The organism is Dysgonomonas gadei ATCC BAA-286 (genome assembly GCF_000213555.1).
In the GTDB taxonomy this organism is placed as follows: Bacteria; Bacteroidota; Bacteroidia; order Bacteroidales; family Dysgonomonadaceae; genus Dysgonomonas; species Dysgonomonas gadei.
In genome coordinates, this window is the sequence record NZ_GL891979.1 from 303,777 (window position 1) to 352,734 (window position 48,958).

Consider the following 48,958-nt stretch of genomic DNA (forward strand, 5'->3'; position numbering starts at 1 on the left):
GGATATACCCGATAAATTACGATCTGTTGTATATTATAGCAAGGAGTTGAAAACTTACTTTTTCTTTTTTGACAAACAATCTGGATATAACAGCTGAAGAAGTTGCCACTCTATACAAATATCGTTGGAATATAGAAATCTTTTTCAAATGGATAAAACAACATTTGAGAATAAAGGAGTTTTATGGGACTTCTGAAAATGCCGTCAAAATTCAAATATTTTCTGCTATAATAACCTATTGTCTTGTTACAATCATGAAACATGAATTAAAAATAAAAGTGTCCACTTATGAAATATTACGAATACTTAGTTTATCATTATTTGAAAGAATGCCAATAGAAAATCTTTTTAATAATAATGATACGCAGATAAACTATCAAAATGATACTCAATTATGTCTTAATTTTTTTTAGTGGACACTAGTGTATTGCACACGCCCGTATAACAAAATATCATAACCGGGCGTATGCAATACGCCCCTACAGGCCTTCGATAGAAGTTGAATAATTTGATGCGTTTGCCCTGAATATTGAAAGGATGCACCTGATTACTAAACGAAAATTTGTAACTTGCATCTCTAAATTTCTAATCAATACATAAGTATGGGACTATTTGATTTCTTCAAAAAGAAAAAGCAAGTGATAGAAGTGACAGATGAAGATCGCAGACAGTTTGCTGAGGATATGCAGGCAAATGCAAATGCTCTAGTGGACCAATTTAAGAATGTCGCTCAGCTCGATTTTAGCGTGGATAGCCTTCAGTTACTCGATGAGATAATGGAAGAGAACACGCCGTTTTATAAACAGGGTAATGATGAGACAAAGCGAATAATGATAATAAAGATAGGCGCGTATATATTTGAAGTTGCCCGTCAGAATTTCGGAGGTCAGTATTTTTGGTACGATAAACTCGATCAGCCCGTATTAGTTACCGGACAGCCCGAATTTGAAATGTCATTGCTTGCATATGAGAAAGTGAAGGGTCGTTTCGAGAATGGCAGTGAAGATAATATTCCGTTTTTCTTTGCCGGATATGTTGAGGGAGTGAAGAATAGAGAGAACGCTATGATAGTATAGGGTTTTAACTAGTGTATAAATATAACTCTTATTTGCAGGTTATGAGAGTTTTAACTTAAGATAAAAATACAAATATCTACTTAGATTTACTATGAAAATCCTCTTAAAAAGAAACTGAAGTTATCTTGTTTTTCTTCTGTTTTTTCTCACTTTAGATAAAAATGTTTGATTTTCGAAATTATTTTGTTGTTTGTTAGTGTGTTATGTTGATCCCTGATACTCGGGGGGCGTTGATATTATGCTAATTTAAATCTTTATATTTTTTCGATTATCAAAACTTATCTTGATCTGTTTATCTAAAAACGATAAATTAACACTTTCAAATTTTTAATATTTCAAGATTCGAAATGAATAATGGTTTCATCTGTTAAATAAGAAACAACCGAATCTTAAAATACTCACAAATAGAACTATTTTTCCCATCGGGTTATGCTACTTTTACCTATGTAAAATGAATGATGTTCATAACAGGTTGAAAGAACGGTCTGAATATCAGGTTCATTTTATTTAGGACAAATATGCAGGTTTCGATGAGTATATTTGTTTGATGGAGTTTAAATGCCCAATATAAGAATAGTTTTATAAGTTATTTAATAGCACTAGTTTAAATTTTTTTTAATAGTTAAGGAAGAACCGCAAGTTTTGTGTAGTTTGTGAAGTGTGAAGCCATGTGAGCTGTGAAGTTCGCATGGTTTTGTTTGGTATCAAACTTCGTAGATTAATCAGTCGTTTTGCAATATTATTTTTTTATGTTGGGTAAAAGTACTTACGTCGGGAGGAATACTATATGTGGTAAGATCGATGAATAGTGAATCTTTACCTATCAGAGGAATGTCACAGTTGTCGATAGTGGCATACTCTTTCATTACCATTTCCATATCCTTATTGTAGAATGCTGTAACCGAATTGAAAAGGCTGTCGCTACCGATGGCAACCTTTACCTGAAAGGCAAAAGTATACTCATCCTCATCAAAATAATAGACAAATGTGGTATCGCTGGTTGCATTATTCCGTGTATAAGTTTCCGATACTTTCATCAGACCTTTAGTCTTATCCTGATACAACTGGTAATAGCAATTTATATCCTGATTTTGGTTCAGTACTGCAACAGAGTGAGATACACATATGCCATTTGCTATATTATTGTCTATTGTTTGTTTTCTGTTTTTCAGCCTGAGGGCTATTTCAGGGTCGGAGAATGAACATGATGAAAAGGTGCTTGTTATAAAAACAGCCATTAGAAAAAGGAAATTAGTATCTCTCATTCGTGTAAGTTTTTCTTGTATGTGTTTGCTGCAAAGATATAATTCTTTTTACAAATAAAGAAGTAATTCCCGGGCTCAATGAGTTATATTTGTAGTTTCCTTATCATGTTATTAACAGAGTTAATCATATAGTTTATGTATTTCAGTAAAACAAAAGAAATAGTCGCCATACACGACCTTTCGGGCATAGGGAGGGTATCACTCACCGTAGTAATTCCTATACTTACATCTATGGGATTTCATGTCAGTCCCTTGCCTACAGCAATTCTTTCAAGCCATACACAGTATCCTCATTTTTCGTTTCTCGACCTGACGGACGAGATGCGTAAGATTATAGCCGAATGGAAGAAACTGAACGCAGGATTTGATACATTCTATTCCGGTTATCTGGGTTCTCCCGAACAGGTGCAGATAGTCAAAGACTTTATACAGGAGTTTCGCAAAGATAATAACCTTGTTGTTGTAGATCCTGTTTTGGGTGATAATGGTAGATTATATGCGGGCTTTGATATCACTATTGTAGAGGAGATGAGGAGATTGATAACCGTGGCCGATATAATAACACCTAATCTGACCGAACTCTTTTATCTGCTGGATATACCTTACGAAAAAGAATATACCGACGAGAAATTGAAGCAATACCTATTGGCTCTCTCCGATAAAGGCCCCTCCATAGTTATCATTACCAGTGTACCTGTCGCAAATGATCCGCATCAGACATCCGTATATGCATATAACCGCAACGGAGGCCGTTTCTGGAAGGTGACCTGTCCATATTTGCCGGCACATTATCCCGGTGTGGGTGATACATTCACCAGCGTTATCACCGGAGCGATGATGCAAGGCGACAGCCTGCCGATGGCTTTGGATAGGGCTACTCAGTTCTGTTATCAGGGCATACGGGCTACATTCGGCTATGAATACGATTCGCGTGAGGGCATCTTGCTCGAAAAGGTTTTGCATAACCTGCACATTCCGATTCAGGTAAGTACATATGAATTAATATAATTAATGCTTTGCTATGATGTATTTTACTTTCTATCACCTTTTATAATTTACTTCTTGCCTGTCCTGCATATGCAGTCTGTCAAATGGTCGTTGACATAGCCTACGGCTTGCAGATGTGCGTAACAAATCGTTGTGCCGAAAAACTTAAATCCCCGTTTTTTCATATCCTTGCTGATAGCATCCGACAACGGTGTTGACGCAGGTACCTCAGCTAATGTTTTCCAATGATTGATAATTGGTTTACCTTCAGGTAGGAACGATTTCATATAGTTACAGAAGCTACCGAATTCCTTTTGTACATCAAGGAAAAGTCGGGCATTGGATATTGTAGCTTTTACTTTCAGCTTGTTACGGACAATACCCTCATCATTTATCAGCCGTTCCACATCTTTGTCTGTAAACTTCGCAACCTTTTCAGCATCGAATCCGGCAAAGGCCTTTTTGTAACCTTCCCGTTTCCGGAGAATGGTTATCCAGCTTAGTCCGGCTTGAGCGCTTTCGAGAACAAGGAATTCAAACATCGTTTTATCATCAGTCACCTCCGTACCCCATTCGTCGTCGTGATACTTTATATATAAAGGATCATTTCCTACCCACCCGCAGCGGATTACTTCTGTATTGCTAATCATAGAATTTATTGTTTTATTGTATATCTTTTAGTTGCAATTTCATCATAATATCTGTCTGTTCGTCATCGCCTAGTCTGAAAATATGTTTATCAAACTCGACAAAACCATTCTTCTTATAAAAACTTATTGCTCTCGGATTTTCTTCCCAAACACCTAGCCATACTGAGTCGGCACCTGTTTCCTGCGCTCTTTGTATAGCTTTCTGATAGAGCAATTGTCCCACACCTTTTCCATGAAATTCTTTCAATACATAAATTCGCTCTATTTCAAGTGATTTAATGTCATTGAGTTCTGTCTGAGATTGCCCTGAATTTAGCTTCAGGTAGCCGATTATCTCTCCTCCGGATATAGCAAAATAAAACTCCGAATTTTTGTTATTTAGCTCAATGGACAGTATTTCAGCTGAGAGTTTATCAGTCAGATATTTGGCCATATTTTCTTCAGTATTTACTTTCGAAAATGTTTCATAAAAAGTTTGTTTGCTGATTTTTTGTATTTGATCAATTTCGTCGAATACCACTCTTCTTATCTCTATTTCTTTCATTATACTAAATACACTATTATAGTCTAAAAATACAATATTAATTATGATTCCAAGCTGATTTGAAAATTAAAATCTTTAACTTTATAGTGAAATAGTAAAAAAAAGAATGATCGTAACACAAAAAAAGAATGTTCCGCAAAAGGCATTAGTAAACAAATATCTGCCGGTCAATTACACAGACATTTTTGAATGCACGATAAAGAATGCTTCTAGGATCACCGCTGATAATATTCAGGTTGCCTTCTGGACTGTAAATCCTAAATGGCTCGAAAATCTTTTCCGTATCCGTAACACTTTGGTTAAGCCATTCGGCCTCAAAGGGGATGAAAACAGGAATACAGAAGAAATTGAACGTTGTATACGTGAAGGCGGTAACTATGGTCTTATGTCTGTTCCTGACAAATCAGAAAATGAAACGGTGCTCTACCTCAGCGACAAGCATTTGTCAGCGCATCTGTCTGTCTATATAGAGTATGAGGCAAATAAACAAATTATAAGTGTAATCACACTGGTTAAGTTTCACAACTGGCTTGGATATACTTATTTTTATGCTATTTGCCCTTTCCATCATATTGTAGTAAGGAAAATGCTGAAGCATGCCGTCAAAACCTGTATAAGGAAGGATATAAAATAAAACGGGCTGCAATACATTTTGTACTGCAGCCTATCACCGGAAGGTTTACCGTTTAGCTATCAGAAAAAGTCTACCCGTCCAGTTTCCATATGGTATACTCCTCCTACAATTTTTATATCTCCCTTTTCTTCCATTTCTTTCAGTATAGGACTTTTTACCCGAATTTCTTCTATTGTCAATTTTACATTGTCGTCGCAAACTTTTTGTACGAATTCAGGATTATTGGAAGTCTTATCTCCCTCAAAATCTTTAGATGCCAAAGTTACAGCAGGGCGTATTTTAGAAAGTAATGTTGTGATATTTCCAAGTTTTATATCATCTATAGCTGATTTTACAGCTCCGCAATGCTCGTGTCCCAGTACCACTACCAGTTTCGAACCCGAAACTTTACATGCAAATTCCAGACTTCCCAATATATCGGGATTTACCACATTTCCTGCCACACGTGCTACAAATATATCTCCTATTCCTCTGTGAAATACATCCTCGACAGGAATGCGCGAGTCGAGACAAGATACTATTACAGCTTTAGGATATTGCCCTAATGCAGCTTCTCTGACACGCTCCGAATTGTTACGCACGGTAAGGTTATCTTCTGTAAATTCCTTATTTCCCTGTTTTAGAATTTCTAATACAGTGTCCGGTGTCAGTTGTGCCTGTTCTTCGGCTGTCAGAACCGGGTTGCTCAAAATTTCTTCTTCCGGGATCTTTATATCTGTATCCTGAACTTCTGAATTGTTATTTACTTTGACAGGTTTTTGGCAAGATGTAAAGATTCCAAAGACGCCAGCTAGTGAAAAGAATAGTATACTATTCAAAACAAAATTTTTCATGATTATACTTAATGAATGTGTTATTAAATATCGAACTCTTAGTATTATATAGCCTTTTGTTGATGTGTTTGCAATTAACAGTTTTTTTAGTCTTGTATAATTTACATAATTAGCCAAAGCCAAATGGAACAATATATTTTATATATAACAATGCTGTTTTGGAATTGTTCTTTAATAAATCAGATCATATCAGGTTAATCTTTTTTATTACTCATGATAATCAAAATAATTATATTTTTGTAGTCAGATCAATATTATTGAAAAATGTCAGCTACCGATTATGTTTCCCCTTTTTCTAAACCGTTGTATGTAATGTTGAAGCCGGTCGGAGCAGTCTGCAATCTCCGGTGTAAATACTGTTATTATCTCGAAAAGAAGGGTTTGTATCCTGATGCGAAAAATTATACAATGAGTGATGATTTGCTGGAATCTTTTATCGAACAATATCTCAATGCGCAGACTATGCAGGAAGTCATGTTTACATGGCATGGGGGTGAGACTTTGATGCGTAATAAAAGTTTTTACCAAAAGGCACTTGAATTACAGCGAAAATATGGAAGGGGACGACAAATAGCAAACAGTATACAGACTAATGGAACTCTACTGACCGATGATTGGTGTAAGTTTTTCAAAGACAATAATTTTTTAGTTGGTATATCTGTAGATGGATCTCAGCATTGTCATGATGTGTATCGTAGAACGAGGGACGACCGTCCTTCTTTTCATCAGGTGATGAAAGGGCTGGCATTATTGAAAAAGCATGATGTAGAATTTAATATAATGGGTGTAGTGAATGACTACAATGTAAATTTCCCACTCGAATTCTATAATTTTTTCAAGAGTATCGATTGCCGTTATATCCAGTTCTCTGCAATAGTAGAGAGGGTAGACGGAGGCTTAGCTCCGTGGAATGTTCCATCAGAGAAATGGGGCGATTTTCTGATTGCTATTTTCGATGAATGGGTAAAACAGGACGTTGGTACGTTTTTCATTCAGTATTTCGACTCTGCACTGGCTAATTGGATGGGAGTTTCGCCCGGAATTTGCATACAGGCCAGGACCTGTGGCCATGCGGGAGTTATGGAGTTTAACGGAGATGTGTATAGTTGCGATCATTTTGTATATCCGGAATATAAACTGGGTAATATTAATAGCAGAACGCTGACCGAAATGATGTATTCCGACAAGCAACTGAAATTTGGCAATGATAAATATAATAAACTACCTTCTCAGTGTAAAAATTGTAGGTATCTTTTTGCCTGTAATGGCGAATGTCCTAAAAACCGGATAATTAAAACAGATTCAGGAGAGGATGGACTAAATTATTTATGTAAAGGATATTATAAGTTCTTCGATCATGTAGCGCCTTATATGGATTTTATGAAAAACGAATTGGATAATCAACGCTCGCCGATGAATGTGATGGATGCTGTCAAAAACGGGTATTTCATATAAATAGAAACGGGACCATCCAAATGAAAGATCCCGTCCTTATACATCTGTCAGTAAATCAATCAAATTCCGTCTTTAATTGCTCCACCCACTCTTTAACTCTTTTATCTGTCTTACTGTGTTGATTTTCGAAATCGATAGCCAGTCCTGTAAACTTTCCATCGCGCACGGCACGTGAATGTTCGAATGTATAGCCCTCTGTGGAAGTAAGTCCTACAAGGGTGGCTCCGATAGCCTCGAATGTTTCAGCAAGGATACCTATTCCGTCCACGAAGTTTTCGGGATACTTTACCTGGTCGCCCAAACCGAAGATAGCGATCTTTTTCCCTTTCATCTTCAATGATTCCAGTTCGGGTTTCACTTCGTCCCAGTAAGTAGGCAGTTCTCCATCGAACCATGTGGAAACACCGATGATAATATTGTTATAGCTTTCAAAATCTTTTGTCCATGCATCTTCTACGGGAATAATATCAATTTTGTCCTCACCGAATGCAGCTTTTACTTTTTTAGCTATTGCTGCGGTTTTGGTTGTGCTTGTTCCGTAAAACAATCCAATCTTTTTCATTGTATGTCGTGTTTTGATTTTAATATTCTAATAACTTCTTAGCAGCCTCATATATACGGTCTTCTCCTGGCAGCACAGCCTTTTCCAGTATAGGGTTGAAACCTACCGGAGTAAAGGTGGAACCTACCCGCTGTACAGGAGCATCCAGATAGCGGAACATTTCAGTTCCTATCATAGCTGCTATTTCTGCACCAAAACCGGAAAAAACTTTATCTTCATGTACAACTAGTACCTTGCTGGTCTTCTTCACCGATTCAAAAATGGCTTCTTTGTCGAGAGGTATGAGCGAACGGATATCGATTACCTCCACATCCCAGCCGTCTTCTTTGGCAAGGCGTTCTGCAGTGTTCAGGCAGAAGAGCGTTGTATTACCGTAAGTAATAATACTAAGATCCTTACCCGGACGGCGGATACGAGCCTTACCGAAAGGTACTTCAAAATCGTCAGGGATGACAGTCGAGGCTTCTACTGAATTGTATAATGCTTTCGGTTCAAGGAATACTGTAAATCCTTCGGAACGCATACTGGTACGCAATAGTCCTGCCGCATCATCGGCAAACGACGGATATACGATACGTGCACCCGGGAGTGTTGTTAATGTTCCTTCCAGATTCTGCGAGTGGTACATACCTCCACCGATAAATCCACCTGAGGCCAGCCTTAAAGTGATATTCGGCGAAAATTTACCATTGCTTCGCCAGTAGTCGTGCGTACATTCCACATACTGTTCCATTGCCGGCCAGAAGTAGTCTGCAAACTCGGCACCTTCTATTACTACTCTTATTTTTTTGTCGAAACGGCTCATACCGTTTGCTGTAGCCACAATGTAGTCCTCGGCAATCGGAGCATTAAATACACGTTCTTCGCCAAATTCCTGTTGCATACCTTTCGATACGTTAAACACACCTCCTTTATCCTTATTGGCAACATCCTGTCCCCATAGGAAAGTATCCGGGTTGTGACGGAATTCGGCTTTTAATGTTTCGTTCAATGCGGTAACTAGGTTTTTCTTTTCACCTTCTTCATTGTGTGTGCCGTCAATATATTTCTGTGGATGATATGGTTCGGGTGTTACAAAATCGAATATAGATGCAGGATTAGGGTCCGGTGCAGCCAGAGCCTTTTTATTAGCGGCGCTCAATTCTTTCTTCGCGTTTGCTTCTATTTCTTTCAGTTCCTCTTCTGTAAAGCGTTTGTAGCGTAACAACATACGGCGGAACTTCATCAGAGGGTCGGCTTCTTTTACATATTTCAACTCGTTTTCGTCACGGTAAAGTGTATGTTTATCCGAGTTGGAGTGTGAACCGATACGCACGCAATTGGCATGTACTATTACCGGAGTGCGGTTTGCAATAGCAAATTCGCGGGCTTCGGTCATAGCATTCATCGAATCAAAAACATCCTTACCGTTACAGTATATGATTCGCAGGTTTTTGATTCCTTTAAAGTTTTCAGAAGCCTTACGATTGGCGGTCTGGTCTTTTTTAGGAACAGATATACCGTAACCATTATCCTGTACAACAAGGATAAAAGGCAGCCGTTCTTTCGATGCCCCGTTAATTGCTTCGTATACATAACCTTCGGATGTGGATGAATCTCCATGCGAAGCTATCGCCACTCCTTTATGATTATAGTAAACCATGGCACGGGCAGTACCTACAGCCTGGGAATCATGGTTGGCAGTCGCTGAGGAGACATTCTGTATTCCCCATTCAGGTTTAGCGAAGTGGTTCGACATATGGCGCCCGCCACTGGCAGGGTCTGTCGCTTTCGATATACCGTTCAGTATCAGCTCTTCGGCAGTCAGACCTGCTGACAATACGGTGAGCATATCCCTGTAATAAGGAAACATAAAATCTTCGCCTCTCTTGAAAACTTGTCCCATTGCAAGCTGTATGCCGTCATGTCCCGCATAAGGCGCATGATACGACCATCCCAGTGATTGCAAGAGATAAGCCGGAGCTTTCTCGTCGATAGCGCGCCCTAATGTCATCAGGTGATACCATTTTTTGAGCGTTTCTTTGTCTGTGGTTTTTATATCGTATTTTTTCATTCTTTTTTAGTTTAAAAGTTTCTAGTTTACTAGTCTACTAGGTTTAGAATTTATGTACTAGTATGCTACTAACTAGTAAACTAGTACACTTCTTCCTAGTACACTCACTACCCCCAATTTTCCAGATACTCTGCTATACGGTAGAGGAAGTTACCTCCCAGCATGCCGTCTATCACACGGTGATCGTACGACAATGACAGATACATCTTGTGTCGGATAGCGATCACATCTCCCTCAGGAGTTTCTACTATAGATGGTTTCTTTTCTATAATGCCTACACCCAGAATTGCAACTTCCGGTTGATTGATGATCGGAGTACCGAACAAGCTCTTGAAAGAACCGAAATTGGTTATTGTAAATGTACCGCCTTGTATTTCGTCCGGCATCAGTTTATTTGCACGGGCTTTGTTTGCCAATGAGTTTACCGATGCGGCAATTCCACTGATGCTTAGTTTGTCGGCATCTTTTACTACAGGTACAATCAGGTTACCATTGTTCAGCGATACCGCAACACCTACATTGATACGTTTTTTCTCAATAATATTATATCCGTCTACCGATGAATTTACACGAGGAAAATCTTTCAAAGCCTTAGCCGTTGCCTCTACGATTGGAGACATATAAGTAAGGCTGATACCTTCGCGTTTTTTGAATGCGTCTTTGTTTTCTTCGCGCCATTTCACCAATTTGGTAACATCTACTTCGATTACGTTGGTTACGTGCGGAGAAATCTTCTTAGATGAAGTCATCCGGTCGGCAATGATCTTGCGTATAGGGTCCATTGCAATTACAGTATCGCCATCGGCTACAGCCACAGGAACAGCAGGCTTGGGAGCATCGTTGGTTTGTGAATGTGAAACAGTTGCCGCCACAGGTTTTTCTGCCGTCACAGGTTTTTGTTTTACTTCCGAAGCTGAAATTCCTTTTTTCTTGTTGTCTATATATTTTTCTATATCGCGTTTGCTCAAACGGCCTTCGTATCCGGAGCCCGGAATAGCGTCGAGTTCGTCTTTGTCAATCTTGGCATCGCGGGCTTTTCCGAGAACAACAGGCGAATACCATCTGTCCCCACTGTTTTTTGTCGCGGGTGCGCTTACTGACGGTTCGGCGGGCGCAGCAGCCGGAGCGGCTTTTTCTTCTGCTTTTGCCGGAGTCGCAGGTTCTTCTTTCTTTTCAGCAGCCGGAGCCGGAGCAGCATCTTCACTTTCGCCTTCTTCATCTTCGAGTTGTACGACCGCAACCACTGTGCCCACGGCAACAGTATCTCCTTCCTTAAACAGTATTTCAAGTATCTTACCTGCGACAGGCGACGGTATTTCCGCACTTACCTTTGCTGTATTTACCTCAAACAATACATCGTCTTCATTGATAGTGTCGCCTACTTTTACCGACCACGAGATGATTGTCCCTTCTGTAATACTTTCGCCCAGTTTGGGCATTTTTATTTCAAATTTTGACATGGTTAATTATATATTTTGGTTTATTCTTATACATGTAAATAATTATTGCTGACAGGCCTGTTGCCATGAAAGTTCCACTCTTCGGTAGTATATTTCAATGCCGATAGTGTTTCTACAGCAGAAATATCTTCTTTCGAAAATTTATACATTTTGTTTTCCTTGTCCTTATTGAGGAAATAATCGAGAATGTATTTCTTGAAGAACTTTATATCCAAAGGCTTATCCAGGTGTTGCAGAATATTGGTAACAGGGCTTTTTACCGATTTTACATAAATACGGTTGTCTGTCTTGTTTTCCAATTGCTTAGGGTCGCTCTCCAATGTGGAGATGAGGCTGCTTAGGTCAGACGAAAAAAGCAGAGTAGCATGATACATTACCCTGTCTTTGTGTACACATTGCGCACTTCCCGATATCTTCAGCCCGTCAATATTTATCGCCCTGCGTTCGTCCGATTGGGCATGTATCCCGATTTCGGAGAGTAGGGCGATAATCTGTTTTGTGAACTTGTCGAAGTTTACATTGTTATTTTTCTCAATGAATGTGAGGTTGAGGTTACCGAGGTCGTGAAATACTGTGCCCCCGCCCGAAAAGCGCCTGACGACTTTTATCCGGTTACGTTTGACAAAGTCGACATTTATCTCGGCCAGCACATTCTGATATTTGCCAACAATGACCGACGGTTCGTTTTGCCATAACATGAAAATATCATCACTGAAGTTTTTCAGAAGATATTCTTCGCTTGCCAGGTTGAAATAAGCGTCGGTATGTGTATTGTTGATACAAAGCATAATTATTCGTTTTATTTCAAGATTCGGAATCTATTTTTCTTTTTAATCTTGAAATCTGAGATTTTGAAATCTTGAAATTATAATTCATGAGAATAACGTTTCATGTATAATTTCGCTCACGGTAGGGTGAGGATATACATGTTTGCGGAATTCTTCCACTGTGTCGCCGTTTTCAATTGCTATTCCTGCAATAACAATGAGTTCCGATGCCGGATTACCGAGCATATGACAACCGATGATGCGGTCGTCGTCATCCACAATTATCTTACATAGTCCGTTTCCTACCTCATTTTCGGCTACGAAACGGCCCGAATAGGCCATTGGCAGTTTCAGTACACGGAATGATTCGCCGTTTGCATTCAGTTCTTCTTCTGTTTTACCTACACCCGCTAGTTCAGGGTTGGTATAAACCACTCCGGGGATGGCTTTGTAGCTCATCTTATCATCTTCGCCTACAATATGGCTTATAGCAACCTCGCCTTCACGAATCGCTGTGTGAGCCAGTAATGAGAATCCGGTAACATCACCTGCGGCATATACACGAGGATTGCTGGTCTGCATGTACTCATTCACTTTAATGCCGTTTTTCAGCATTTCAATATTCAGATTCTCGAGTCCGAAGCCTTTTACTATCGGCCTGCGGCCTACGCTTACGAGTATGCGGTCGGCTTCGATGGTTTCTGATTTGCCGTCTTTTTCTACTACAACACCTTTTTTCGTTACTTCCACTACTTTTGTGTTCAGGCGGAAAGTAACCCCTTTTTTTGTGTAGTCGGTACGTAGCATGGCAGAGGTTTCTTTATCCATTGCACCGAGTATTTCGGGCATCATTTCTATTACATTTACTTTCACCCCCATACTGTTAAAGAATGAAGCAAATTCGATACCGATAACACCGCCGCCGATAATGGCCAGGGATTTAGGTAATTCTTTCGATTCCAAAGCCTCTTTTGATGTCCAGTAATCTACTTCCGACAGTCCTTTGATAGGCGGGATAATAGTTTCGGAGCCGGTACACAATAATATATATTTTACGGAGTAAGTATTCTCACCGCTTTTAATTTGGAACAGACCGTTATCTTCATTCACAATGTCGGCTGCACCTTGTACAACTGTAACCCCGTTGAAACTCAGTTTGGCACTTACGCCGGCAGTCAGTTTTTTTACAACCTTATCTTTCCGGGAGATAATTTTAGGCAGGTCGAAGGTCGGTTCGCCTTCTACAGAGATACCATATTTTGACGCACTTTTTATATTATCCAGTGTTTTAGCTGAATAGAGTAATGTCTTGGTTGGGATACACCCTTCGTTCAGACAAACACCCCCGATTGCGTTTTTCTCGAAGAGTATTGTTCTCAAACCGTTCAGGGCAGCCTTTTCTGCAGCATTGTATCCTGCCGGGCCACCTCCGATAATTGCTATATCATGTTCCATAGTTGTTATTATTTAATATCTTATTTAGTGCTTGATTAACAATGCTGTTTAACATTTTGTTTTATAGAAATTGATTATATCTATTAGATAGATTCTATCTATAATGCAAACTCAATGTTACAAATTCATGCATGTGAAACGATTGTAGCTTTGCTTGAAAAAAAATGCAGATCTGTAAATATGTTGTACAACATATTTTGAAATAAAAAAGTCAACTGAATATAGCTGTATGATGCCCTATTTAGTGTACTTTTGTAAATTAGATTTTAATCAACGTTATGTTTTAAATGGAATTTAATCAAGATTTCGATTATAGTATTTTTGATTCCCTGATTGAAAAAAATGTATCCTTTGCCGTATACAGGCAGGCAAGGCAACAAGATATACATCTGGTATTACAAACATCACAGGCTGCTCTATGTTTAGATTCTTTGTCCGATCTGAATGGAAAGACAGGTTTTGTTATTGCTCCTTTTCGTATCTCGGAAGATACTCCTCTTATTGTTATTCATCCTGATATCTGTCTGAAAGGAGAAGCGGTAGTATTCAGCTATTTATCAGATTATCATTCTGAAGGGATTTCATCGGCGATTAATATTCATAATCAGACCTCTGTTAATTCGTTCACCCAATATAGTTCTGACTATACTACCTTTTATTCAGCGTTGTCTGAAAATAAATTACAAAAACTGGTGCTTTCCCGTACATTCGATGTGGAAAGGAAGCGTAGTTTTTCGGCAGGTACGTCTTTCCGTGAGGCATGTGGGAAATATCATTCCAACTTTGTATTTCTATGCAATACTCCCCAAACCGGGGCTTGGATGGGTATTTCTCCCGAATTGCTTGTCTCGGAGCAGGATGGAATCTATAAAACTGTAGCGCTGGCAGGCACTAAAAAAGTATCGCCCGAAGATTGGGATGATAAGAACCGGAAAGAGCAGCAGATTGTTGTTGATTATATGCAGCAGCAGCTTAATCAACTGTGTGGAGATGTAATACAGAGTGGGCCATTTACTGCGCAGGCAGGAAATATAGAGCATTTGAAAACCAAATTCTCGTTTAAGCTGAAAGATGGATACAAGATAGGGGATTTGCTCGCCTTGTTGCATCCCAGCCCCGCAGTATGCGGGTTTCCGAAAGAATCGGCTTTCATTTTTATCCTTAAGAATGAATCGTATGACCGTCGCTATTATTCGGGGTTTGTAGGTCCATTGGATATCGAGGGAAGCAGCCGCCTGTATGTAAATCTGAGATGTATGCAGATGGGGGACGACCTGCTTCGGCTTTATGCGGGAGGAGGTATGCTTCTTTCTTCCGAACTGAAACCGGAGTGGGAAGAAACAGAAAATAAATTGCAAACGATATTGTCAGTAATTTAAAAGTGAAAAATGAAGAACGAAGAATTAAAAGTATTTTTCACTTTTCGTTTTTCACTTACAAATTGTAACTAAAATGTTCTCAGTAAAGAAAAATGTATTACAAACGGTAGCGATGCTTAAGGCGTACGGGATACGGCATGTGGTAATGTCTCCCGGTTCACGCAATGCACCATTGATGCAGACATTTTCGCAGGATTCGTCTTTCGATTGTCATGTGATCGTGGACGAGCGTAATGCGGCATTCTATGCACTGGGTATTATCCAGTGTACCCGTAAGCCTGTCGTAATCTGTTGTACATCGGGTACCGCCTTGCTCAATTATGCTCCGGCTGTAGCGGAGGCATACTACCAGCAATTACCTCTGATAGTGGTTTCGGCGGACCGTTCGCAGGAATGGATAGGACAAATGGACGGGCAGACATTGCCGCAGGCAGGAGTTTTCGGTTCGTTGGTAAAGAAATCTGTGAATCTGCCGGAAATAGAAACAGAACGGGATACATGGTTTTGCAACCGTCTTATAAATGAGGCCTTGATTGATTGTATGACTGATGCTCAGGGGCCTGTACATATCAATGTACCTATATCGGAACCCTTATTCGATTATTCGGTGGAGAAACTTCCCGAGGTAAGAAAAATAAATCTTGCCTCTATTGAAAAATCGGTTGATACAACACCTTTTTCGGATAAGTGGAACCATTTGCCCAAACGTATGATTATAGTTGGGCAGTTACCAAAATCGCCCGGATTAGTAAAGGTTTTGGAGAAATTAGTGGGACGGAATGACTGCGTCGTTTTGGTAGAGCATCCGTCCAATTGTGTTTCACCTTTGTTCATATCCAATTTCGATGCTTTATTATATGCTATCCCCGAAGAAAAGAAGACTGATTTTGTACCCGATTTGGTTGTTACTATCGGTGGGCATATCGTTTCAAAGCGATTGAAGCAATTTCTAAGGGGGAATAAGCCTGTAAGTCACTGGCATATTACTCCGTCGGGCGAAGTGGTAGACCTTTTCCAATCCCTCACAGATTTGGTTGAGACTGATAACGAGAAATTTCTCAATGCTTTGTATAATGCCATTTCAGCAGATGAACAAAGGCCATATTCCGGTTTATGGAAAGAGGCTTCGGAGAAGATAACGGAACCGTCTTCTGAGACACTGTTTTCCGATATCCGGGCTATGGGTGATTTCCTGAAATGCTTACCGGACAATTCTGTTTTGCATTTGGCTAACAGTTCTACCGTGCGCAATGCACAGCTTTATACATTGGACAAATCAGTAGACGTATTTTGTAATCGCGGGACGAACGGGATAGAAAGTTCATTGCCTTCGGCTATTGGTTTTGCATCCGTTTACGAGGGCATAACCTATTTGGTTATAGGCGATCTGAGTTTTTTTTACGGACTGAATTCATTGTGGAATATTTCACATATAAAGAATCTGCGGGTACTGCTCGTCAATAATGGCGGCGGCGGTATTTTCCACCTTCTACCGGGATTGAATAAGGCTCCATCGCTGAAGCAATATGTTGCTGCAACGCATAATACCGGAGCTGGAGAATGGGTGCATGCTTCGGGTATGAAATATCTTTCGGCTACCAACGGGGAAGAACTGAGTAAGGCTTTCGAGACATTTATGAATGAGACGATCCAGGAATCTATGGTGCTTGAAGTAATTACTGATATGGAAGTAAGCAAAGCAGCTTTCAAGGATTATTATCATAAACTAAAATAATGAATTAATGTGACAATATGCCAATGTGCCAATGGAACAACGGCTGGTTGTATAATTTGATACTTGATGATATATTTATTGGCACATTGGCATATTTACTAATTAGCAAATTGAAAAAATAATATTATGGCAACAAGAGAATGGCAAACCATTAAAGAATATGAAGAAATCCTGTTCGATTATTTCGAAGGGATAGGTCGTATAACAATCAACCGTCCGCGTTATCGCAACGCATTTACTCCTACCACGACTATGGAGATCAGTGATGCGCTTCGTATATGTCACGAAAATCAGGATATCTATGTCGTAGTGCTTACAGGCGCGGGAGATAAAGCTTTCTGTGCTGGAGGAGACCAGAATGTAAAAGGTAAAGGCGGATATATAGGTAAAGATGGTGTCCCACGCTTGCAGGTGCTTGAAGTGCAGAAACAGATACGTTCAATGCCTAAGCCTGTTATTGCTATGGTAAACGGTTATGCTATTGGTGGGGGACATGTATTGCACGTTGTTTGTGACCTGTCTATTGCGTCCGAAAATGCGATCTTCGGACAGACCGGCCCTCGTGTAGGCAGCTTCGATGCCGGATTCGGGTCATCATATCTGGCGCGTATAGTGGGACAAAAAAAGGCTCGTGAAATATGGTTCCTTTGTCGTCAGTATTCAGCGCAGGAAGCTCTGGATATGGGACTGGTAAACACTGTTGTGCCTTTCGATCAGCTGGAAGACGAAACTGTGAAATGGGCGCACGAAATGATGCAGCACAGCCCTATGGCGCTGCGTATGATAAAAATGGGACTCAATGCCGAACTTGACGGGCAATCTGGTATTCAAGAACTGGCCGGAAATGCGACTTTACTTTATTACCTGACAGATGAGGCGCAAGAAGGAAAGCATGCATTCCTCGAAAAGCGTAAGCCGGACTTCAAAAAGTTTCCTAAGTTTCCGTAAGGCCCCCTAAATCCCCCGAAGGGGACTTTAGGCAAAGCCACGAAAAGATAAAAGATAATTACTAATATATACTTTCTTTGAGTTCCTCCCCTTTGGGGAGGCTAGGAGGGGCCGATATGCTTAAAACCAGGATCATACCCTATACTCTCCATTTTAAGCGTCCCGCAGGGACATCGCGTGGAGTTTATCACGACCATAAAATATGGTATGTGGTGGCGGCTGATACATCCCGGCCCGAACGGTGGGGGATAGGGGAGTGTGCCCCGCTTTTTGATCTTAGCTGCGACTATGACGAAAATTATGAGGATAGGCTATCTTATTTTTGCCAAAAACTGGAGCAGGACGGAAAACTGGATATAGAAACATTGCGTCCGTATCCATCCATTCTCTTTGGTCTGGAGACGGCAATGAGGCAGTTGGAGCAAGGCTGTTTCCGTTTATGGGATACTCCGTTTGCCCGGGGAGAGAAAGGAATTCCTATCAACGGGCTTATATGGATGGGTGATTATGATTACATGCTCGAACAGATAGAATCTAAGTTGGAACAGGGTTTTCACTGTGTAAAACTCAAGATTGGAGCCATCAATTTTGACCAGGAACTAGACCTCCTTCGCTATATCCGTAAACATTATGACCCTGATAAAATAACATTGCGTGTGGATGCAAACGGGGCATTTTCGCCGGACGATGCACCGGAAAAATTGAAACGGCTGGCCGAACTGGATTTGCATTCTATCGAACAACCCATTCGTGCCGGACAATGGGACGATATGTCCAGACTAACAGAAATAACACCTTTGCCGATAGCGCTCGATGAGGAACTGATCGGAGTTAACCATCCTGAAGAAAAGAAACGCTTGCTGGAAACTATAAAACCACAATACATTATTCTGAAACCGACCTTACATGGAGGAATCATCGGTGCAACGGAATGGATAGAATTGGCCCGGTCAATGGATATCGGCTGGTGGATAACTTCTGCTTTGGAATCGAATATCGGGCTGAACGCGATAGCTCAATGGTGTTCTACTTACAATAATCCGCTTCCTCAAGGGCTTGGCACGGGAGGCTTATATACGAACAATATAGAGATGCCATTGTTTATACAAGATGATTGTCTTTGGATAGTCAACAGTGAATACTTTCCAGTGAACAGTTCGTTTCTTAATTTGTAACTTAAAAATGTATCAGCTTTATATAAAAAGGCAAATAATAACAATAGACGGCGGGTCTTATACTCCTGATATTTTCCGGAGCAAAGGAATACCGGCCTTTGCCCTCAAGTCGGATTTTCATTACAGTCTTTATTTATTTCTGAAGGAGTGGTTTTCCCGTTCACCGTTGATCAGGGTGCAAACATCAGGTTCAACAGGTGTACCCAAAGAAATGATGGTGGAAAAAGAGCGGATGATGCGCAGTGCGGAACTTACCTGTTCTTTCCTCGGATTAAAAGAAGGGAACAAAGCCCTGCTGTGTATGTCACTGGATTATATTGCAGGTAAAATGATGGTGGTACGTGCGTTGATCGCAGGCATGGATTTGTATCCTGTTACTCCTTCGGGCAATCCGTTGAAAGATACAAAAGTAACATTCGATTTTGCAGCGATGATTCCTATGCAGGTGTATAATAGCTTGCAATCTGAAAAAGAACAGAAGAAACTGGAAAAAATAAAAAATCTTATAATAGGAGGAGGAGCGGTTGACTTCCGTCTGGAAGAAAAACTGAATTTTTTTCCTAATAACATATATTCTACATATGGAATGACCGAGACCCTTTCACACATTGCTTTGCGCAGGCTGAACGGAGAGAGTGTTTCCGGATCATATATCCCGTTTCCATCGGTTGCACTATCATTGTCGGATGATAATACATTGATAATAGATGCGCCGTTGGTAACAAGTGAAAAACTTTATACAAACGATATTGCGGAGATAGATAAAGACGGAAGTTTCCGTATCACAGGACGCAAAGATAATGTAATTAACAGCGGAGGAATAAAGATTCAGATAGAAGAAGTTGAAAAGATATTGAAGTCTCTTATCAATAGTTCTTTTGCCGTTACATCTCTTCCCGATCCTAAATTTGGAGAAGCACTGATTCTTGCTGTGGAAAAAGATGTTGATCCGGAGATATTGAAAGATATCCAGCCTACATATTACATTCCTAAAAAGATTATTAAGGTGGATAAAATTCCTTTAACAGAGACGGGTAAGATAAGCCGTATGGAATTGAAGAAGTTGGTAAGTGAACTTTAATGAGATATTTTATCATCTTGTTCAAACTCTTTCCATATAATTAGTAAAATAATATCCTTAAATCATTTAAAATTGCAAATTGTCATTTCGGCTTTTCGCTAAAAATCTTTATCTTCGGTGCATATATCTAATGCACATGAACATTATACTATTACAAACCGACATACAGTGGCAAAAGCCAAATGAAAACAGGACGCATGCAGAGACGATAATCGACACGTTACCACAAGCAGATTTGGTTATCTTACCTGAAATGTTTACCTCCGGTTTTTGTATGGCCCCCGCAGAAGTTGCTGAGAAGGCTGGCTCCCCGACTCTTCATTGGATGCAAACAATCGCTATGAAAAAGAAGGCGGCGATTGCAGGAAGTGTCTCTGTAGAAGAAGACGGCAAATATTACAACCGTTTCTATTTCGTAAAACCCGATGGCAGTTATGCCGCCTATAATAAGAAGCATCTGTTTACATTCTCAGGTGAAGACAAAGAATACGCAGCGGGAAACGAGAGGGTGATAGTGGAATATAAGGGTGTAAGAATATTGCTGCAAATCTGTTATGATCTGCGCTTTCCTGTATTTTCCAGAAACAGGGGAGATTATGATATGATTATCTACGTTGCCAATTGGCCTACTGTCCGTATCGATGCATGGAATACTCTGCTCAAAGCGCGCGCTATCGAGAACCTTTGTTATATAGCGGGGGTGAATAGGGTGGGAGACGATCCTACAAATAAATATAGCGGAAGTACAGTACTTCTCGACTATTTAGGAAAAACAATTGTAGCGGCGGAAGAGGGACAGGAGAATGCAGTTTGCGGGAAGATAGATATGCAGATGTTAAAAGACTTTCGTGAAAAATTTCCGGCGCTCAACGATGCCGATAAATACAGAATAATCAATTAAATGAGAGAAAAACTATTAATGCTGGGTGACCAGGCTATTGCCCTGGGTGCTATCCACGCAGGCATTACGGGAGTTTATGCTTATCCCGGAACGCCTTCTACAGAAATTACGGAATACATTCAGGATTCACCATTAGCAAAGGAGCGGAATATTCACAGTCAATGGTGTACCAATGAAAAAACTGCTGTGGAAACGGCTCTAGGCGTGTCCTATATTGGAAAGCGGGCATTGGTATGTATGAAGCATGTAGGACTGAATGTTGCAGCCGATGCTTTTATTAATTCGGCAATGACAGGAACGAACGGCGGGCTGGTAGTCTTAGTGGCCGACGACCCCTCGATGCATTCTTCACAGAATGAGCAGGACTCACGTTTCTATGGTAAGTTTGCGTTTACGCCTATATTCGAACCATCGTCGCAACAGGAGTCATATGATATGGTTCGTTATGCTTTCGATATTTCGGAAAAATACGAATTGCCTGTATTGATGAGGCTGACTACCCGTATGGCACATTCGCGTGCTGTGGTTGAAATATCAGAAATCAGAGAGCAGAACGAAATAAATTTTCCCGAAGATAAATCCCGTTGGGTGCTACTTCCTGTAAATGCAAGAAGAAGATATAACGAACTTTTGGCTGCACAACCCGAATTGGAGAAGATTTCGACCGAATCCCCTTATAATCTTTATAAGAAGGGTAGCAGGCAAGGTATCATTGCTTGCGGAATAGGGTATAACTACCTGATGGAGAGTTTTCCGGACGGATGTGACCGCACTGTGTTAAAAATATCACAGTATCCTTTGCCGAAAGAGCTTATACGGGAAGTGCTGAATGAATGCGATGAGGTCTTGGTTCTCGAAGACGGGCAACCTTTTGTAGAGGAGCAGCTTCGCGGATTGCTGGATGAAACAGGAAAGGTTAAAGGACGCCTGACGGGCGAATTGCCTCGGGTGGGAGAACTTACTCCCGACAATGTTCGCGCAGCATTGGGTTTCTCGGTTAAGCTGTATCAGGGAGCAAGTGAAAATGTTGTACCCCGTCCGCCGGCACTTTGTACAGGTTGTGGACATAGGGACGTGTATGACGCATTGAATGAAGTGCTTCGTGAATATGAAAATGCGAAAGTGTTTAGTGATATAGGTTGTTATACGCTTGGAGCATTGCCACCTTTCCGGGCTATAGATACCTGTGTGGATATGGGTGCGTCTATAACGATGGCTAAAGGTGCTGCTGATGGAGGTTTGTTCCCATCGGTAGCGGTTATTGGCGATTCCACTTTCACTCATTCAGGAATTACAGGATTATTGGATGCAGTAAATTCGAATGCCAGTGTGACCATTGTTATTTCAGATAATTTGACTACGGCTATGACCGGAGGGCAGGATTCGGCAGGATACGAAAAATTGGAAGATATATGCTTTGGTGTGGGTGTGGAAAAAGAACACCTGCGCATTGTGATTCCGTTACCGAAGAATATAGAGGAGATAAAGAATATTATTCGTGAAGAAATTGAATATAATGGTGTTTCAGTTATTATTCCCCGCAGAGAATGTATACAGACACTGAAAAAACATACAAAGAAAAAAATAATATGAAACTCGATATAATACTTTCAGGTGTAGGCGGACAAGGGATACTTTCCATTGCTGCCATTATTGGAGAGGCATCGCTTCGCGAGGGATTACATATCAAACAGGCTGAAGTACATGGAATGAGCCAACGGGGAGGGGATGTACAATCTAATCTTCGCATATCGTCAAATCCGATACATTCCGACCTGATTGCAAAAGGAACTGCCGATGCCATTATATCATTGGAACCTATGGAGGCTTTACGCTATATTCCATACTTATCAGAAGAGGGCTGGGTGGTGACAAATATTTCTCCTTATGTCAATATTCCCAATTATCCCGGGTTGGATACGATCCTCAAAGAATTATCATCATTGCCCAATGTCATACTTCTGGATGTGGATGCTATTGCTAAAGATGCTAAAGCGGCCAAGGCTGCCAATATGGTATTGCTGGGGGCTGCTTCTGTGATATTGGGTATAGAAGCATCGAAACTGGAAGAAGCTATTGCGCAGGTATTCGGACGCAAAGGAGAATCTGTAGTAGAGATGAATATAAAAGCTTTCAGAGAAGGACAAAGTGCAGGCAGAAAACAAGTGAAATAATAAGAAGAATGATTCTTGTTTGTCATGCTTGAGGAACGAAATATCCGGGAGTATTGCAGGCTAAATGTATAAAGACTATATTTTTGAGGTAAAAGTTTATCTATGTAGATAGCTGTTAGCCGGTAGTTCTTTGAATAGTTTTAAGTAATAAGTAACACGAATGAAGAAAGCGTAAATAGTGTTACTTCTGTTACCTTTTAACTATGTATAGTTAATAAAAGTGAAATTTTAAGATGAGGATAGTGAAAAAAGTGTCAGATATGTCAGATTTTAACAAGCAGTTTATAATATGCAAAACAGAGTATTTAGTCAGGAACTCGTAAATCAGGTTGTTGACGAACTGAAAATAACAAACCTTGAGAAAGCTACCATCGGTGAAGTGTTACTTTTGGCATCGCGACTTGAACAGGTTACAGGCATCCCTTTTATCCGTATGGATCAGGGTGTACCCGGTCTTAAGCCTTGCCAGATAGGTATAGATGCGGAAAAGAAAGCGTTGGATGAGGGTGTGGCTTCGATGTATCCTGCTGCCGCAGGTGTTCCTGTGTTGAAGGAAGAAGCATCCCGTTTTGTTAAAGCGTTTCTCGATGTTGATATATCATCCGGCTCATGCATACCGGTTACAGGTTCTGTTGCAGGCTCTTTCAGCTCATTTATAGTTTGTAATCAACGGGATAAAGAAAAAGATACTGTATTGTTTATCGATCCCGGATTCCCCATACAGAAATCCCAATTGAAGATACTTGATATTCCATATATCGAATTTGATGTTTACAATCACAGAGGTGCAGGATTGAAAGCCAAACTTGAAGGGCTATTGGAAAGAGGAACTATATCATCTGTTGTTTATTCTAACCCCAATAATCCGGCATGGATTTGCCTGACGGAAGATGAATTGCAGATAATAGGAGAATTGGCCACAAAATATGATGCGGTCGTTATTGAAGATTTAGCCTATTTCGCTATGGATTTTCGTACCGATTTCGGTAAGCCTTTCCAACCGCCTTTTGTTCCTACTGTAGCAAGATATACAGACAATTATATTTTGATGCTTTCGTCATCTAAGATATTCAGTTATGCGGGACAACGTGCCGCGGTGCTTTGTATTTCGGACCCATTATTTTTTCGTAAATTTGAATCATTGGCAGAGAAGTATTCCGGCTCAGGTGTTTTCGGTTCTACATTTATAGGGGAAATATTGTATATGATTACCTCCGGCATAACCCATTCTACACAGTATGGTTACGCAGCAATGCTAAAGGCTGCATCGGATGGTGAATTAGACTTTGTAAAAGAGACAAGCGAATATGGCAGGCGTGCCTGCCGGATGAAGGAGTTATTCAATAAGTACGGATTTCATGTGGTATATGACAAGGATATAGACAGGGATATTTCCGATGGCTTCTTTTTCACAATCGGTTACAATGATATGTCTTGCGCCGAACTGATGCGGGAGTTGTTATATTATGGAATAAGTTCTATCGCTTTGTCTACTACAGGAAGCGAGCAACAAGGTATCAGAGCATGCTGTTCGCGTATGAGTGAAGATCTATATACTGTATTAGATGAACGATTAAGATTTTTCAAATTAGACCATTGATAACATAAACGACTAAAAAAACTAATATATTATGATTTGGAACGAACCGAAAGAGTGCATGAGCCTCGAGGATAAACGAAACCTGCAAGGTGAGCGTCTGCGTAAGCTGGTGGAGAAGGTATATCACAGTACTCCTTTCTATAGACAGAAAATGCAGGAGATGGATATTACACCCGGCGACATTCGTTCGGTGGAGGATATCGTAAAACTACCTTTTACCACAAAACAGGATTTGCGTGACAATTATCCTTACGGTTTGTTTGCAGTGCCTATGTCACAGATTGTGAGACTGCACGCCTCATCGGGAACAACTGGCACACCCACTGTAGTCGGTTATACCCGTCGCGATTTATCCATATGGTCTGAGATGACCGCCCGTTGTCTGAGTGCTTTCGGTACCGATCAGAACGATATTTTTTCGGTAGGCTATGGTTACGGACTCTTTACCGGAGGACTAGGTTTACACTATGGAGTGGAACACTTGGGGGCAACGGTTATTCCCATGTCTACAGGAAATACAGCTAAACATATTCAGCTTGCACGCGATTTTGGAGCTACGGCTCTTGCCTGTACTCCGTCTTATGCCCTTTATTTGGCAGAGTCGATAGCGAAGACAGGCATTCCCCGTGAGGAATTCAGGTTGCGAACTGCCATTCTGGGTGCGGAACCATGGACAGAGAATATGCGCAAAGAGATAGAAGCAAAGCTGGGCGTAGATGCCTACAACATATATGGGTTGAGTGAGATAATGGGGCCGGGCGTGTCGCACGAGTGCCGGTACAAAGACGGTTCCCATATTATAGATGACCATTTTTTACCTGAAATTGTATCACCTGACACATTAGAGCAAATGCCATATGGAGAACAGGGAGAATTGGTGTTTACCACTCTTACAAAGGAGGGTTTACCTTTATTGCGTTACCGTACCAAAGATCTTTGTTCATTGACGGAAGAACCTTGTAAATGTGGACGTACCAGTGTGCGCATGAGCCGTATAGTAGGGCGTAGCGACGATATGCTGATTATCCGCGGAGTGAATGTGTTTCCATCGCAGATAGAAAGTGTAATACTGGAAATGGAAGAATTTGAACCGCACTATCTGCTGATAGTAGACCGCGTAAACAATCTGGATATACTGGAGGTACAGGTTGAAGTCCGGGACGGATATTTTTCGGATGAAATCTCAAAGATTATGGCATTGAAAAAGAAGATAGCTCATCGCCTGCAAAGCGTACTTGGAATCAGTGCCGATATAAAACTGGTTGAGCCTTACAGTATCAAACGAAGTGAGGGTAAGGCGCAGCGTGTAATTGATAAACGTATCTTTAATTGATTAGCTTATGACAATAAAACAACTATCTATTTTTGTAGAAAATAAGACCGGACGACTAAATGAGGTAGCGCATATACTGGGTAGGAATGGAGTGAATATGAAAGCGTTCAGCCTTGCTGAAAGTGCCGACTTCGGGATTTTACGTCTGATAGTATCCGATGTGGATTTGGCTGTAAGAGTACTAAAAGAGGCTCATTTAGGAGTAAGTGTAAATGATGTGCTTTGTCTGTCGTGTCCCAATACACCGGGTTCATTAGCTGCCATATTGGAATATTTGGCTAAGGAAGATGTATTTATTGAATATATGTATGCCTTTTCGAATGGTGAGAGGGCCAATGTGGTTATAAGGCCAACAGATATAAAAAAATGCGTCGAGATATTGACTGTAAATAATTGCGAATTATTAAACCAGGATAGGATAAAAGGATGCTGATATCCTTTCCCTAATAAAGCGACCTTTGGTTCGATTCTGTGCCAAAGGCCGTTTATCATCAAACTAGTATAAGACAGAAGCTCCTAATATGCTAATATCCTCCTTTTTTGATATTCTGATTTCTACCTTTTTTACAGTTTCAGGGTAAGGAAACGTATTTAATGTTTCTATCATTGCAGGGGCAAAGAATTTATAAGCATTGGATATGCTGCCACCCATAATTATAACAGAGGGATCGTATGCAAAAAGGATCACTTTCATCAGGTTACCAATGTGGTGTCCGGCTTCTTTCCATATCATTAAGGCTTCGTCATCTCCTTCAGATGCTTTATCAAAAGCCTCTTTTCCGGTAATTCCGTGCTCCCTCACAAAATAAGAACTGCTGCAATAGGACTCATAATCATACTCCAGATAAGGCAGGCACCCGATTTCTCCGGCACCGGTATTATCTCCGTTATATAATTTACCATCGATAATTATTCCCGCGCCTACTCCTGTGCCTAAAGCAACCGCGACAAGGTTGTTGAAGCCATTACCTTCTCCGTAATAATGTTCGCCGAGAGCAAAACAGTTGCAATCGTTATTTACAGAAACCGGGATTTTGAATTCTTCTTCCAGGATATCTTTCAGATGTACTTCTTTCCACGAAGGTATATTCGCCACATTGTAGACGATACCTCTTTCAGCATCGACTACCGATGGAACACCTATACCTATGCTTTCTATATCCTGATTTATTAATTGACGTATCATTCCTTTTAGCTGGTCGATGACCGCTTCTTCCGGTTTGTTAGCCTTGCATGGTTCGGTTACCCTGTTGATTATTTTACCGTTCGATACAATGCCCATCCGGACATTTGTGCCTCCTAAATCTATACCTATTTTCATAGAGTCTGCTTACCTTCTTTTATACTTACTTTCTTACTCTTATCTTTTCCCCAGTATAATGTCAGTTCGAAAGGAACGTTCGTCTCTATTGTTACTGATGGCGTATCTTCCTGCGAATTGCGTTTGTTTACTTTCAGGGTAACAAGCCCGTCGGGGCCGAAAGGATAACGTTCTATTCCGTGTGCTTCTGTCTGGGTGATATCCCATATAAGCGAACGATTGGCATAGTCGGAACGTATGCCCAGAATATATTCGATAAATATGGCAATAGGGGGCAAACCCGTCCAGCCCACAAAATCTTTACGGGCCATAAATCCGGGCTCGGCAGCCTCCGGAGCATAATATTCCCAGAATGTGCCGGTGTTTTTATATACTTCGAATACATTATTATAATGGTTTTTCGCTATTTCTTTAGCCTGTCCGGTATATCCTTTTTTATCAAGTCCGGTAATAACCATATAATTTGTTCCCGGCCATACGCCTCCTTGCCAGTAGCGTCCTTTAGGATTGTATTTCGGGTTGTCAGCCGAAAGGGACGGTACTCTGTGCGGGCGGTTGAATGTTTTAGTATTTTCCAGTTCAGTAACCATTCTATCCAGTTGTGTTTTATCCAGAACATCGGTATGTAAAGACCAGAATGCACCGATTCCCTTAGTCGTATTCAAACTGCCGTCTGCGTACTGGTCATATAAATAGCCGGTTTTTTCGTCCCACAGATTGTCGTGAACGTACTTTGTGAGTACTTTTATCTCATCTTCAAATTCTTCAATCTCTTGCCAGCGTTCGAGATAGAATCCTATTTCGAGCAGGATATTTGCCATCAGTATTTGTTGCAGGCATGCATCCAGCCATACCATATGTCCGTGACTGTATATCATACTGTATTGTGGCTGTACGCGTGGCATATTGTCCATGCCGGTGCCCCAGCCGCTCGACCAATATGTACCGTTAGGCCATGTGCGGTTTAGTTTCAGCCATTTATAATAGGCGCAAAGAGCCGGGAAAATCTTGTTGAGACGTTCATTATCCCCGTATTGTTTGTAATACAATATCTCGCTCCACGGAAGCAGATTCGGACCTGTACTTACCGGATCGTATCGTTCGAAGCAGTCGGCTCCATCTGCTTTTATTTCACGGCAGATAAATCCGTCGGGGTGCTGTTTGGCGTAAAAATTATCCAATGTGTGTTGGAACGGGAAGAAGCGGTATCCATAGCGGGCAAACATCATCATAAAGGATGAATCCCACATGAAAATATTTCCGTTATACGCGGTATCCAGATAACTGGATACAAAACCGGAACCTTTCTGTGGCTGACGGATATTGCTGATAGCTATCTGCCAGGCTTTCCAATACATCTCCAATTCTTTTTCATGGCCTGTCCAGATAGGATTGGGTAATATGTTCTTAGCCTCTTCAAAACTTTTAGGGGCAATTTCCTCCGGCTTGGCTATGCGGTACTCATTTTCTGTGACCAGGGCCTCTTTCACATAAGTATTCTTATATGGCAGGTTATACTTCTGCGGGGTTTCGCCTGTTTCCTGTGAATAGATGTGAAAAGTCCCGAATAACAGGCTTGAAGCAATAATTGAAATACTTAATATCTTTTTTCTCATATTCTAATTTATTCAGCAATAAATAATATATTATCGGGGAGTATGTCTTCTCTGATATTGCGGCTCGAATACCCGACTTCGAGCATCTCACCCATATAATCTTCGAAATAAAGTACAGTCAGTTCATGGAATCCTTTATCGAGAGCGACTTTCCCATCTGCCCGCCTCATGCTGTGGGAACCGTCATTGTCAACGACCAATTGCCCATCTATAAGCAGCTTTGATCCATCATCGGAATAGGTATAGAAGCGGTAGACACTTTTTTCCGGTATTTTGATCCATGTTTTGAAAACAAATGCCATAGAATCCTGTGCAGTTGCCGGATCAATAGATATGTTTTTCAATATTCCATTCCTAACGGGCTTTGCCTGTGCTATCTCGCCCGTACTTTTGAATCGTTTTCCTTCATAATAAGAGTATGACACCCCCTGCTGTTTTACTTTAATGCTCTTAGCGGCGAGGTAAACCATAGATTCTTCATCAACAGAAGATAAACCCGACGGGTAATAATATTTAAATTCTGTCCCCTTTCTGGTTCTTATCCATGTATCGAACTGGGACTTTCCTTCATACATGAGTATAATACGTGAGCCCCGTTCTAATTTTCCGTATGCGTCTACTCCCGAAGTACGGCCGAATGCCAGGGCAATTCCCTGATCAATGCCTATATAATCATTATCATGATCATGCCCCACAAATATTCCCATCACATCTTTTTTCTCTATCATGGAGCACAACATACCGGAATTGATTTCGGGTGATGCTATCCCTTCCTCTTTGTTTCCGATTGTATTTTCGTTGCCGACAATATTGTTGAATTCAAGAATGGGAATATGGAAGAAGGCTAATGCAGGTAGCGGAGTATTATTATTGCGGACGGTAAATTTATCACTGGTATTACGGTACCACTCTATCTGATCGAAATGTATCCAGTCATAATGCCCGTATTTATGTGCCGATGGTTTATTATTTGTATCGATACAATATAGTAGAGCTGCCGTTCTTGCTTCTTTAGAGCTGTTTACTGATAATGCATAATTTCCGCAGCCTGTTATTTGAGGCCCTTTTTCTCCTACAAAATAAGGCAGATTTTCTATAATATCGAAGATTTCATTACGGGAGACACCGGTTTCGGCATCATGATTTCCCAGGGTTACAGCCCACGGAATCTGTGCTTCTTCGAATATTTTGGCTATTGCCAGCCATCCTTCCCGAGCCGGTGCATCGGTAACGACATCACCCGTAAGCATGACTAAATCCGGCTTTTCTGTAGCTAATACATGTTTGATTACATCAATAGTTTTAACGCAATTAGGTGATTTATTACTCCAATGAATATCTGTGAATTGGGCAATTTTAAATTGTCCATTATCCCTGAATTGTAGCTGTATATTTTTTTTGGGTACGGCTTTAAGTGTGCCAAAACAGGATAAAGCAGCTATTATAAAGAATAGGTATTTCTTCATAGAAAGTATTTTTTAGAATTTATAATAGCTTTTTTACAAGCCTAATAAGGTTTTTATCTTATGGAATATCTGTGTGTTTTTATATACACCTCCGAATTTATCAGCACCCGGACCGTATGCATATACCGGCAGCATGATAGGAGTGTGGTCGTCTGTCATATACCGGGCGGTTATATGCCCTTTATCGAGTTCTCCGTCTACGAGGGTCAATCCTCCGGTTTCGTGGTCGCCAGTTATAATAATAAGAGTTTGCCCGTTGCTGTCCGCAAATTTCAGGGCTTCGGCGACAGCCATATCAAAACTAAGTGTTTCCAATATCGAACCCGGCAGAGAATTTGCGTGACCTGCATAATCAATCTTTGCTCCTTCCACCATAAGAAAAAATCCTTTATCACTAGCTCCTGATAATTTCTTTATAGCTTCTTTTGTAGCATGAGCAAGCAGAGTAAGAGTTTCTTCTGTCGCGGCTTTTTCCATCCGTTCGTCTATGCATACGACTTTATCATTGGCTGTATTTATTTCATCAATGGATGTTGTCACCCGATATTTACCTTTTAGTTCTTCAGCCAGATTCCGTCCGTCTTTTCTTTTTGTAAATACCTCCATTCCACTACCATTCAGTAAAGTGAGTTTTCCATCCAGTAGCCAGTTTGTAATTTCGTCAGAATTATCACGTTCTACAGAATGCCCGTAGAAGGCCGCAGGAGTGGCATCGGCAACATTGCCGAGTGTAACCACACCACATGCATATCCTTCGGGGAAAAGAACATCAGTCATGGATGGATAAGGGGTACCGTCGTCTGCTGTACTGATGTGCCGGTTGCTATTTGACTGGCCTGTGGCAAGTGCACTGCCTGCCGCAGCGGAGTCTGTTGTATATGCATCTTTCGAACTGGTTTTCTGAAGACCTATATGTTTAAGCAAAAGCATGGAAAGTCCACGGTTTACCGTTTCGGCAGCACATACCTGTGACAGCCCCATGCCATCGCCAATAAGCATGATTACATTCTTGATCGGTTTATCAGCCCCGTCGTTCAGATAAGAAGGCTGATAAATATCGACGCCTTTGGTCAATTGCAGCCTTTTATTATTGAAACCCTGAAATCCAACAGTTGTTTTATCCAATCTTTTGGCACGGGCTACATCATCGGATACTTCCGCACTATTTCCCGCGATGTGATAATTCTTGTTGTCGAAGTGATAAAAGTAATCGGTACATGCTTCTACCCGGTCGGTATTAATATAGTCTACACCTATATTGTGAAATGTATTCCAAGCTGTAACTCCGTCCGGTGTTCCCCAAAAACGAATAGGTTTATCCAGTGCATGAACAGCTTCTATCGCCTTTGTCACCTTGTTATATTCATCTCTGATCATAGTTCCCTTTCCATTCCACTGCGAATAATCTTTGAATGGAAGGCTTATCATGGCTATGCGTTTCAGTTGCCCGGAAGTATAGTCAAGTCCATTTCCGTCGAAAGATATAAAAGAAGGATATTTGGTAAAATCAGCCGGGGCTGGTCGGTCGCCCGATATGACTACACGTACGGCATAAGGATTTGCAGCCGGATCAAATACTTCAGGGTAGGCCTTCAATTTTTTTACGAGTATATCCAAAGTCGGATTTGCTGGTGTTTTCAGATCGATAAGTAATATGAAAGTCTTATCCGAATTTTCCCATGCCTTCCCGTTATTTTTCTTATACAGGGCTACGATCGGCTTAATATACGATTCGTCCAGGGTAGGAGCTATGGCCAGATCCTCTTTATTGTGGGCTACCAGCAACTCATCCTTTCTGTTCGTAGCATATATATCTGCCTCTATAGATGCTACTTGCTGGGCATAAGCCTGATAAAAAGGCACTCGTTGTTCATAATCGTTATGTGAGTGAATCAGTATTTGTTGTTGAGCAAATGTAATAGACGGACATACGATTAGCAATCCTGCAATTAAAAATAGTCGTAATGCAGAAAAACTTCTGTTCAAAATGTAAGTCATAAAATTTTGATTATAACAAGTTTATTCAATTTCTATCTGTGCTGTTATGGCAGAATGGTCGGAAATGAATTTACTATCCAACTCTTCGGGTATAACAGTGTGTTTTAATACTTTGGTATCTGGTTTTACGAAAATATAATCTATAAACTCGCGTTTTTCGAGAGGTACTTGTCCGAAACCGTGAAATGTCCAGTTCGTTCCACTTTTTACAACGGCTATATCTTTGGTATGCATCAGATAGTTCGGATTTGCCGGATCTGTAACATGCTTGATAACATCTGAATCAGGGGTTGCATTAAAATCTCCCGTCAATATTACAGGCAGACCTTTACTTAACTCTCCTATACGTTGAAGGAGTAAAGTCACACCTTCCTGCCGGGCCATTTTTCCTACATGGTCAAGGTGAGTGTTAATAAAGAATATTTGTTTTTTACTGCTGATTTCTTCCAATACAATCCATGTGGCAACGCGTTCACATGCCCCATCCCATCCTTTAGAACCGATAACTTCAGGTGTTTCACTTAGCCAGAAATGTCCGGATTTAATTTCTTTAAATCTATCTTTTTTGTACAGTATGGCACAATATTCACCTTTTTCTATCCCATCTATACGGCCAATCCCGATAGCATTGTATTCAGGCAGAGAGGCTTTCAGATCGTTCAATTGATTGACCAATACTTCCTGTGCACCAACGATATCTGCATTCTGGGCTTTGATGGTTTGTGCTGCAATATCTTTTCTGTATTGCCAACTGTTGAGGCTATCGCCCGGATTATCGTAACGAATATTGAAGCTCATTACATTCAAATCAAGCGGTTTACTTCTTGTACAGGATACTAATAATGATACTACAGCAAATAAATAGAATAATCTTTTCATGTCAGTAAGGTTTATTATTTTATAAATAGATTCGATTCCGGGATATTTTCAAATTCTGAGGCGTTCGTCTTTTTCCAGCCCCAGCTCAGGTGTTCACCTTCATAGTCCTCAAAATACAATAGTTTATACGAATGATAACCTTTTTTCAGAGCAATACGTCCTGTGGCTGTTATGGCAGCGTGTGACCCGTCGTTATCAACAATTTTAAGATTGTCGATGTACAAGACACTGCCATCATCGGACTTGGTCATAAATTCATATATACCATCTTCTCCTACAAAGATAATACCACTAAATATAAAAGCAAAATGATCAGCTAGTTTTGCTCCATTAATTGTTGGTTCGGGTAGAATACCTTTGTCGGCTGGGTTAGAACCCTCTATCTGATTTACCGAATTATAATACCCTTCATAGTAACTGTAATTTGTACCTCTTTCCTTACCTTGTGCTATGACAGGTTCTCTGAAGACTGCCTTTTTAGCCTCAATTGTAAATGTTTTGCTTGGAATATAGCCGTCTTTAAATGCTTTTGCTTTTATGATTGTCGATCCGGATATTTTTATTGGTATGGAATATACAGTAGATGATTTGTCCGGTTCTTTTCCATCGAGTGTATAGTAAACTTTTGCATCCATAGTTGTAGTGGCCAGATCTACATCAATGTTATTAACGAATAAATCAAGGTCTTTGGTCGTAAAAGGAATGGAAACAGTTTTGTCTGTCGTCATGGAATATGGATAAGCAGATTCGGCAACACCTCTGTTCAGATTCGGTACAGAAGACAGGTTAAAAATCAAATCGCCTCCTTCCATCAAATCCTTATAAGTAATATAGTTAGAAAGTATTTCCCTATTGTTTAAAGTAATCTTATCTATATAGAGATTTTTTTCCGGTTGATTAGCTCTGATTGTCAATGTTTTTCCATTAGCCAGCTTTATACAGGCTTCATCAAACAGCGGTGTTGTCAACGAGAATTCATTTGCTCCCGGACATACAGGATAAATGCCAAGGCTACTCAGTATATACCATGCCGACATTTGGCCGCAATCTTCGTTCCCGCTGATACCCTCCGGCGTTGGCTGATACATTTCGGATAAGATGCGACGGGTCATAGACTGTGTCTTCCATGGCTGGCTTACATAATTGTATAGATAAGCCATATGATGGCTGGGTTCATTACCATGGGCATATTGTCCGATAAGGCCTGTTATATCCGACATGTGTCCATCCACTTTCGATTCGGTGATAAATAAACTGTCCAATTGTGATACAAAACAGTTTCGGCCGCCAAATAATTGAATGAGTCCGTTTATATCGTGTGGTACAAAAAAACGATATTGCCATGCTGTGGCTTCTGTATATGCTCTTCCGGGCTCGAAAGCATTAAAAGGATAGTCCCAGTTTCCATCCATACGTTTTCCCCGGAAAAATTTTGAATGCCCGTCAAATACATGAATATAAGACAATGCCCGTTCGCTGTACTTCTCAAAATCTTCGGTTTTACCCAGTTCTTTCGCCATCTGGGCTATACACCAGTCGTCGTAGGCGTATTCGAGCAAGCAGGATACTGATTCTCTTTTAATGTTGGAGGGTATAAACCCGTATTTAATGTAATAGTCAGAGCCTTTTTTATTATTATCAGAAGAAATTTTCATGGCTTCATACGCTTTGTCTATATCGAAGCCCCTTATCCCTTTCATATATGCATCTGCAATCACGGATACTGAATGGTAACCGATCATGGTTTCGGTTTCCCCTGCCGATAATGGCCAGATGGGTAATTCTCCTGATATATCATACATTTTCAGATATGAATTGATCATATCGTTTACCAGAGTTGTGTCGGTAAGTGTGATAAGAGGATTCCATGCTCGGAATGTATCCCATATAGAAAATGTTGAATAATATTTGCGCCCCGCCGGTATTGTATCTGTTGCCATATCGTGCCGGCGAAATTGTCCGTTTACATCATTCATAATGTTGGGGACAACTTTCGTATGGTACATCGCGGTATAGAAGTTCTTAAGATCATGTTCATTACCTCCTTTTACTGTAATATCAGAGAGAGCTTTACCCCAGAGATTACGGGCCTGTTTGTGTACTGAGTCGAAATCAAATCCTGTTACATCATAATCCAGGTTCAGCCGTGCATTCTCTTCGCTTACAACTGAAAAGGCAACTTTTGCAACAACAGGTTTTCCTGTAGATACTCCGAATTTCAGTACAGCTTGTTGATTATTATTTTTTGCCGTATCGCCGTCTTTCAGAATCTTACCGTCATTGATAAAATCGACTGACTGAAAGTCTTTGGAAAACTGTGCAACGAAAAATACATACTGATTTGTTACCCATCCTTGTGTACGGCGCATTCCTGTTATCTCATTACTTGCAGTTTGCTTTATAATGAGAGAGTCTATTGTTTCTTCGGCTAACAGGTGGGCCATGTCTATGATAATTGTTTCATTTTTGCCTTTGGCGAATGTATAGCGGTGTACCCCTGTATATGTAGTAGCTGTCATTTCAGCCTTGATGCCTTCTTGGTTAAAGTCCACGGAATAATATCCGGGAGATGCTTTTTCGTTTGTATGTGAAAAAGCCAACGGTTCGAAAATATAACCTTTTTGAACCTGTATTATATCTCTGGTTGTAGGATGAAAAAGTATGTCACCCAGATCGGCACAACCTGTACCGCTAAGATGTGTATGCGAAAACCCGATAATGGTGGAATCACTATAGTGGTAACCTGAACATGCGTCCCAGTCTCCGGTTCGGGTATCCGGGCTTAATTGTACCGCTCCATATGGTACAGTGGCTCCGGGATAGGTATGTCCGTGAAATCCCGTTCCTATAAAAGTATCAACATAATCGACCGGGCTTTTCAGGATAGGAGAGCAAGCTGTTAATAATCCGATAATAGATAGAAAGAATAATTGTTTTTTCATATAGGATATTGCATTAACTGCAAATTTTAATAATAATGGGCATTAAGCAAGTAATGCCCATTATCTCATAGTTGATTACTTTAGTGTCAGTGCCTTGTATTTAATCCATCGGATTTTGTTTTAACTTCCCGTTGGCTTTTACCACTTCGTCCGGATTGTATGGGAATACAATATCGGTAGAAGGATTGAACGTTCTAGCGCTCCATACTTCTATGACTGTATACGGGGAATCAGGTTTGCTTCTATCGGCATGTTTCCGTCCTCGTTTTGGCGCATTTAGCTTGTCCCATTCCTTCCAACGTTTCAGGTCCATAAAGCGGTCTGTAAATTCTCCTGCCAGTTCACAGCGGCGCTCATGCTTGAGGTCGGCTAATGTGGCATCTGTATATACATCTCCCAGGCCAGCCCGCCTTGTCAACCTGTTTAATTCTTTAGCCGCATCAGTACCTTTACCTTGCATGATCAAGGCTTCGGCTTTGAATAATACCATTTCGGCATGTCGTATGATAGGGAGATCCAGATCAGTAGTTGGACGGTCGCCGTTAGTGGATACAGTAGATGCTTCACCCGAACCTTTACTGTTTACTGCCCCGTATGAAAAAGGCTCCATATATTTAGCCAGCATAAAGCCACATTCGAGATCTGCTGTGGAATAAAATTTTCTTTTTTCACCGAAAAGGGTAAATTCGTCATTGTATTCCAGTATTGTAACACCTCTTCTCTTATCGTTAGGTGCAAATTCTTCATACAGGCCAAGTGTCGGTTTGAAATAACCCCAGCCGTTGTAACGTCCCCAGGCCTTGTTTTCAAGAACAACACCCGGAAATATAGAGCCTGCATAATTGTACCCTGATGAATTTACAGACCAGATATATTCAGAAGACCAGTTATTCGCTATTTTAAATACGTCCCCATAATTACCTAACAACGCTCTCTTTCCTTCTGTTTCTATTTTATCAACCAACGGCGGTATCAAAGCCCATTTCGATTCATCGTACTGTGCCCAGTATGCATATGTCTTAACCATAAGCGCCCAAGCCGCTGCTTTATGTGCACGACCTTTGTCGGTGTCATTATATGTTTCGAAGAAAGGAAGTAGTCCGGCAGCACTTTCCAGGTCTTTGACAATGAGGTCATAGTTTTCCATTACAGTTGCCCGTTGAACAGGAATAGAGTAGATAAATTCCTCATAAGTTTTGTAAGAAGTATCCTCATATTTGTCGAACGGCACACCCTGATCGGCACGTCCGTGGCGGTATGCGATATAGAAATGACAGAATGCCCGCATAAAATATGCCTCACCTAACCTAATCTTTTCAACATCTGTCAGGTTATCTTTTCGTACCAGATTGAATACAACCCAGTTGGCACGGGAAAGATACTGTGTAAATGTTTCCCAGTTTTCTCTCAGTGAGGATTCACGTCCGGTAAAGGTAAAGTTGGCCAGATTATTCTGGTCGGTACCTCTATTTCTACCGTAAATCATATCATCACCACCTCCGGCTTGCTCCCAAAACAGGTTGCGTCCGAACGTTTCTTCGCGGTTTAGTATCCAGTAACATGCATCGATTGCATTCGTTGCATCTTTCTCATTTTTGAAAAAGTTACCCACACTTGGTTCTCTTTCTGCTGTGACATCCAGGAAGTCGCTACAAGAGAGAAATCCTACCGATAAGAATAGTATTATTAAAGATTTATAGAATTTCATATATTCAAATTTTTAGGATGTTAATAAGTTAATTTTACACCTACGGAGAATACACGGGGAACAGGATATTTACCTCCGTCCAGACCTTTTCCTCCTACTTCCGGATTCGTACCCGAATAGTTAGTGAATGTATGTATATTGTCTACACTGGCAGATACTGAAAGTGAACTTTTTCTTTCATCAAGCCGTGGAGAAATACTGCGGAATATTTTGTCGAAATTATAAGATACCGTAATGTTTTTTATCCGCATGTAAGATGCATCCTCAATATAGAAATCCGAGATGTTAGAGAAGTTACCATTGTCGTCAGATGATGTTAATCTTGGAACTTCATTGCTGTTAGGCCATGCTTTTAATATATCGGTAGATCTGTTGAAGTTTACCATCGATTCGTTGAGTGTAACATATTTCATGGCATTGAAAGCTTTCAAACCACCTACTCCTTGCAACATAATGCTGGCACTAAGATTTTTCCACGTAAGTCCGGCTGTGAGGGCATATGTGATTTTAGGTGTATAGCTGCCAACATACTCTCTGTCATCATCATTGATAACTCCATCGCCATTTGTGTCTACAAATTTTATATCTCCTGCTTTAGCCTTAGCTTGCATGCGTTTTCCTTCTTTGTTGACATAGGCTTCTGCTTCTGCATCCGACTGGAACAGGCCATCTGTTTTATATACCCAGAATGAGTAAAGAGGGTCGTTCTCCCGTGTGCGGAACGGATTCAGGCCGCGGAATTCATCATCTTCTATCCATACCGGTTTTTTACCCGTTTGCGGATCTGCCGGGCCTATATCCGATACCCAGTTTTTCAATGTTGCAAAATTGGCATTGATGTAATAATTTACATCGCCTACCTTGTCATTCCATCCTGCGGAAAATTCCCAGCCTCTGTTTTTTACTTCTCCCTGATTGATGTACATCGGTTCAGGTCCGATATATGAAGGCCATCCTGTATCTTGTCGTTTTATTAGGTCTTTAGTTGTTTTATTGAAGAAGTCGACAGACAGGTTAAGCCTGTTTTTCAATAATTCCAGATCGATACCGAAGTCTAACTGCTCCGAAGTTTCCCATGTCAAATATCTGTTGAAGGCTTCTCCGTTGTATACCATAGATGGAACCAGCGGTGTGTTGGAGCCTACTTGTCCACCCACGTCGTTAGAACTTTCAACTACAAATGTAGGGTCGCCATAGTGGAAGGGTACGGAACCGATATTGCCGATACGTCCCCAACTTGCACGTAATTTTATCAGGTTGAAGATGTCCGATTTAGGCATATATGGTTCGGAGGTTAGTTTCCATGCAGCTGTAACAGCGGGGAAATCTCCATGTTTTTTGTCTTTAGGCAGACGTCCGGCGTTGTCGCGACGTAGAGATGCTGTTGCAAAATAGCGGTCGTTGAAACTGTAAGATGCACGTCCTACAACAGAAACATTGTTATCAGGTTCGGTATATGCATCACCTACAAATACTTTCTGGCTGTCGCCCCAGTTCAAATACTGGAATGCTGTAGTTTCATTATTGAAGCCTTGTGCACTCACATTAAAATCTCTGCGTCGTTGTTGGTTAGCAGTGGTAGAAAGCATGGCTCCGATATTATGTCCGCCCACGGATTTGCTGTAATTTAATGTATTTTCTACTTCCCATCTGTAATAACGATAGGTTTCATAATCCAGACGATTGGTCATATTCGGTTTACCAGGCTCTGGTCTCATCGGATTGAAATTTTTATAGAAATAATTGGTGAGGCGATAAGTCAGGCGTCCGGTATACTTTAGTCCGGGAATGAAGATATCGTCTATATCAAGGAAGGTCGATGAGGATATTGTAGTCGGCCTGCTGTAAGTATTGTTCGATTCCAAGGTACGCAGAGGGTTAACAACATCTCCGTGAATATCAGCGAAGTTACTTCCATATTGGTCAATATATGCCGGATCTTTAGGTGCTGTGCCTCCAAATGTTCCGTCTGAATAATATGCTTCGGCATTGCGGGGCATCATCAGTGCCGAGAGAATAACACCTGTGTATCCGCTATCGGTATTGGTTCCCCTGCTTCTTAGATTTTCCCAATAAAAGTCTTCTCTTATCTTAATTTTGTTACTGATTTTGAAGAACGCATTATAACGCATTGTAATATTCTTGTTATATGTATTCAGCAACACTCCCTGATCATCGTTATATTGCAATGATAATCTGTTAGCAAAATCCTCTGTACCACCGCTTATAACGAAGCTGTGTCTTTGAGATAGCGAATTTCTGAATATTTCATCTATCCAATCGGTGCGGGTTTGGGCTATATATGGGTTTTTTACAGGATCCCATCCGTCCGGCAGACTGTTTCCTGTTGCTGCCAGGGCTTGTTTTCGCACTTCTCTCTGTTGCTCGATGGTCAGAGATTGAGGTAAGTTGGTAGCCTGACTGACACTGTATGTGCCTTCATAAGATATTCTGGGCCTTCCGGCTACAGCTTGCTTGGTTGTAACGAGGATAACCCCTGCCGAACCGGAATAGGCACCATAAATAGCAGCTGATGCTGCATCTTTCAATACTACCATCGATTCTATATCGTTAAAGTTTACCGGCGCTCCCGGAACGCCATCTACTACCCATAGCGGGGATTCCCCCGACCGCGATCCTTTACCACGGATAACAACACTTGACGCCACAGTAGGGTCACCTCCGTTCTTGGACACAGTAACACCCGGAATTTGACCTTGTAGTAAATCCTCTGCTTTTGATACAGGACGGTTCTTAAGCTGGTCTATGTTTTCCAGCGTACCTATAGATGCGGACAGGTCAGCTTTACGTGCAGCCATACCGAAGCCTAGTATAACTACTTCGTCCAACACCTTGGTGTCTTCTTTTAATACGATATTCACAGAAGTCTGATTGGTGATCCGGATTGTCTGTGTTACAAAACCGACATACCTTATTTCTATAGTTGCGTTTTCCGGTACATTGATGCTGAACTTACCCTCCAGGTCTGTCGTAGTACCATTTGTGGTTCCTTTAACCAATATGCTCACTCCGGGTAATTCGAGACCAGCTTCGTCTTTAATAACACCGGTCAGCCTTTTGGTATTGCCATCTTGTTGGGCTGTGTTTGAGAATTGTGCTGTTAAGCTTTTGTCAGACAATACAATTTGCTTGTTGTCTTTTATGTGATAAGTGATATTTGTATTTGAAAAAAGCTTGTCTAATGTATTTTCTATAGAAGAATTAGAAACTTGTATATTTACATTATTATTCAACTCGGATAATTCGTTGTTGTAAAAGAAGCTGTATCCTTCGGCTTTCTCTATTTGCTGGATAACCTGCCGGATTTTTTGGTTCTTGACATTTAAAGTGATTTGAGCGGAAATTGTTCCGCTGAAAAATAGCATTAAATAAATTAAGGTAATGCGAAGTGCAAATTTTTTGAATCTTTTCATGTGTTTTTGTGTTTGAAATCTGCATAATGTATAAACTTCAGGCATTCAAATCTGGCCACAATATACCTTCCTGATTTCTATTCCTGATATCAGATTTAAGGTGTAAGGGTTGTGTTTTGAATGTGTTTTGGTGTCCGGATTTATTCCGAACGTTTCTTTCTAGGTTTTTTTCATAATCAATTAAATTTAAAGTTTCTCGACTTTTTTACTCTCGCTTATTTCCACTGTATTGTTGTATATCTTGTATTGTATCGGAGCAGTCAGGCTTATTATTTCAAAGACATTCCCCAGGCTGTTATTCTTTATTACTCCGGAGAATCTGTAATGTTTAGCAGATTCTGATGTAAATACAATATCAATGTTATATATACGGGATAATATCGTACCAATTTCTTCCAGCGACTCACCATAGAATGCCAATTCATTATTTCTCCATATCGCTACATTTGCAACATCATATGTATCAGTCATAGTGAATGCCTTGTTTTCCTTATTATAAGTCAGGCGTTCATTCGGGTTGAGGAGCATATCTTTTTTGTTGTCACTAACTTTTAGCTTACCCTCCACTAGTGTTACAGTAACCGTTTTATCTGTTTGGTATGATTTTATATTAAAGCTTGTACCCAATGCTTCTACATCTATATTGTTGGCTGTAACTATGAATCTTTTTTCCTTATCTTTAGCTACTTCGAAATACGCCTCGCCTTCTAAAATGATTCTCCTGTCGTTGGTATTATATGCATTATCATATTTGATTCTGGAATCAGAGTTCAGCCAAACTGATGTGCCATCAGGCAATATCAGATTTGCTTTTTGTCCTTTATCTACCGATACTATAAACTCTTTCATAGAGTATAAACTCATACGGGTTATATAGTACGATCCCAGTCCAATGATTATTAATGAACAAGCTATAGCTGCATAACGCCTGATAAGAAGCCATTTGTTTTTCTTATTCGGTTTTGCAGATGAAGATAAAAGCTCAGATTCATTAATTCTCGTTTGTATTTCTTCAAACATTCGTATCTGAATATCTTCGTCCAGATCATCTGAAATATTTTCCCATTGTTTTAAATAGGTTGAAAATATCTCATCTTTTGTTTCCGGTGATTTAAACCATTCCAGTAAAATCTGCTCTTCTTCGACAGAGGTTTTACCCTTCATGAAAGAATCTAATAATTCTATGTAATTTCTTTTTTCCATCTATTCAATTTTATATATCTGTATCCGTCCCCAATCCCTTACAGGTGGAATAAATAAATGCTTTATTTTAACATTAATTAAATATTTTGGGCTAAAAATAATAATGCAAGGAGGGTGAATTGTCCTTTCATCTTTTCTTTGAGAAACAGTAATGAACGGTAGATTTGGGTTTCTACCGTTTTCTCGGAAATAGCTAATTTCGATGCTATTTCTTTATTCGTCAATCCATCTTTGCGGCTAAGAATGAAGATTTCTTTGCGGGAAGGGGGGAGTTGGTCTATAATGTTATTTATATATGATTCGAAAAAGGCCGCATCGAGTTTCTCTTCAGTTTCATGGTCTGTATCATTCTTGCTTGTTTGAGATACTGCCAGGAACTTACTCATTTGTAATAAACGTTCGGTTTCTTTATAAACCAGGTTGCGGGCTATTGTGTACAGATATGATACAAAACCTTTATCGGGATCTATTTCTTTGTGCAATTCCCATATTTTGAGGAAGCACGTTTGAGTTATATCTTCCGCAAGGGACTTGTCATATAAGATTGAGTATACGAAATTGTATATTTTAGGATTATATTTCCAATATAGCAGTTCAAAAGCGGCTTTTTGTCCATCTTTCAGTCGAAGGAGTGTTGTTTTATCTATATCGTTTTTAGGACTACTCATTGGCCTCTTGATAATATAATGCAATGTTAGTGATTTTTAAGATACGAGCATTAAATTTGAATAAAAAAGGTTTTTCTGATTTTATATTTTAAGATAAATTCGGGCTGTATATGGCTTCTATACTTGATTATAGGATGGTTTGTAATAATTTGTCAATTTTACACTTAGTTTTAACTAAATTGTTCTTGTTTATGTTGCAAATGCTGTTTATTTTTGTGTCGAGTATACCTTGGATTTTCATAAATAATATAGAAAGCCCTTTTACATCTTTCCAACGTGGAATAATGACAGTGAAGACAAGATTTTAGACAAACTATTTGTAAGTACATGGAAATGTCCGGCGATTATCTTGCCGGACATATGTTTTACAGTGAGAATGATATTTTTGATGTTGAATTATACAATGTGTGAAGCCCTGGGTGGCCCGTTATTAGCCGATAGGTTCTCATCGCCTATTTTCTCAAACAAGCTGATGAAGTGTGGAGACAATATATAATATTGAGCTATTAACAGTTGATGTGTATCTGTATGAAACCACTACCATGGGCTTCGTCACATTGTTTTATTTTTTTTTGGTAATATTCTTCTTTAGAAGGTATTTGTTAGATTTATTTATAAAAAGATTAAATTTTGTAAAGATGGATTTATTCAGTTGTTTATTAAAGAGGTCACACTTATCAATATCTTTAAAAAGCCGAATAAATCTAAGGTCTACTAATGTTAATAATTATAATTTATATTTCTTCTTGCGTCTTTAATGCCAAACAAAATAAGTAATTATTTTTGATTTGGCAAAGAATGCTCTCGAATAATCGCATCTATTGCGTTTAAAAGATTCTATATTTATCTTATAGGAGTGCTGATTCCGATAATTTACTTCCGTTTATTATCTTTTAACATTAGAAATGATATTTTTGATTTTGCAATATTTAATTTTGCAAAATATAATTGTGTGATGTATATGTCAGAGGATTTGAAATTAAATAATCAGTTATGTTTTCCAATATACGCTTTATCCAGGCAGATAACAGCGCTCTATCGTCCTTATCTGGAAGAATTAGGACTTACTTATCCTCAATACCTTGTATTAATGGTGTTGTGGGAGCGGGGTTCGGCAACCGTAAAGCAATTGGGTGAACTTTTGTGGCTCGATAGTGGTACGCTTACACCACTGCTGAAGCGCATGGAAGCAAATAAGCTTCTTCACAGAGAACGTTCGACAGAAGATGAGAGGATCGTAGATATAATAATCACCGATAAGGGGAAAGAGTTAGAGAAACGCGCCGAGTTGATTCCTCCTGCAATGAAAAAACAATTAAAACTCACTGATGAGCAGCTTGTTCAGCTTCGGACTCAGTTGAATAAGATTTTATTGATAACGTGTAGTGAAAAATAAGTAGTATTTTTAACATAATAACAACAATGAGTTTATTAGATACATTTAAATGGCGTTATGCCACAAAGAAGTTTGATCCTACTAAGAAGGTAGATCAGAAACTTGTGAACGAAATCGTCGAAGCTGCCTGGCTCGCACCCACATCTTCAGGTTTGCAGCCTTTCCAGGTAATAGAGATAACCAATCAGGAACTGAAAGAGAAAATAGTCCCTATTGCATATAACCAGCAACAGGTTGCCGACGCTTCTCATGTACTAGTTTTTGCAGCTTGGGATAATTACACATCTCAGCGTATAGATAATATATATAAACATACCACAGAGGGGAGAGGGCAAGAACCTGGTCGTTATAACGATTACACGGACAGACTGAAGAAAGCATATCTGAATCGTCCGTCTGAAGTAAACTTCGAGCATGCAGCCCGCCAATCTTATATAGCTTTTGGCTTTGCTATTGCAATGGCCGCAGAGTTGAATGTAGATTCAACTCCTATGGAGGGATTTGATAATGATGCATTGGATAACCTTCTTGGACTGAAAGAGTTGGGGCTCAGGAGTGTAACGGTGCTGCCGTTAGGTTATCGTGACGAAGCAAATGACTGGTTGGTGAGCATGAAGAAGGTGCGTCATCCGAAAAATGAATTTCTTATTGAACTAAAATAACAACTTTGAGGTTTATATTATAGTAACACCTCGGAGATCAGAATACTAACTTATATAAATAAAAAAAATTATGGCAACAGTTACATTTAAAAATGACATCACAGTAAATACCAGCGGGCAGTTACCAACAGTAGGTTCAGCTGCTCCGGAATTTGCACTTGTAAAGAACGACCTTTCAGAAGTGTCGTTGAAAGACCTTAAAGGTAAAACAGTAATACTAAATATCTTCCCAAGTCTTGATACGGGTACATGCGCTGCATCGGTTCGCAGATTCAATAAAGAAGCGGCTGCGCTTCCTAATACTGTAATTCTTGCGGTTTCGGCTGACCTTCCGTTTGCTGCAGGTCGTTTTTGTTCAGCAGAAGGTATTGACAATGTTGTTCCGGCTTCTGTTTTCAGAAATGCGTCTTTTGCAAAAGATTATGGCGTGTTGATGCTTGATGGTCCGTTGAAAGGCTTGTTGGCCAGATCGGTTGTTGTCATCGATGCTAATGGCAAAGTTGTATATACGGAACTGGTTCCTGAAATAACAAACGAACCGAATTATCAACCGGCTTTAGCTGCTGCTAAATAATAATTAAAACCTGATAATATGACAGGGCTTTTATCATGACGATAAAAGCCCTGTTCTGTTAATTTTCAGGATGAATACTAAGAATTAGATTGTATCTATATAATGAGGATTAAAATAAGACTATCTTTGTCTTCAGAATATAGGTTTGTAGCCTTAAAAACAGATTGAAGTGAAGAGATTATTTCGCATAATATATAGTAAGCAGTTTGTGATCGGTGTTGGTATTATAGGTTTTGCCTTGCTTTTAAACCGTTATTCCCTTTTGTTTGACTTTTTCTTTGGGCTGCTTTTATCGGCAGGAACAATGCTTGTATTGGCCGGATTGTTATCAAAATTCCGGGTGATGGATAAATTAAGAGTAATTAAAGGGAAGTATCTGAGCCGGTTTGCCCGATAAATTATGAAAAAACCCCCGAAATATAACGGAGGTTTCTGAATATTAGCCAAAGTTTGTTTAGAGTCAGAAAATCTGATTATTAATCAGGACTTTACAAGTCTATTGTTGATAGTTTGAGGCACAAGATATAAAACTTTCTTAATATCTGCAATATAATAAGATAATTTATACATTTTTAAGTGGTTAGGCGCGAAGGTTCTTTTTGGATAGAGTTAATATATTTCAAATAGTCGTGTCCTGGCCAATAAACAGGCGCCTATCACCCCTGCCTTATCCTTCAATTTTGATATTGCAATCGTCGAATCTTTATTTACCAAATTAAGTGAATATTTGCGGATCGCTGTTTTTACGGGTTGCATAATATAGTCCTCGGTCATAGATACTGTTCCCCCTATAATGACCATTTCGGGATTAAAGACATTGATAAGCCCGGCAATCTGTTCCCCGAGTTTTTGTCCGATCTCTTCCACCAAATCTATGCAAAGCACGTCTTCTTTATTAACGGCGGCGATAATTTCATCTAGTGTCACAGGTTCATCTTTCAATATTTTTTTCGATAATAAAGAGGAGGCACCATCATGAACCAGTTCGAATAGACGCCGGTGCATCGCCAGTCCAGAGGCTTCGGTTTCCAGGCAACCTTTTTTTCCACAATGGCACAATATCTCATTATCATATATTTTCATGTGGCCAAACTCTCCTGCAAATCCCGATTTTCCGGTGTACACTTTTCCGTCTATAATGATTCCTATGGCCAGTCCCCAGCTTATATTTACGAATATGATATTCTTTTCACTGTTTACACAACCCGACAAATATTCCCCATAGGTCATGGCCCGGGTATCATTGTCGATAGTAACCTTGTAGCCGTTCAGTTTTTCACTGAGAATCTCAGCCAATGGCCGTTCTTCAAAATAGAAAATGCTGTAGCTGTATCCCGATTCAGGATTTACCCTCCCTGATATATTCACATTTACATTTAGTATTTTATTCTTATCTACAGTCTGCTTATCTATGAATGCAAGGATCAATTCGCACAATTTGTTCATTGCCTCTGGAGTATTCTGCATCTGGTAAGGGATGCCCATTGTCAGATCTACCATGTCCCCCTTGAAATTAATCAGCCCTATATTTATAGCAGACTGTTTCATATCGACACCTATGAAATAACCGGATTCCGGATTTAGACCGTATAGATTAGGGTATCGCCCCCCTGTGGTTTCCAGTTTGCCATAATCGTTTATATATCCGTCTTCACACATCTCACTGATAAACTTAGTCACAGTAGGTATGCTTAAATCCAGTTCTTTCGATAGCTCGGTAATGGTCGAACTTCCGTTTTGGATATAATAATTAATAATATTCTTCTTGATCAAAGCACTTTTTGTACCCCGCTCAATTTCCTGAAGCAGCTGTATATTCATGTTTCCTGATTTATTGATATTCCCCGTTCAAATTTTATTTAAACGTTAATACAAATATAAATAAAAAATATTATTAAATATCCTCAATCTCCTGTTTGTTATTAAAAAGGTGTATGGGTTTAGTAAATATTTATGCGTTTAAATTTTCTATTAGTAAATCAAAAGGTCTTTTGTCGTATATAGTAGTCGTTTTGATATTATTCCTCCAACTGAAACAATGTTTACGTTCATTAACTATATATAGTTAAAAAGTAACAAAGGTAACACATATTTCAGCTTTTAGCCGATAGCTTATGTACAAAACCTGACAAACCTGACGACTTTTCACACAATTTTTATTGTCACTTTTTCTTCTAAAAACTCCGTACTCCTCCCTTTACTCCGTGTTTAAAAATAAAAGGTAACAACCTACGGCCTAGAGCAAACGCACGAAATCGAGGATTTTAGCTATTGATCTCATTTACATTTATTAACTGTATATGGTTAAAACCTGACACTTCTGACAACTTTTTTACTATTTTTATCCTGCCATTTTTTATTTCATTAACTATATATAGTTAAAAGGTAACAAAGGTAACACGGAAAGTAATTAATAATGAAGAATGAAAAATTAATAATTAGCTTGTCAGTCATCAGTGAACAACTTGTATCTCGTGTCTTGTTTACTCGTATCTCATATAACTTTCAACTTAGTACTTACTACTTAAAACTTACTACTTGTTAAAAGGTAACAAAGGTTACACCATTTCACTCATTTGCTAATATGCTAATATACAAATCTGCTAATTAATTCTTTCAAAGAACTCTTTTTCTTGTAAACCAGTAAACTGATAACTAGTATACTTCAAAATACATAGATAAACTTTCGGAGCAAAAACACATATTTCGCGCGTTTGCCCTGCCAACGGTCAGGAGCGGAGCGTATGTAAAAGTAACACCTTTTCCACTACTTTTTATCTGTCTTTTATTCTTCATGTAAATCCCCTCTAAAGAACGATCTAAGGGGCTGCCAATATTTCAAAGAACTCTTCTTTATTATGCTTGCTGCGATAATCATTGTATAGATAAAATAAATAATAATGCGAATCAGTAGTTGGATTTTAATGTTCAATTTTTTTAACGTGCCTGCCAGCTTGTATTTGGCTCCGCCGATTTCCGCTTCGCTCCAATTCATTTTGCCTTGATGCAAAACGAAACAAAAAA

At 39.9% G+C, this 48,958-nt stretch carries 40 protein-coding genes and 1 pseudogene; 20 read left to right on the forward strand and 21 right to left on the reverse strand.

The window, feature by feature from the left end:
- Window positions 1-53: 53 nt before the first annotated feature.
- Together HMPREF9455_RS21915 and HMPREF9455_RS01225 are read left to right on the forward strand one after the other, a co-directional pair.
- Window positions 54-216, forward strand: a pseudogene (locus HMPREF9455_RS21915) (transposase); the annotation flags it as partial.
- 386 nt (window positions 217-602) lie between these two features.
- A complete protein-coding gene (locus HMPREF9455_RS01225) occupies window positions 603-1,076 on the forward strand; it encodes a hypothetical protein (protein WP_006797740.1) in 474 nt (157 codons plus the stop codon).
- Window positions 1,077-1,798: 722 nt separating this feature from the next.
- Here HMPREF9455_RS01225 and HMPREF9455_RS01230 read toward each other — a convergent pair.
- Window positions 1,799-2,341 carry a hypothetical protein gene (locus tag HMPREF9455_RS01230; RefSeq protein WP_006797741.1) on the reverse strand — a complete coding sequence of 181 codons (543 nt, stop codon included), beginning with the start codon at window positions 2,339-2,341 and terminating at the stop codon, window positions 1,799-1,801.
- Window positions 2,342-2,476: 135 nt separating this feature from the next.
- Between HMPREF9455_RS01230 and HMPREF9455_RS01235 the strand changes: the two genes are divergently transcribed.
- Entirely contained in the window at window positions 2,477-3,349 is an 873-nt protein-coding gene (locus HMPREF9455_RS01235; protein WP_006797742.1) for a pyridoxamine kinase, read from the forward strand.
- 47 nt (window positions 3,350-3,396) lie between these two features.
- Here the strand turns inward: HMPREF9455_RS01235 and HMPREF9455_RS01240 are convergent, their stop codons facing one another.
- The gene (locus HMPREF9455_RS01240) at window positions 3,397-3,978 is read right to left on the reverse strand and encodes a DNA-3-methyladenine glycosylase I (RefSeq protein WP_006797743.1); all 582 of its coding nucleotides are present in this window, start codon (window positions 3,976-3,978) and stop codon (window positions 3,397-3,399) included.
- A 13-nt stretch (window positions 3,979-3,991) separates the two neighbouring features.
- Window positions 3,992-4,522 (reverse strand): GNAT family N-acetyltransferase, encoded by a 531-nt coding sequence (locus HMPREF9455_RS01245; protein WP_006797744.1) that lies wholly within the window; start codon window positions 4,520-4,522, stop codon window positions 3,992-3,994.
- A gap of 106 nt (window positions 4,523-4,628) precedes the next feature.
- Here HMPREF9455_RS01245 and HMPREF9455_RS01250 point away from each other — a divergent pair, with 106 nt between their 5' ends.
- Complete coding sequence (locus HMPREF9455_RS01250; RefSeq protein WP_006797745.1) at window positions 4,629-5,156, forward strand: DUF2867 domain-containing protein; 528 nt, start codon at window positions 4,629-4,631, stop codon at window positions 5,154-5,156.
- Window positions 5,157-5,215: 59 nt separating this feature from the next.
- Here HMPREF9455_RS01250 and HMPREF9455_RS01255 read toward each other — a convergent pair whose 3' ends face one another.
- A complete protein-coding gene (locus HMPREF9455_RS01255; RefSeq protein ID WP_148401816.1) occupies window positions 5,216-5,989 on the reverse strand; it encodes a carbonic anhydrase family protein in 774 nt (257 codons plus the stop codon).
- A 264-nt stretch (window positions 5,990-6,253) separates the two neighbouring features.
- On the opposite strand from HMPREF9455_RS01255, the gene HMPREF9455_RS01260 reads away from it, so the two are divergent.
- Complete coding sequence (locus tag HMPREF9455_RS01260) at window positions 6,254-7,444, forward strand: anaerobic sulfatase-maturation protein (RefSeq protein WP_044215311.1); 1,191 nt, start codon at window positions 6,254-6,256, stop codon at window positions 7,442-7,444.
- A gap of 55 nt (window positions 7,445-7,499) precedes the next feature.
- Here the strand turns inward: HMPREF9455_RS01260 and HMPREF9455_RS01265 are convergent, their stop codons facing one another.
- The 5 genes from HMPREF9455_RS01265 to lpdA form a co-directional block, all read right to left on the reverse strand.
- Complete coding sequence (locus HMPREF9455_RS01265; protein WP_006797748.1) at window positions 7,500-8,006, reverse strand: flavodoxin; 507 nt, start codon at window positions 8,004-8,006, stop codon at window positions 7,500-7,502.
- Between the two features lie 19 nt (window positions 8,007-8,025).
- Window positions 8,026-10,059 carry an alpha-ketoacid dehydrogenase subunit alpha/beta gene (locus HMPREF9455_RS01270; RefSeq protein WP_006797749.1) on the reverse strand — a complete coding sequence of 678 codons (2,034 nt, stop codon included), beginning with the start codon at window positions 10,057-10,059 and terminating at the stop codon, window positions 8,026-8,028.
- Window positions 10,060-10,166: 107 nt separating this feature from the next.
- On the reverse strand, window positions 10,167-11,519 hold the full coding sequence (locus tag HMPREF9455_RS01275) for a dihydrolipoamide acetyltransferase family protein (RefSeq protein WP_006797750.1): 1,353 nt from the start codon (window positions 11,517-11,519) through the stop codon (window positions 10,167-10,169).
- Window positions 11,520-11,545: 26 nt separating this feature from the next.
- Window positions 11,546-12,307 (reverse strand): lipoate--protein ligase family protein, encoded by a 762-nt coding sequence (locus HMPREF9455_RS01280; RefSeq protein ID WP_006797751.1) that lies wholly within the window; start codon window positions 12,305-12,307, stop codon window positions 11,546-11,548.
- Window positions 12,308-12,391: 84 nt separating this feature from the next.
- The gene (gene lpdA / locus HMPREF9455_RS01285; protein ID WP_006797752.1) at window positions 12,392-13,741 is read right to left on the reverse strand and encodes a dihydrolipoyl dehydrogenase; all 1,350 of its coding nucleotides are present in this window, start codon (window positions 13,739-13,741) and stop codon (window positions 12,392-12,394) included.
- 287 nt (window positions 13,742-14,028) lie between these two features.
- Between lpdA and HMPREF9455_RS01290 the strand changes: the two genes are divergently transcribed.
- From HMPREF9455_RS01290 to HMPREF9455_RS01340, 11 genes are all read left to right on the forward strand, one after another.
- Complete coding sequence (locus tag HMPREF9455_RS01290) at window positions 14,029-15,120, forward strand: isochorismate synthase (RefSeq protein ID WP_006797753.1); 1,092 nt, start codon at window positions 14,029-14,031, stop codon at window positions 15,118-15,120.
- Between the two features lie 73 nt (window positions 15,121-15,193).
- Complete coding sequence (menD, locus tag HMPREF9455_RS01295; RefSeq protein ID WP_006797754.1) at window positions 15,194-16,855, forward strand: 2-succinyl-5-enolpyruvyl-6-hydroxy-3-cyclohexene-1-carboxylic-acid synthase; 1,662 nt, start codon at window positions 15,194-15,196, stop codon at window positions 16,853-16,855.
- Window positions 16,856-16,981: 126 nt separating this feature from the next.
- Window positions 16,982-17,803, forward strand: coding sequence for a 1,4-dihydroxy-2-naphthoyl-CoA synthase (gene menB, locus HMPREF9455_RS01300; RefSeq protein ID WP_006797756.1), 822 nt, complete (start codon window positions 16,982-16,984; stop codon window positions 17,801-17,803).
- Window positions 17,804-17,919: 116 nt separating this feature from the next.
- Window positions 17,920-18,978, forward strand: coding sequence for an o-succinylbenzoate synthase (locus tag HMPREF9455_RS01305; RefSeq protein WP_044215390.1), 1,059 nt, complete (start codon window positions 17,920-17,922; stop codon window positions 18,976-18,978).
- Window positions 18,979-18,985: 7 nt separating this feature from the next.
- A complete protein-coding gene (locus tag HMPREF9455_RS01310) occupies window positions 18,986-20,059 on the forward strand; it encodes an AMP-binding protein (protein WP_006797758.1) in 1,074 nt (357 codons plus the stop codon).
- Between the two features lie 136 nt (window positions 20,060-20,195).
- Window positions 20,196-20,960, forward strand: coding sequence for an amidohydrolase (locus HMPREF9455_RS01315; protein WP_006797759.1), 765 nt, complete (start codon window positions 20,196-20,198; stop codon window positions 20,958-20,960).
- Window positions 20,961-22,553, forward strand: a complete 1,593-nt coding sequence (locus HMPREF9455_RS01320) for a thiamine pyrophosphate-dependent enzyme (protein ID WP_044215313.1) — start codon at window positions 20,961-20,963, stop codon at window positions 22,551-22,553. It abuts the gene before it with no gap.
- Entirely contained in the window at window positions 22,550-23,134 is a 585-nt protein-coding gene (locus HMPREF9455_RS01325) for an indolepyruvate oxidoreductase subunit beta (RefSeq protein ID WP_006797761.1), read from the forward strand. The genes HMPREF9455_RS01320 and HMPREF9455_RS01325 overlap by 4 nt, the downstream gene beginning before the upstream one ends.
- A gap of 289 nt (window positions 23,135-23,423) precedes the next feature.
- Window positions 23,424-24,734: an aminotransferase class I/II-fold pyridoxal phosphate-dependent enzyme gene (locus tag HMPREF9455_RS01330; protein ID WP_006797762.1), complete on the forward strand. Its 1,311-nt coding sequence runs from the start codon at window positions 23,424-23,426 to the stop codon at window positions 24,732-24,734.
- A 31-nt stretch (window positions 24,735-24,765) separates the two neighbouring features.
- Window positions 24,766-26,067, forward strand: coding sequence for a phenylacetate--CoA ligase family protein (locus tag HMPREF9455_RS01335; protein WP_006797763.1), 1,302 nt, complete (start codon window positions 24,766-24,768; stop codon window positions 26,065-26,067).
- A 7-nt stretch (window positions 26,068-26,074) separates the two neighbouring features.
- A complete protein-coding gene (locus HMPREF9455_RS01340; protein ID WP_006797764.1) occupies window positions 26,075-26,500 on the forward strand; it encodes a hypothetical protein in 426 nt (141 codons plus the stop codon).
- Between the two features lie 63 nt (window positions 26,501-26,563).
- Here the strand turns inward: HMPREF9455_RS01340 and HMPREF9455_RS01345 are convergent, their stop codons facing one another.
- The 10 genes from HMPREF9455_RS01345 to HMPREF9455_RS01390 form a co-directional block, all read right to left on the reverse strand.
- Window positions 26,564-27,388 carry an ROK family protein gene (locus HMPREF9455_RS01345; RefSeq protein ID WP_006797765.1) on the reverse strand — a complete coding sequence of 275 codons (825 nt, stop codon included), beginning with the start codon at window positions 27,386-27,388 and terminating at the stop codon, window positions 26,564-26,566.
- On the reverse strand, window positions 27,385-29,004 hold the full coding sequence (locus HMPREF9455_RS01350; RefSeq protein ID WP_006797766.1) for an MGH1-like glycoside hydrolase domain-containing protein: 1,620 nt from the start codon (window positions 29,002-29,004) through the stop codon (window positions 27,385-27,387). The genes HMPREF9455_RS01345 and HMPREF9455_RS01350 overlap by 4 nt, the downstream gene beginning before the upstream one ends.
- A gap of 8 nt (window positions 29,005-29,012) precedes the next feature.
- Window positions 29,013-30,470, reverse strand: coding sequence for a metallophosphoesterase (locus tag HMPREF9455_RS01355; RefSeq protein WP_006797767.1), 1,458 nt, complete (start codon window positions 30,468-30,470; stop codon window positions 29,013-29,015).
- Window positions 30,471-30,503: 33 nt separating this feature from the next.
- Entirely contained in the window at window positions 30,504-32,468 is a 1,965-nt protein-coding gene (locus HMPREF9455_RS01360) for an alkaline phosphatase (RefSeq protein ID WP_006797768.1), read from the reverse strand.
- 21 nt (window positions 32,469-32,489) lie between these two features.
- Window positions 32,490-33,347, reverse strand: coding sequence for an endonuclease/exonuclease/phosphatase family protein (locus HMPREF9455_RS01365; RefSeq protein ID WP_006797769.1), 858 nt, complete (start codon window positions 33,345-33,347; stop codon window positions 32,490-32,492).
- Window positions 33,348-33,361: 14 nt separating this feature from the next.
- Window positions 33,362-36,289: a GH92 family glycosyl hydrolase gene (locus HMPREF9455_RS01370; RefSeq protein WP_006797771.1), complete on the reverse strand. Its 2,928-nt coding sequence runs from the start codon at window positions 36,287-36,289 to the stop codon at window positions 33,362-33,364.
- Between the two features lie 100 nt (window positions 36,290-36,389).
- Window positions 36,390-37,997: a RagB/SusD family nutrient uptake outer membrane protein gene (locus HMPREF9455_RS01375; RefSeq protein ID WP_006797772.1), complete on the reverse strand. Its 1,608-nt coding sequence runs from the start codon at window positions 37,995-37,997 to the stop codon at window positions 36,390-36,392.
- A gap of 20 nt (window positions 37,998-38,017) precedes the next feature.
- Window positions 38,018-41,431 (reverse strand): TonB-dependent receptor, encoded by a 3,414-nt coding sequence (locus HMPREF9455_RS01380; protein ID WP_169312433.1) that lies wholly within the window; start codon window positions 41,429-41,431, stop codon window positions 38,018-38,020.
- Between the two features lie 186 nt (window positions 41,432-41,617).
- On the reverse strand, window positions 41,618-42,634 hold the full coding sequence (locus tag HMPREF9455_RS01385) for a FecR family protein (RefSeq protein ID WP_006797774.1): 1,017 nt from the start codon (window positions 42,632-42,634) through the stop codon (window positions 41,618-41,620).
- 77 nt (window positions 42,635-42,711) lie between these two features.
- Window positions 42,712-43,302: an RNA polymerase sigma factor gene (locus HMPREF9455_RS01390; protein WP_006797775.1), complete on the reverse strand. Its 591-nt coding sequence runs from the start codon at window positions 43,300-43,302 to the stop codon at window positions 42,712-42,714.
- Between the two features lie 961 nt (window positions 43,303-44,263).
- Between HMPREF9455_RS01390 and HMPREF9455_RS01395 the strand changes: the two genes are divergently transcribed.
- The 4 genes from HMPREF9455_RS01395 (at window position 44,264) to HMPREF9455_RS01410 (ending at window position 46,331) form a co-directional block, all read left to right on the forward strand.
- The gene (locus HMPREF9455_RS01395; protein ID WP_044215314.1) at window positions 44,264-44,698 is read left to right on the forward strand and encodes a MarR family winged helix-turn-helix transcriptional regulator; all 435 of its coding nucleotides are present in this window, start codon (window positions 44,264-44,266) and stop codon (window positions 44,696-44,698) included.
- 26 nt (window positions 44,699-44,724) lie between these two features.
- Window positions 44,725-45,360 (forward strand): NAD(P)H-dependent oxidoreductase, encoded by a 636-nt coding sequence (locus tag HMPREF9455_RS01400; RefSeq protein WP_006797778.1) that lies wholly within the window; start codon window positions 44,725-44,727, stop codon window positions 45,358-45,360.
- A gap of 70 nt (window positions 45,361-45,430) precedes the next feature.
- Window positions 45,431-45,934: a thiol peroxidase gene (gene tpx, locus HMPREF9455_RS01405; protein WP_006797779.1), complete on the forward strand. Its 504-nt coding sequence runs from the start codon at window positions 45,431-45,433 to the stop codon at window positions 45,932-45,934.
- 169 nt (window positions 45,935-46,103) lie between these two features.
- Window positions 46,104-46,331, forward strand: coding sequence for a hypothetical protein (locus HMPREF9455_RS01410; protein WP_044215315.1), 228 nt, complete (start codon window positions 46,104-46,106; stop codon window positions 46,329-46,331).
- 212 nt (window positions 46,332-46,543) lie between these two features.
- Here HMPREF9455_RS01410 and HMPREF9455_RS01415 read toward each other — a convergent pair whose 3' ends face one another.
- The gene (locus HMPREF9455_RS01415) at window positions 46,544-47,755 is read right to left on the reverse strand and encodes an ROK family transcriptional regulator (protein WP_006797780.1); all 1,212 of its coding nucleotides are present in this window, start codon (window positions 47,753-47,755) and stop codon (window positions 46,544-46,546) included.
- A gap of 964 nt (window positions 47,756-48,719) precedes the next feature.
- A partial coding sequence (locus HMPREF9455_RS21610) for a hypothetical protein (RefSeq protein ID WP_006797781.1) occupies window positions 48,720-48,958 on the reverse strand: 239 nt, incomplete at its 5' end.

What these genes read in the sequence shown, in the direction of transcription:
- menD (WP_006797754.1), top strand. Translation starts at nt 15,194, where the DNA reads ATGTTCTCAGTAAAGAAAAATGTATTACAAACGGTAGCGATGCTTAAG.
- HMPREF9455_RS01290 (WP_006797753.1), top strand. Translation starts at nt 14,029, where the DNA reads ATGGAATTTAATCAAGATTTCGATTATAGTATTTTTGATTCCCTGATT.
- menB (WP_006797756.1), top strand. Translation starts at nt 16,982, where the DNA reads ATGGCAACAAGAGAATGGCAAACCATTAAAGAATATGAAGAAATCCTG.
- HMPREF9455_RS01280 (WP_006797751.1), bottom strand. Translation starts at nt 12,307, where the DNA reads ATGCTTTGTATCAACAATACACATACCGACGCTTATTTCAACCTGGCA.
- HMPREF9455_RS01335 (WP_006797763.1), top strand. Translation starts at nt 24,766, where the DNA reads ATGATTTGGAACGAACCGAAAGAGTGCATGAGCCTCGAGGATAAACGA.
- HMPREF9455_RS01375 (WP_006797772.1), bottom strand. Translation starts at nt 37,997, where the DNA reads ATGAAATTCTATAAATCTTTAATAATACTATTCTTATCGGTAGGATTT.
- tpx (WP_006797779.1), top strand. Translation starts at nt 45,431, where the DNA reads ATGGCAACAGTTACATTTAAAAATGACATCACAGTAAATACCAGCGGG.
- HMPREF9455_RS01345 (WP_006797765.1), bottom strand. Translation starts at nt 27,388, where the DNA reads ATGAAAATAGGTATAGATTTAGGAGGCACAAATGTCCGGATGGGCATT.
- HMPREF9455_RS01270 (WP_006797749.1), bottom strand. Translation starts at nt 10,059, where the DNA reads ATGAAAAAATACGATATAAAAACCACAGACAAAGAAACGCTCAAAAAA.
- HMPREF9455_RS01390 (WP_006797775.1), bottom strand. Translation starts at nt 43,302, where the DNA reads ATGAGTAGTCCTAAAAACGATATAGATAAAACAACACTCCTTCGACTG.
- HMPREF9455_RS01275 (WP_006797750.1), bottom strand. Translation starts at nt 11,519, where the DNA reads ATGTCAAAATTTGAAATAAAAATGCCCAAACTGGGCGAAAGTATTACA.
- HMPREF9455_RS01365 (WP_006797769.1), bottom strand. Translation starts at nt 33,347, where the DNA reads ATGAAAAGATTATTCTATTTATTTGCTGTAGTATCATTATTAGTATCC.
- HMPREF9455_RS01360 (WP_006797768.1), bottom strand. Translation starts at nt 32,468, where the DNA reads ATGACTTACATTTTGAACAGAAGTTTTTCTGCATTACGACTATTTTTA.
- HMPREF9455_RS01355 (WP_006797767.1), bottom strand. Translation starts at nt 30,470, where the DNA reads ATGAAGAAATACCTATTCTTTATAATAGCTGCTTTATCCTGTTTTGGC.
- HMPREF9455_RS01315 (WP_006797759.1), top strand. Translation starts at nt 20,196, where the DNA reads ATGAACATTATACTATTACAAACCGACATACAGTGGCAAAAGCCAAAT.
- HMPREF9455_RS01235 (WP_006797742.1), top strand. Translation starts at nt 2,477, where the DNA reads ATGTATTTCAGTAAAACAAAAGAAATAGTCGCCATACACGACCTTTCG.
- HMPREF9455_RS01330 (WP_006797762.1), top strand. Translation starts at nt 23,424, where the DNA reads ATGCAAAACAGAGTATTTAGTCAGGAACTCGTAAATCAGGTTGTTGAC.
- HMPREF9455_RS01385 (WP_006797774.1), bottom strand. Translation starts at nt 42,634, where the DNA reads ATGGAAAAAAGAAATTACATAGAATTATTAGATTCTTTCATGAAGGGT.
- HMPREF9455_RS01340 (WP_006797764.1), top strand. Translation starts at nt 26,075, where the DNA reads ATGACAATAAAACAACTATCTATTTTTGTAGAAAATAAGACCGGACGA.
- HMPREF9455_RS01305 (WP_044215390.1), top strand. Translation starts at nt 17,920, where the DNA reads ATGCTTAAAACCAGGATCATACCCTATACTCTCCATTTTAAGCGTCCC.
- HMPREF9455_RS01395 (WP_044215314.1), top strand. Translation starts at nt 44,264, where the DNA reads ATGTCAGAGGATTTGAAATTAAATAATCAGTTATGTTTTCCAATATAC.
- HMPREF9455_RS01350 (WP_006797766.1), bottom strand. Translation starts at nt 29,004, where the DNA reads ATGAGAAAAAAGATATTAAGTATTTCAATTATTGCTTCAAGCCTGTTA.
- HMPREF9455_RS01225 (WP_006797740.1), top strand. Translation starts at nt 603, where the DNA reads ATGGGACTATTTGATTTCTTCAAAAAGAAAAAGCAAGTGATAGAAGTG.
- HMPREF9455_RS01255 (WP_148401816.1), bottom strand. Translation starts at nt 5,989, where the DNA reads ATGAAAAATTTTGTTTTGAATAGTATACTATTCTTTTCACTAGCTGGC.
- HMPREF9455_RS01370 (WP_006797771.1), bottom strand. Translation starts at nt 36,289, where the DNA reads ATGAAAAAACAATTATTCTTTCTATCTATTATCGGATTATTAACAGCT.
- HMPREF9455_RS01400 (WP_006797778.1), top strand. Translation starts at nt 44,725, where the DNA reads ATGAGTTTATTAGATACATTTAAATGGCGTTATGCCACAAAGAAGTTT.
- HMPREF9455_RS01320 (WP_044215313.1), top strand. Translation starts at nt 20,961, where the DNA reads ATGAGAGAAAAACTATTAATGCTGGGTGACCAGGCTATTGCCCTGGGT.
- HMPREF9455_RS01415 (WP_006797780.1), bottom strand. Translation starts at nt 47,755, where the DNA reads ATGAATATACAGCTGCTTCAGGAAATTGAGCGGGGTACAAAAAGTGCT.
- HMPREF9455_RS01310 (WP_006797758.1), top strand. Translation starts at nt 18,986, where the DNA reads ATGTATCAGCTTTATATAAAAAGGCAAATAATAACAATAGACGGCGGG.
- HMPREF9455_RS01250 (WP_006797745.1), top strand. Translation starts at nt 4,629, where the DNA reads ATGATCGTAACACAAAAAAAGAATGTTCCGCAAAAGGCATTAGTAAAC.
- HMPREF9455_RS01325 (WP_006797761.1), top strand. Translation starts at nt 22,550, where the DNA reads ATGAAACTCGATATAATACTTTCAGGTGTAGGCGGACAAGGGATACTT.
- HMPREF9455_RS01380 (WP_169312433.1), bottom strand. Translation starts at nt 41,431, where the DNA reads ATGAAAAGATTCAAAAAATTTGCACTTCGCATTACCTTAATTTATTTA.
- HMPREF9455_RS01265 (WP_006797748.1), bottom strand. Translation starts at nt 8,006, where the DNA reads ATGAAAAAGATTGGATTGTTTTACGGAACAAGCACAACCAAAACCGCA.
- HMPREF9455_RS01245 (WP_006797744.1), bottom strand. Translation starts at nt 4,522, where the DNA reads ATGAAAGAAATAGAGATAAGAAGAGTGGTATTCGACGAAATTGATCAA.
- HMPREF9455_RS01240 (WP_006797743.1), bottom strand. Translation starts at nt 3,978, where the DNA reads ATGATTAGCAATACAGAAGTAATCCGCTGCGGGTGGGTAGGAAATGAT.
- HMPREF9455_RS01260 (WP_044215311.1), top strand. Translation starts at nt 6,254, where the DNA reads ATGTCAGCTACCGATTATGTTTCCCCTTTTTCTAAACCGTTGTATGTA.
- HMPREF9455_RS01230 (WP_006797741.1), bottom strand. Translation starts at nt 2,341, where the DNA reads ATGAGAGATACTAATTTCCTTTTTCTAATGGCTGTTTTTATAACAAGC.
- lpdA (WP_006797752.1), bottom strand. Translation starts at nt 13,741, where the DNA reads ATGGAACATGATATAGCAATTATCGGAGGTGGCCCGGCAGGATACAAT.